We start from the raw sequence: 40810 nt of genomic DNA, 5'->3' as shown, positions 1-40810 counted from the left end.
AGGTTGGCGTGCCACAGGATCACTTCGTCAGCCTCTTGAGTCGCGCGATGTTCTTGTTGGCCCGCTTGACCCACCGCTGCCACTTCGCCTTGCGCTTACGGCTGGCCTCGAGCTTCCCCAGCCGCTCCTCACGCTTCGGGTCCACGAACACGCCCCACGGAAGGATCGAGTCGAAGCCGGCGGGGTCGGTGGCGACCGAAAGGTGGAGGTGGTGGTTGTGCGGGTTGGATCCCGAGTACGGACGCCAGCCTTCGTGCCTGCGGTCGAACGAGTAGATCCGTCCGCGCCAGATGACGTAGGCACCGGACCGGCAGGCGGGGTGTCCGCCAACCGCGATGAGTGACGCGAGGGCGTTCGCGAGGTCTTGGCAGTCGAGCCCGTTGGCTGGGTCGTGGGTGAAGTCGCGAGCCCGGACGATGCCCTGACCGCCGAAGACAACCCAGGGGTTGTGGTCGCTCGAGCGCGTCGCGTGGGCGGCGTCACCGATGGACCCGTCTGACGCCTTGTTGCGGCGTGGGGCGTGGGCGTTGACTTCGCCGAGCAGTGCGTCAAGTGAGCGGGCTACGCGCCACATAGGGACCTCCGGTGTTATACTCGCTGTTATGACGCAACTGCCCACAGACCCGTGCGCGGTCTATCGGTTCTACGACTCGAAGGGGGATCTGCTGTATGTCGGAATCACCGGCAATCTGCCGACCCGAACCAAGGCACACGAGGGCTCAAAGCCCTGGTGGAAGGAGATGAGCTCAATGACGGTCGCCCACTTCGAGACACGCGAGGAGGCGCGAGAGGCTGAGCAGGTCGCTATCGACTCGGAGCGCCCGCGCTACAACCAAGTGCGCTCAGTCGGGAAGACGCCCCTTCACTCATTCCGCGTCGACGACGAGCTTTGGGAGGCTGCGAAGAAGCGGGCCGAGGAACGCGGCGAGACGCTGACCGAAGCCCTGCGCAAGTTCCTGCGGCGGTACACACGATGACCCTGACCGACTTCCTGCACGCCCGGATCGATGACGACGAGGCGCGCGCGGAGTTCGTGCGTCGGCAGAACGAGGATCCGTGGCATCGTCCATTCGAGGTCTGGAAGTTGTCGTGGCACGACGAGTACAACCTGCTCTGCATCGAGCCCGAGCGGGCGCTGGCTGAGTGCGAGGCCAAGCGGCGGATCGTGGAGCGGTGCTCGGCGGTCGACTACGCCATGCCCTCAACCCACCTCGCGCACGGCATCTTGGGCGAACTCGCCCTGCCCTACGCCGACCACCCGGATTTTAAGGACGAGTGGCGGCCCTAGTCGTAACAGCCCGTCGGCCTTTTCGGTGGGCACGGGCACAGGCCGTCCCCGATTTCACTCAGGCAGCGCGAGAACACGTGCTCCTCGCAACCGCAGAAACGGCACGACGGTTGGCGGGACAGCGGCACATCCACGGGCGCCTCCGGGTGAAGCCGAGACCTGAATAGCCGTCAGATGAAGCGATGTGCCTCAGTCGCAGTTGTCGCATTCCCAGCCGTGGCGGGTGCGCTCGAGCGGGGTGTGGCAAGTCGGGCAGGTCGGTGCGGGCCTAGTCACGGCTTGACGGAACAGAACTCGGACGGCGCAGAAGGCACCGGGTTCTCCTCACGCGCACGATCGAGCTCAGCCTGCGCGGCATCAAGTCGCCGGCCCGCAGCGTCCCTCTCGTCGAGCGTCGCATAAAGGTGCTGCACATCATCAGGGGTCACAGTGTCGTTGAGGATCTTCCGAACCAACGCCTTGAACGCCCGCCCCTCACGGTTCAGAGCATCATCCCGGGCAGCGGTAGCGATGTCCTTCGCCTCCGACGCCACCCGCACAGCCTTCGACGACGACGACTGAGCCTGCGCGTAACGGTCAAAGCACTTCTGCACCGCCGTGTTCGCGGCATCCGTACGACGGTCCTGCTGCGCGTTCGTGATCGTGGCAGCAGCACCAATCCAGATCCCGACGACCGCGAGGATAGCGACCGCAGTCACCACGACAGGTGCCCACCGGTCGTACCACAGGCGGTACGTGTTGGCGAAGTCCCTCATGCCCATCTTCTCCTTGTGGCGCTCTTGGTAGCGGCCGACGAGAACACCCACAACGAATGCCGGGATGCCGGTAGTAAGCAACTGCTGCACTGGGATCAACTCAGACATCACCGACGTCCGATCATCTTGCCGACGTCCACACCGAGGACGAGGAGCGCGGCAGTGCCCAGAAAGATCGTGACCTTCTCGCCCGAGTAGTCAGCGTGCGTGGCGTCCCAGTAGAGGTTGAACGCCATCGCTATGACGAAAGCAGCCGCGAAGAGGAACGTGCCGGGTCGGGGGATCGGGGGCTGGCCTTCGGTCATGGGAAATATGCCCCTCTACGTAGTTCTCCCGATGCGTGGGATGGCTGGTGGGCAATAGGGTCATGCCACCTCGCGCACAAACTGGTGGCAGCCAGTCGCGCGGGGAAGGCCCTCGTCGGTGATGCGCTGACGGGGGCCGCTTCCTTGTTTCAGCGAAGATAGGTGGGATTACCGACGTCAATGTCGGTGGGACGGGTTACGGTTGATACACACAACAACCGGGGGAAACCGTGAAGACGCTCATCGCTGCCGTAGCGGCCGGCATCGCCACAACGGCTTGCGCTGTGACCGTGGCACCCACGCCCGCGCACGCGAACGAGCCGCCTCGCATCCTCGTTGTCGGAGACTCGGTGACACAGGGCAAGGACGGCGACTACTCGTGGCGCTACTTCGCCGCGCAACGTCTCGCCCAAGAGCGGTACAACGTGGACTTCGTCGGTCCTTATCGCGGAACCAAGCTGAACGTCGACGGACCCCGGAACTCGGATGGCACGTACGCCAACCCGAACTTCGACCAGGACCACGCCGCCCGCTGGGGCGTGACCATGTGGGAGGCGCTTCACCTTGACACCGAGGCGCCCACGATCGGCGAGCTGGTGGAGGCGCAGCAGCCCGACGTGATCGTGGAGACGCTGGGCATCAACGACTACTCGTACCGCTACGGCGATGCCGAATGGATGCGCCTCGTCGAGCACGTCAACGAGTTCGTCACCGCGGCGCGCGAGGCCAAGCCTGACGTTGACATCGTGCTCGGCACCCTGCCCCAACGGTGGGAGGGCGATCGTGTCGATTGGTACAACGCGGCATTGCCCGGACTGGCTGCCGAGTTGAGCACGACCGAGTCGCAGATCACGACGACCGAAGTTGCGGCGTGGACGCGAGGTGTCGACACCTACGACGCCGTCCACCCGACGCTCGCTGGCGAGCAGAAGTTGGCCGACGTGGTCGTGGATGCGCTGACACCGCTGCTCCCGCCGCCCGCGCCGGCCCCCGCGTCGCCCGTGACCCCCGAGGCGTCAGCGGTGCCGCCCGCCGTGACCCAGCCCGAGGTCGGGACGAACACTCCCGCCGGCAGGTTGGCCCGGCCCGCAAAGGTCCGCGCCGACCAGAGGGGCGTTCGCGTCGTGGTTCGGTGGCAGCGGGTTGAAGGTGCGGAGTCCTATCGGGTCAAGTGCGGCCCTCGGTCGGCTGTCACGAAGCGAGCGAAGGTGACCGTTCGCGGAACAGCCGCTCGCTGCAAGGTTCGCGCTATCGGCGACGGCGTGTCGCAGTGGAGCGCCGTGCGGGTAAAGCGGTAGGACGTCAGGCGCGGGTCCTCTGGTTCGTCAAGGCGACCAGCTTGTCTTCCGTTTCCCGCGGGTCCGAGTCGAGCGCCAGTGTCGCCATGTTCTCTTCGGCGTTGTAGTCGACGGCGTGGATGCGGAACACTCCGAGACCGTCATTGGCGCTGGCATTGAACGCGTCTGGGTACGCTTCAATGCCCTGGACCCGCACAAGCTCGCCGGCCTCGAGTTCCCACGGGTTCACCATTGCGCCCGTGATGACGTCGCGGATCGGGCGGGCGACCGACAGGGTGCCGGAGTTCTGCGGGACATTGTGGGCGGCGAGGAAGTTGTCGCCCGCGGCTTGCGCCTGAGCGAGCGTGCCGGCCTCGCTGCCGAGGTTGATCATCGTCTTTCGGATGAGGCTGTGCTTATCCAGAAGCGCGCAGGCGAGAGTGCGCTCGGTCGTGCGGGTGCGCCCCGCCTCATCGCGCCAGAGCACGATCACCTCGTTGTAGACGTTCTGCGTTGACAGCGGAAAGGAGCCGCCATCGTCGAGAGTCGCTTCGTACCTGACCTCCGCCGGCCACGGCTCCCACGCGAACCGATATCCAGCATCGCTGGCCGATGGCAGGGTGTACCAACGGTAAGCCGGGGCGAACCCCATCAAGTCCTCGAGGACTTGCGTGGCTGTCACGCCGTCGGGGTAGGCCATCTGTGTGATGGGGAACGTGCTGCCCTGGTTGACCGTCGCACCGGCGCCGTCGAACTCGGGAAGCAGTCGGCCCAACAGGTCCTCGACGATCTGATGCGGGTAGATAAATCCGGCGTATCCGGTGGTCACCTCGACGCCCGACTTGTTCAGACGCAACGCCTCCACCTGTGGGGGCGTCGTGTAAACCCAGGTTGTCGACCCGGTCACGGTCGCGGCGCCAGCGTTCCACCTGGTGCGGATGTCGGCGACGTTGCGCCCGTTCGCGAAGTTTGTGACGACCACGGCCGCACGGGTTCCACCGGCGACGTTGAACGCGTCGGGGGTGCCGACATCAGACCCGGCCCAGTTGCCGTCGGTGGAGTAGATCGCCTCCAGCACCCAGCCGGCAGCCGTGACACCCGCGCCCCAGTTGTAGGCGAGCCGGGCGACCTTCATGCCAGCATCCATGATCCGGCTGTAGCGGATCGAAACGGCACTATTGGTCGCGACGAGGGTTCCATCTTCCCATGCCGCGACGAGGCCTTGCAGTCCAGCCGTCACGCCTGGCGCAGCGGACGCCTGGAACGTGGCCCCCGCACCGGAGAGCTCGATCACGTGGAACACCCAGCCCTCAAGTGACGTGTCAACGTAGATCAAAGGGGTGGTGATGTCAGAGGCGTGCTGAGCGGGGCCGAAGGCGACGCAGTCCCAGCGCTGGCCGCTCGCATCTGCACTGCGGCCCGAGTCACTGAACCGGCCCTCGGCGATGGGCATCGCGTTGCGGCCATCAGAGACGACGACCTTCGCCAGCGGGTCGAGCCCATTGAGGTCGGTCAGTGAACGCGAGAGGGAGAAGGCGATCGAACGGACGCCGCCGATCGCTTCCTTGCGGAAAGACATCGACTGGATCTCGCGGGTGATGTCGACACCGCCCACGGTCACGGTCAGCGGCACAGCAAGACTCACGTCGTCACCGGCCTCACGTGCAGGTAGCTCGGCCAGTAGTAGAGCGTGAACGACGAGGTGTTGCCCTTCGTCATCGCGCCAGACTGCGAAACCGCCTGGAGGTAGTAGAAGCGGTTGGTCACGCCCGGCGAGACGGCAGGGAACGCGCCGGACACGGTGACCGCCGTAGGCCACAGGATCGGGTTCGCCGCAGTCGGGAGTGTGGCGCCGTCAAGCGACGTGACAGTGTTCCGGACGCCATCGATCAGGGTGTCGAGGGTGGTGCCAACCAAGTTCGTTTGGACCCACTGCAACTGCTGCTCGTCGGCGGGGACGAGGAACAGGCAGTCCCAGTCGAGTGTGCCCGCGCCCGACGTCCGCTCGGCTTGGAGCTGCTGCCCCTCGGGCACCGTGCCGGCGCCGTCGACGCCGTAACCCACCGACGTCCCCTGCCGGGTGCCGATATGAACGATCCCGACGTCGACCATCTGCCGGGCGGTGGTCTTCGGCACGACCGTCGAGACGCCGGTCTGCAACTTGATGTTGATGTCAGAGGTGCTGTCGCTTCGGCGGACCACGACGACCATCCGGTACATGCCGCGGATGGCGAGGCGCTGGGCAGAGGTGGTGAGCTCGTTGAACGCCTGCCACTCGACCCGCGCCACCATCGTCGCGTTCGTGGTGAACGACGTACGGACGTAGTTGTTGGTTCCGGTGCCCGACATGGTCGCATCGGGGCCACCGCCGGGGTTCGTGGTGTCCGTCCCGAGCACAACGTTCGTGCCCTCGAGCTGCTTGAACCACACCAGGTCCGACGGTGTCCCGCGGCTCCGAGACGCAAGGATCCCATGCCCTACGGTGCGGCTGGCATCATGCACGATTACCGGGGCGCGTACGTCGCCGATCACGCCCGTCACGTCGAAGTAGCAGCCGTTGGAGCCCGCGGCAGGATCGTTCGTAACCGTGTACGGACCCAGGGACTCCCGCAGACCCAGCGCGAACGGCTCGGCCACGAGTTCGAGGGTGATGTTGCGGGCGATCGGGGTCGTCCACAGCTCCTCGAGGTCCGCAGCATCCGAACGGAACAGGCGGAAGAACACCGGCTTGGTCATGCCCTCACGCTGATAGCGGAGGTAGTTCGTCGGCCGGTCGAGTTCGCGCCACAACTTCTGCATCTCCGTCGCCGCCGCGTCCTCAGTCGAGGCGTTCACCAACGTCAGCTCGACCTCGAGCGTCCGGTTCTCGTACGACGACGCCGACACCACGCCACCGTCACGCATCGAGTTCGACGACTCGCTGCGACGGAGGCGGGGCGGGGGAGCCGAGAAGTTCTGGCAGAACCACGCCGTGGCGTCATTGATGTCGAGGCGAACCGTCGGGGTGGCCGAGATGCTGTCGACGAACTGGATGAGCGCGGGCACTAGTTCCTACTTCCCTGTTCTCAGGTAGGCGCGCTGGCCGGGGTTTCCGCCCTCGATCACGAGGCGGATGTCCTTGAGCGCATCGGCCGTCGCTTTGCCGGTCTTCTTGGGCGCGTCCTTCATGTCGTCGCGCAACTTGCCGATCTCCGCTCGGACGTTGTCGATGTTCGGCCCAAGTTCGTTGGTTGCGACCGCACCGCCGAGCTGGGTGCCGAGGCTCGTGACCTCGCCGAACAGGTTGGCCGCGCTGGTTGCACCCGCCTGCCCCATGCCGGCGAGCTCGGTGATGAGCGCGCCGTTACCGGAGGCGAACAACTGCGACAGGAACGACGGCGACAGACCCCAGCCTTGGAGCGTCTTGAACGACGCCAGGAGGCTCGTCAGTTCAGCCTTCTTGGTCAGGAGACTGTCAATGAAGGTCGACCCCTCGGGGACGGTGAACAGGTCCCCAGTGAACGCGCTGCTGACCGACTCGGCCAGTGAGGCAAACGAATCACGAAGCGTCGACAGGTTGCCCTTGAGCTTGTCGAGCTGCTTGGTCAACTGCTCGCGGGTCTTCTGCCCGCCCTTCGCGAAGCCCTTGCCCAGCGCATCCATCGCGCCACGCCCGTACTCCTCCATGAGCGAGTCGCGTTCGGACCTGGACGGGAGCGCGCCGCGACCGCTGAAGCCCAGCTCGGGATTCATGCTCCCCTCTTTGGCCGCGTTGCGCTCCTTGTAGATGGTTGTCACCGTGATAGTGACAGCCTTGTTGGTATCGATCTTCTTGATGCCGTCCGCGACGTCGCGCGCCTTCTCGGCGGCATCGCCCATCGCTTCCGAGGCGTCCTTCGCCCAGCCGAAGCCGGGAACCTTGCCGAGGGCGCCGAGCATCTTGGCCCACATATCCAGAAGGAAAGCCACGCCCTGGACGATCAGCTTGAAGGCCGGCTGGAGAGCGTTGTTCCAGAGCCACGTGCCAGCCTTGCCAACGGCCTCAATCGCTATTTTGATGCCAGAGAACGCGACGCCGATGGCTGCACCAAGCGCCGAGCCGGCGGTCTTCACTGCCGAGAACGCCTTGTCGACCACGCTTCGGAAGGTGTCTGACTTCTTGTAGGCGAACACGAGCCCCGCGGCCAGCACGGTGAGCGCGGTGACCACGATGCCGATCGGGTTGGCGCGAAGAGCAGCGTTGAGGGACCACGTCGCACCGGTCGCGCCGGTCATCCCGGCCGCCATGACAGCGGACGAAGCGGCCGATGCGAGGGAGGCGACCTTGAATGCCACAATCCCGGCGACCACCGTCGCCAAGACGGGGCCGACGGTGCCGAAGTTCTTGACCAGGATGCGCACGGCCCCGGCGCCTTCGGTGAGTGCCGGAAGCAGCGCCGCGCCTAGCGTGACCTTGAGGTTGTCCCACTCTGCCCCAAGGCGCTGCTGCTGACCGGCGAGGGTGTCGGACTCCCGCGCGAAAGCGCCTTGAGCGTCCGCCGACTGCTGCGTGATGAGCGAGAGCCGCGCCTGGGCCTTGGCCTGCTCGAGGGCGGCCCCAGTGAGCTTGGTCTGCCCGTTTGCCGCCAACACTGCGTTGACGGCTGTCTCGTTGAGGCTGATGCCGTACCGCTCGATGGGATCCGACTCGCCGCGCATGGCTGCGTTGAGCGCGTCGACGGCTTCCTTCGTCGACCCGCCGAACTGGGCGGCAAGGTCTGCACCGACAACAAGGAGGTTCTTCGACTGCTCTGCGAAGTCCTCGAGCCCCTTGTTCTTGAGCATGGCGCCCGAGACGGTGATGAGCTCGTTGTAGGCAGCGGCGGACAGGCCGAGACCCTGCGCAGCCTTCTTGCTGTCCTCGAGCACAGAGTCGGCGTACTTGCCGAACACGGACTGGACGCCGCCGACGGCCTGCTCGGCCTGCGATGCCGCGGAGATGGAGTCCCCGAGGGTCTTCGCGACCAGAACTCCGAGCGCGGCGGCTCCAGCCATCGCGCCGGCCTTGAGTGCGTCGCCCCACTTGGAGCCAGCCTTCTTGCCGGAGGCGTCGATGTCGCCACTGATCTGCGAGTCGAGCTGCTTGCCGAACCCTCTCGCTGAGGGCATGAGTGAAACATAGGCGCTAGCGATCTCAGCCATGACGCCTCCTTGGGGTTGCTATGCCGGCGGTCTTTCGGGCTGGCCGAATCCCGTGCGGAGAAGTTCTTTCACTTGCTCGGGAGTACGGCCGGCGGCGTTGCCTCGGCGGTGCGTCTCCACCCCATCTGTCTTGAATGGCCGCGGGTATGGCTTCCATCCCTTGTACTTCGAGCCGCCCTGCACGTCGACCAGGTCTGTGAGGATCAAGGCCTCGCGGGACAGCGGATGCGACCAACCCTCGATCGCCGTGACGAGCTGCGACGAGGGGTCGGCGCGAATGATGCGGACGAGGTCGAGCGCTTCATCCCATCCCATCTCGGCGGGGACGGAATCGAGACTCATGTGGAAGCGGGTACGCCAGTCGTAGCGCAGTGCTGCGCGGTGCTCCTCGATCAGGTCGAGGAGCCCGAGGATTCCCCCAGGCTGACGCCGGACTGCCACTTCGCGGTGAGGTCTTCAAGGTCGGCAAAGTCCAGACTGTCGACCGCCGCCAGCATCTCGGCGTCGGACGTCTCCTCGAGGAGCGAGAAGATGAAGTCGACGGGATCTTCCTTGCGGTGACGGCGCAGAACTCCCGCCTTGATGCTCTTCATGTGCGGGAGGGTGATTTCGACGCCCGCAGGGGACGTCCAGTGGAACTTCTCGAATGCCATGACTTGCTCCTTGCGCGGAAGGTTGCGCGGGTGAATGAGAGCCCTGCCCGGCCACCCGCGCGGGGCCAGGCAGGGCGACTAGGGGGATACGGATCAGGTCTTGAGCCGGGTCGACCAGACCTTCGCGTTGCCGGTGATGCCGGAGTTGTATTCGGCCGAGATGGTCATCTCGTAGCCGATGGGCTCCTGGTTGGCGTACACGCGGTCACCCACCTCGAACACCACGCCGTCGGGGATGTAGACCCGCTCCAGCTCGGCACCGTCCACGACGTCGATCACCCACGAGTAGTGGGTTCGGGTCGCGGTGGTGTTGAGGGTGTAGGTGCCCTCCGTGGCGGTCTGGGTGACGGTCGCGCCGGCCCAGGACTCGACAACGGTCTTGTTGGTCTCGAGGGCCACGAACGAGAACGTCGCGGGGTCCTCGGACGGGGAACGGAGGATGCGGATCGTCGCACCGTTCTGCCACGCCTTGAGGGAGGTTGAGTCGCCCGACGCCGGGATGGCCGACGTCACACCGCCCTCGCCGATGTAGCCGAGGTCGACAAAGCCGACATTGAGCGCCGACGCCTGCGAGGTCGGGGCCGCGGTCGCCAGTGCGCCGCGATAGATCTGCCCCGTGACCGCAACGCCGACCTTGGTCTGGTCGTTCGCCATGTGGATCTCCTTGGTGGTGTGCGGTCAGACCGCTGTGAGGTGCCGGCGCGGGCGGCGATGGTGGGGTGTTACTTGTCGTCCTGCTTCGCGGGCGTCTTGGCGGTCGGGGCGGTCTCCCAGCCCTGCGACTCGTACATCTCGACAGCGGACTTCTCGACCTCGATGGTCTGGTCGCTGTCAGGGTGGGTCATCTTGTAAGCCACGACTTCTCCTAGGTGAGGACGGCGACGCGGTGGGTCGCCTCGATCAGGGACTGTCGGCGCGGCTGCCCAGACGGGTCCGCGACGTCTACAGGGCCGGACAAGTGCTGCACTCGCACACACCCGTTGGTGCCCGGCGCGTCGAACGCGAGAGCCAGCAGCAGCCGCGACAGGTCGGTGGCGTACTTCTCGCCCATTGGGGACATGTCGTGCCACACGTCGATGGACACGCGCGGGCTGTCCAGAAGGCCCGTCAAGCTGCCGCCGTCCTTGCGAACGACAACCAGGCGAGCAGGGCGAGGATTCGGGACGCGACGGTCAAACTTCACGTTCTGCGCGTAAGTCTCGGTCCGACCGACCAGGGCGCCGCGGAGGTAGACCAGCCACCACTCGTCGGCGTCGATCGGCATAGCGGCAACAGGCTGGAGCGTCATCAGGAACCTCCAGCGGAGTCGAGGGCGCGAGACAGCACGCCGTAGTTCGCTTCCATCAGGTGGCCCTTCCGGTCGCCCGAGACGACGCGGACCACAGCACGGTCGGTGGTGTCCTGCTCAATGTGCAGACCAGCCTCGTAGTCGCCCGTGTCGTCGTGCGGGTCGGCCTTCGCGGCAGCCAGCACACGTTGAGCGCGGGCGGTGAGCTCGGCACGGACGCCAGCAGACTTCAACAGGTCGGCCATGCCGGGGGAGTTCAACTTGAGCCGAGCGGCCATCAGCCGTCCACCCTCTGAACTTGGACGACGACGCCGGGAGCCCAACCGGTGAACGGGTTGACCCATTCCGCAGCCTCTCCGAGGACTTCGTACGTGCCTCCGCGGACCACAACGCGGTTCTGCGGGGTGATCTCGGTGCCCGTGGGCAGGTAGAGCGTGAAGCCGCTCGTGACGCTGTTACGGGCTTCCTGCGTCGGCTCGGCGGACGGACGGGGCTCGACTCCGCAGCCTTCGACCTCGAGCTCGGATGGCAGGACTTCCCACGATGCCGCGGGCTTGTTGGAGTAGGGATCTGTCTCCGTGCCGGCCGTGAGGATTGTGACCGTCTCGCCGTAGGTGAACATCAGGCCACCGTTGGGATGCGGTAACGCCGCAGGATGTCCTTCTCTGCGTCAAGCAAGGAGAGGGTGGCGGCTTGGCCGGTGGCGCTCGTCGAGTGCTGGACAGCGAATGGGCCAGCCTGGTCGCGCAACGCCGAGGCGGGGTTGCTGACCGAACGTTGCGCGACGGCGCGAATCACAGACAGGATCTCGGCGGGACAGTTCTCGTAGCCGTGCGTGAACTCGACGACCACAGGAGTGTTGCAGCTCCACGTGCCGGCGTGCGTGATGACGCCAGCGGTTGACCAGGTGTAGTGCGTGTCAACCTCGAGCGGGACTTCGTCGGCGCTTACGCCTTCGATGGAGGTCACGTAGAGGGACGGGAGGGCGAGGATCCGACCAGCGGGCATGACGGACGCGGTCGCCTCGACGGACGGCGCGATGTGCCACCCGCAGAAGGAGCGGACCAGCGCCTCGGCCTCGTCGATTCGGTCATCGACGGTGGCGGTCAGCCCGCCGGTCAGAAGGTCGGGCATCGGTCAGGACTTCTTGGCCGTGCGCTTGGTGGAAGACTTCTCGGACGAAACGGCCTTGTCCTCCACCTCGTCGGCCTCGACCTGCTTGGCGCGCGCCTTGGCACGCTCCGCGAAGGTGGAGCCCTGCTGGGTCACGGCCATAGCCGGGACGGGGCCAGTCTCTTCGGTGTTCTTCTCGCTCATGCGATTCCTCCTGGCTGAGTGGGGTGCGGGGCGGGATTGCCGCCCCGCACCCTCTCGGTTGCGGATCAGACCGCGGTGACGGTGCAGAACGCCTGCGGGTCCAGCACGCCGAACGCGGCGCGCATCTCGGCGAGGATCGCCAGCAGGTTGCGGGTGAAGAAGTCGCTGTGCTGGTCGGAGACCATCAGCGACACGCCCTCGCGCTCCCAGAGGACGGCCTGTGAGAAGTCGCCGACGAGGGCCGTGTTCGCGGCAAGCCCCTCGGTGACGACCACGCGGAGACCCCACAGGGTGTTGAGCTGGTCGATCGACGCGCGGGGGTCGCCGATCAGGTAGTTCCCCGCGGTGTCCTTGGCGGTGAGGAAGCCCGTGCTGTACCAGTCGGTCGGGTTGATGACCAGGGCGTTCGGGCGACGGCGACCGGTGACGCGAACGGCCGCAATGGCGTCCACGATGGCGTCGATGTCCGTGCCGGCCGAGCCGACGGTCTGGATGCCCGAGGTGGTCAGGATGCCGGTGAAGTTCTCCCCGGTGCCCGCGCCGGAGAGCATCTGGTCCTCCAGCTCCTCCTCGAGGCCGTAGCGCAGGAAGTTGTCGATCAGGGTCCGGACCTGCGAGGCGTCGGACGCCGCGCGCTTGGTGATCGGGATCCAGTGAGCGATCGTCTTGACCGTGGTCGACACGACCTCGAGACCCAGTGCCGACTCGGGCTTGTAGCCCTCGGCGGCGGTCGGGGTGTTGTAGGTGGCCGGGTTGGCGGCCGACGTCGCCTCGGGGACGGGGGCGGCGGCGTTGGTCTTGGACGTCACGCGGACGTACTCGACCGTGTCCGACTGGGTGCTGCCCTTGGTCACGAGGTCCCGCACTGAGAGCTCGCGCTGGCCGATCAGGTCGACCGTGCTCGGGTAGCGGTCGTTGGTGACGAACGCGCCGGCCGAGGTGGACGAGAGACCGGTGACGAGGGCCTTGGAGTCAGCCTGGAAGGGGCTGGACTGAACACCCTTGACGGCGTTGGGGATGACGCCGTTCTTCGAGTACCGCCCGATGAAGTCCTCGTAGGCCGGCGAGGCGGTGAACATCTCACCGAAGGTCTTGCCGTTGGGGTTCATCGGCATGCCGGTCTCGGTCAGCTCGACCTTCGCCGACTTAACCTCGTCGGCCTTGGGGGAAAGCGAGGAGAGGAACGACTTGGCGTCGGCGAGGTTGCCGGCCATCTCGGCCTCGGACTTGACCTGCTCCTTGAGGGAGCTGATCTCGGCCATGCGGTTCTTGATGTTGGACAGGTCTTCGGCGCTGGGCGTGGTGCCCGCGGCGTCGAGGTCGTCAGCGAACTTCTCGAGTCCCTTGACGGCTGCCTCGAGCTGGGTGCGTGCGTTGCTCATGGTGGCCCTTTCTGTGGGCAAGGCGAAGCGCCCGACGTGATGCCGGGTGCTTGGGTGGGTGCGCTCAGTCCTCGAGGGACAGGCGCGCGATGTCGGCCCGGATGCGGGCCATCTCGACCACGTTGCTTGCCGGAGACTTGCCGTCCTCGTCGGAGGGGGCCTCGGGGGCGGTGGTGGAAACGGTGGGCTCGGCGCACTTGGCGCAGAGCGGGGCGGCCTCGGTGCTGGCCTTCTCCTCGAACGACTTGGCCGACAAGACGACGGCGCCGCGGTTCGACGGGATGGCGACGAAGGCGCCGTTGAGGAGTTCGGCCTTGACGATGTGCGGAACGCCGTCCTTCTCCTCGCGCACGGCGCCCATGAAGGCGACCGAGGTGGTGCGGATGTGGCCCTCGCGGACCAGGGTGCGTACCTCTTGGGCGCGAGGGATCGAGGAGTAGGTGCCCTTCACGCGGAGCTTGTCTCCGTCGTAGAACGGGACACCACTGCCGACCGTGGTCGCGGTGGACATGCCGTGGTCGATGTCGAAGGTGATGTGGTCGGGCAGGGGCTCGAACACCTTGGCGTCGATGGCCTCGCCGTCCCGATCCAGGTCGGGCGTCGACAAGATGACGTCAAACTCGCCGTTCGGGTCGCCGTCGGCGTCCTCGACCGCCTTGACTTCGCCGAGGGCGAACATCTTGGTCTCGTTCATGGTGTTCTCCTCAGAAATCCACGGTCACGGTGCAGTTGCAGCCGGCGACCTCGTCTGCGTCGCCGCCCGAACCGGGCCAGTCCTGGCCGTTGCTGAACGTCTCGTCGATGCCGACCGTCTGGCCCGACATCGCGGCATGGCTGGGACGCGGCCGGGTTCCGGTGTTCCACGTCTTGGTAGGCGCACCGCCACGGTCATAGGCGACCTGCTTCGCGGCCTCAAGGAGAGCGAAGTTGCCGACGAGGGTGGTTACTCCGGTAGCGATTCCCGTGGCCCGCGAGTCGGCAGCCTTCGCGAAGACGGCGTGCTTGTCGTCCGCGTCGTCGAACTGTGCCGCCGTGGTGTCGTTGATGTTGCTGGCGAGGCGTGCGGCCACCGCCTTCAAGAAGGCGACGGTGCGCGCTACGTCGTAGTCGTCCGGGTCGTATCCGAGCTCCTGCATCGCGTTCTTGCCCACGACGGCGGACACCTTGAGTGCGGTCAAGTGCAAGTCGGCGGTCAGATCGGCGTCCCACTTGGACTTGTCAAAGCGACCAGCGCTGAGTACGGCCTCGCCCTGCTTGGCGAAGAATGCGGCGAGAACCGACTGGGCCTGCTGCTCATGGACGCTGAGGTCGGGAGCCTTGACGGTCGTCGCCCGACTCTGCTTGCGGCCCATAGAGCGCACGCGGTCCCTCAGCGTGGACACGGACCCACCATTGGTGAGTTCGTCCGCCAGAACCGCCTTCACGGCAGCCTGGTGGGGCGCATCAAGGCCGTCGGTGAGCGCTTCCGCGTCGACTTGGTCAAGACTGCGCTGCCAGGACAGGCGACCCATCACTGACCGAGCTGCCGAGATCGGGATGATGTCCGCGGATGGCTGGGCGTCGCCCTGTCGCTCCGTCGCCGCGGTCTGCGCGTCGATGGCGTCGAGCGGGAGGGTCGCGGTGTTGAGGAAGATGCGATCGGTGCCGGCGATGAAAGGCAGGTTCTCGATCTTGCGCTTCTCGGCGATGGTCATGTGGTCAGCCTTGGCGAGGGCTTCCTGGCGGGTCTCGAAGTCCCCGCGCAGCACCTCGTCCATCAGGAACTCGGCGTAGACGTCATCGCTGGGCCACTCGACCTGCTTGAGGTCGGTCTCGATGGCCGCCTCGAAACTGGGGAGGATGCCGCCCATCGTGTCGCGGTACATGGACCGCATCTGCTCGGTGATGTTCGAGAACGTCGCCCGGTCGAGGATGTGGACCACGGGGGGCGGAACGTCGTAAGCGGCGCACACTTCCTCGCGGTTGAGCTTCCGAGTCTCGATGTACTGCGCTTCCTCGGCGGTTAGGGTGAGGGTCTTCGGCTCCATGCCCTCTTCTAGGACAATGGTTGCTCCCGTGTTCTCCGCGCCGGCCGCGAGCGAGTCGTACTGCTTCTTGATCCGCTCGCCGGCCGCCTCGCTCAACGTCGAGGGGTGCACGAGAGCGGTTCCGGGCCTGGCGCCGCGCTGCCAGAACGACGAGGTCGCTACGCGGGCGCTCCACTCGTTCTCAAGCGTCGACCGCAGCGGCTCGAGCGGCGACATGCCCCGAAGGAGGCTGTCGGGGTGGAAGTGCTTGAAGATGACGAGGTCTTCGCGGGGAATGTCCGACATGCGGAGTTTCCCGTTGTCGAAGTTCCACTGCCCGTTCTCGTGCGTCAGCGAGTTCGGGTGCAGCGGGTACAGCCCCACGACCCGTCCGCCCTGTCGACGCTTGAACCAAGCCGTGTCGCCGTAGATGTCGCGCGTCGAAGAGGTCCACAACCACAGCTCGTAGCCAGACATGCCGGGGTTCGGCTGCCGAAGCAGCTTCGCCATGTCGTGGTCGTCACGCTTCTCACGGCCCTTCTCTGCCCGCTCATACACGGGCAGAGGAAGGCGCGCGGTGGCCCGCGCCAGCTTGTTCGTGACGACGTAGACCCAAAGCTGGCGCGAATAGATGCCGGCGTAGGCCGACGGCCAGCCGTGGGTCGACATCGGCGGCATGGACGGAAACCAGGACGAAGAAGTCAGGGAAACCGGGGTCTTGGTCACCAGGGAGCCGTTGCTCAGGAACATCTGACCTCCCCTCTCATGGGCGCTGCATGTATGCGACGTCGGAGAGGAGCACGATGATCTCGCCGTCGAGGGGAACGTTGGTCTTGTCTTCGTTGGCCCCGATGGCTTCCGCGTTGCGAAGGACCAGCGCCTTGTCGTCGTGCGAGTAGAGGAGTCCGGAGAAGGCCGCGCCATCCTTGGTGGTCACCAAGAACTGGTCGCGCAGGCGGGAGTTCAGCACGCGGCTACGGCTCACAGCGTCACCAGTCCTCGGGTCTCATAGACGGATTCCTTGGGTGCCTCTGGCATCCCGCTTGTGAGCAGCCACGTTGCCCCGGTAGCGGCCTGCAAGGGCGCCACATCCATAGGTGAGCGCTTGCGGTCCCACAACATCGCGCCGCCCTCCGTCAGTTTCGGGACGGCTGTGGCGGCGGCAAGGTCGAGGGACGGCCAGGGGTTGTGCGACAGGCCGCCGGTCCGGACGAGGTCGTAGAAGCGGCCGGTCGCGCCGGTCAGGTCCGATCCCCCGAGATCCACGACGGGGATTTCGCTGCCAAGCGACGCTTTCAGGTCCGACATGAGCGTCGAAACCGGGGCACCGCGAGTCTGGCCCGTGACGGCGTCCAGGATTCCGGCGCGTTCCCGAAGCCAACCCTCTACCCACTCAGAACCGGCGCGTTCAGCAACCAGCTCGACTTGTGGCGTGCCGTCCGCGAGGTGGCCGGCGAAGGCGACGTAGGTCTTGACCCGATCTTGGCTCATATCCACGCACGCGACGACGTTGCCGACGATCTGCGGAGGATCCGCGGGGTCGAAGCGACCCGCATCCCATGTACCAGGCGGGAACGGACCCTCGAGCGTTCCATCCGACCACTGGCACAGGCATTCGGTGCGGAACACCCACTCAGGGTCGGTGGCCTCGGCGCTGGCAAGGGTCCGCTCGGTAACGAAGCCGTGACCGAGGGCGGGGTTCGCCATCGCCCACGCCTCGCGGTCCTTCGTGTGGGCGCCAGGCTTGGCCGACCATTCGAAGATCCCGAGCGTGGAGTCGTCGGTGTCGTCCTCGAAGTCTTCGTCGTCGATCACGACAGGCGCTTCGCCGTCCGTGATTCCATCCGGGTCGCCGATCGCGGCGTGAGCTTTCTGCCGGAGGTAGCGAAGGACGAGGCTGGTCGCATCACCCGCGTTGGACAGCGCCCACACCTGAGCGTCCGGGCGAGCGATGGTCGTCTTGGTGATCGCACCCCAAGCATCGAACGACTGGTGCTCGCGGAGCTCATCGAGCAAGATCAGTTCGCCAGACAATCCTCGGCCGGCGCGCCGGTTCGCGGCCTTGACCTTGTACCGCTCGCCCGTCGAAAGCTCGACAGCCTTCTTGCCATTGACCTTGATAACGCGCTCCTTGAGCGCGTCGAGCTCGGGTGTCTCCTCGATGAGGTCGACGGCTTCCTGCCATATCTCTTCGGCGACATCGAGGTCTTGCGCGGTGCCGATAACCAGTTCGCGGCCCAGGACGTACATGAAGAACAGGCTGAGAATCACCGACAGCATCGACTTGCCCTGCTGCCTGGCAACCAGTACAACGATCGTCCGGAACCGGAAGCCGCCGTCGGGATGAAGCTCGAGGGCGTGGACCAGCAACCACTTCTGCCACGGGTAGAGCGTGACCTGGCAGACGTCCTCCGCGAACTCAATGGCCGCGAACCCGAGAGTTGTCTTGGGCGTCAGGTTGCGAAGCGGAGGGGTGAAGATACGTGGGGTTTCGGAGCCGACAACCGGCTTCCGCTTAACCGCCGTGGACCGAGCGGAGCTTGCCGAGCTTGCTGCCACCCGACTCACCGCCCTTGTCGATGTCGAGCGTCTTGCGACCAGCCGGCGTGAGGCCGAGCTGATCGCAATACTTGAGGTACGCCGAGATGGAGACGTTGTCGTTTGCCGGCACCGCGGGACGACCGCCGTCCTTCTGGTGCGACACGTCGTCGATTGCCCACGCGACGATCAGATCCCAGGCGTCGATCTTCCGAGCGAGCGCCCGCATCGCCTCAACCGCACCCTGGTCCGAGTCGACCAAGTGGGTAGCCGCCGCGATGGCAGCCTCGGTGGCCTTGACAAGGTCCGTCATGCCGCACCGCCTCTCGCGCGACCCCGGGTCGAAGCCTCGGGGGGAGATGAATCGCTACCGGGGGAATGGTCCGGGCGTGCTGGCCTCAGAGATTCCGGCACCCCCACCCCTCACCACTGACGCGAGGTGAGTCCAACGTTCGTCTGGCCCGCGTCGGCGCCTGCGGACTTGCCGCATTTGGCGTGCTCGGGCTGAAGGTTGGAGGGGTCCTCGCGGAGATGGGGGTGGTCTATCCAGGCTTTGATGTGACCGGCGATGAAGGCTTGCGGGTCATCGACGGGCAGCGTGTAGTCGATCTGCTGTCCACACCTGGCGCAGGGTTGTTTGCGTTGGGCCTTGAGGTTGTCTGCGTTAGCTCGCTCGCGCCTGGTCCGTCCGTTGCGCTGGCTCATGCCTCGGACAGTGCGTCGAGCAGGATGTCGAGGTCAGCGTGGCGCCGCTTGTATTCGTCGGACTGGAGGCCGACGTGGCCGCGCCTGCTGATCGCCTTGGCTGTGGCGTTCATGTTGTGCAGTGCGGTCAGTAGCTCGTCGCGCGTGACGGTCTCGACGGGGTCAACGGTCGTCGTCATCGCGGCCTCCGTCACGGAGTTGGGTTGTGCGCGGAGGAGGTGGGCGAGTATGAGCCACAGCATGGTTAGTGGCCGGAGCAGGAAGAGCAGCATGGTCCGAGGTCCATGTATCGGTTGCAGCGGCAGAAGACGAGCGAGTGTCCGCAGCCGGTGCATCCGTCGCTCAGCGTGCGGGCGTGTTCGGGGTTGTCCATGCGTTGGAGGTAGTCGGCGAGGCGGTCGTCGTCACTCATCGGCCGGCCATCGTGTCGGGGTGCGGCGGCCGTGCGACGTGGCTCGGCTTGGTGTGCGCGCAGAACTTGCAGCCCTCGCCGTGCCCCCGACCGACCACAACCACATGTGCCAGCCACTCGGGGTCGGGCTGGTGGCAGTGTTCGCAGATGAGAGCGAAGACGCTGGTGCCGGTCGGGCTGACGGACGCGTACTCGTGCTTGCAGGTCATCGGGCGCCCCTGGTGACAGCAACCCGTGCGTGCCATGCGCCCTGCACGTTCGCGCCACAATCACGGCAGCGGTACAGGACGTACGTCAGCAGCGTCGCCAACTTGGTGCCCGTACGCTCGAGGTTGTCACCCCAGCACGCGTGGCACGTGGGCCGGTCGTTCGCGGTGCCGACCATGCTGTGCGGGTGCGACGACGAGTAGTGACGCAGCCGGTCGTACAGCGCGGTCGAGGCATCGATGTCGCCCTCGTTGTAGAGCCGCAACTTCTTCTGCGCAGCCCTGTCGCCGGCACACGCAGCACGAGCGGTCACGACGTCGTACTTGTCGGTCTTCGTCTCGATGCCGAGGCGGTCGGTGAGGCTGGCGAGGGTGTTGGACTCGAACCCGAGCTTGCGGGCCTCGGTGAGCGTGTCGAACGGCTTGGAAGGTGCGGGACGGGGCATGCCGTACAGCAGCCAGTCGGACAGCAGCTTCCGCTCGTCGAAGCCCTTGATGTTGTGCCCGATGGTGATCTGCGCCTTGTTGTGGGCGTCCCACAACTTCCGCAGCATCCCCTCGTGGCCGCCTGCCTGCCATTCGGCAGCGAAGTGGACCTTGGGCTTTCCGTACCAACGCCAGGCGGCGCAGATGGTGCGGGGCCACTCGATGACGGAGTCGGCGGGGAGCCGGTAGCCGAGGGTGTGCTTCCAGGAGTTGAGGTCCCAGAAGTCGCCTTCGATGGTGAGTCCGCGGTGCTTGTGGATCGCGCGGCCGGGGACTCGTTCGATGTCGTAGATGAGAACGTTGTGGGCGTTCTGGAGCTTCGCCGGGGGAGCGGCGGCGAGGCGTTGCGCGAGTTCACTCATCGGCGCAGGTCCTCGGGCCAGCAGTAGCAGCGGCGGCGCCAGTGGTAGCGGAACTTCTCCAGCGGCAGCGGCTGGGCGACGTCGAGGAGCCCGTCGATGTGGGCCTGGACGTCGCGCCATTCCAGCTTGGGTGGGCCGATGCGTAGGTTCTCGACGGCTTCCCAGTCGGCAAGGTCTCCCTCGCCGTAGAGGGGGTAGCAGGCGTTCGCGGGTCCGCGGCGGGTCCGAACGGTGTCGGGTGCTGGGGATGTGGCGATCTTGTGGGCGATCTTTGACACGGAGGGACCTCCGGGGACGCGCCTTGCGGCGGGGTGTGACCGAGACTGGGTGGTGCTGAACATCAACCGACCCCGAAGCGACGCCGATCAAACGGCAGACGGTGGCAGCACCGACTCGGTATCCGGGCGACGGTTGATGTGGTTCGGAGGGCTCAGTTCTCGCCGAGCCCGATGTTCGCGGGGATGTCACGCTTATGTCGCCCGCAAAGCTCGCAGGACGCGCCCTCACACCAGTTGCCGCAGCAACGAGGCGGAAGTGTCCAACCCTCAAGCGGGGGGCCGTTCTCGCCAACCATGCTCATTCGCCGTCCTCGGTGTCTTCCCGAGAGCGGATCTCGAACCACGCGTCGATAGCGACACGGGCGCACTGGTCGAGCATGTCGTCGGCCCGCAGGTTCAGCAGCGCGCGGGCGTCTTCGTCATCGTCGTAGTCGTCGCTGTCGAGGTTGGCGATGACCATGCCGTCTGGAGAGATCTGGACCGTGGCTTGCATCTAGACCTCCCGGTGGAAGTGCGTACCCGACTCGTCTGGACGTGGTGGCTATTCGGCCGTGGCCGTGACGCGGGGGCGTCGTGAGCGAGGTGTCGTCCCAGGGCGGGGTCTGCACATGCAAGAAGCCCCAGACCGCGTTGGCAGTCTCGGGGCTTCTTGATCGGGAGACACTCCTCCCGTCAACACAGGAGCCTAGCACACCTCGCGCTCATACGCCTAGTCTGTTCGCAAGTCAACTCTGGTGTTTTGCTCCAATCGGGTGTATCAGGCCCGTCCTACTTCCTCGACACAGGGAATCTGGCCGCAGTCGGGTCCGTCGCACCAACAGGTTCCGGGGCTGGTCCGCAACGCATCGTCGAGGTAGGACAGCGCGAGCCTGACGCCTTCGGCCTTGCCGGTGATGCGTTCGGTCTGGTGCTTCATGTCGAGCAGCGTGTTGTTCGCGCGCGCCAGTCGGTCGCGGAGATCGCGAAGCGCGTCGTTCCTCCCGGGGTCACTCATGATGCTTCCTCTTCGGTCGTTTCTTCGTCTTCGGCGTTTTCGAGGCGGATCCAGTCGGCCAGCAACCCGATCTCCTCCGGAAGCCAGAGGCTGCGGCACTCGACACAGTGCGCCATCTGGTCGGCGAGCTTGATCCGCAGCGACCGGCGGACCTCGCAGACAGGGCACGTGTTGTCTGGTCGCCACGCCGGGGAGTCCCAGCCACTGGTGATCCGGGCCTGCGACCACCACCGCTTCACGGCGCGTTCGATGTCGGCCTTGGTGGCGGCGTCCTGGCTGGCGTGGAGGGCGTGGACGCGTCGGATGCAGGCTTTGGTGTCGCTGGGGTCGTCCTCACCGAGGCGGCGGACCCACCGTGCGGCTTCGTCGTCGATGAACATGAGGGTGTCGATGGATTCGATGGACGCCGCTGGTCGACTGCTGTAGCCGGCGCCGCCTGATACGTCGCCTTTGGTGGTGGCGTTGGCTTCGTCGAGTTGGTCGATGAGCGGCGGAACCATCGTGAGGTGGGTGAAGATCGCGAGCTGTTGTCCGTTGCGGTAGGAGTAGGGCTCCCGGTGGGTGTGGTGTTCCACGAGTTGTTCGATGTGGTCGTGAATGTCGAGATGCGAGGGGCTGGTGGTCATGGCTGCTCCTTGGCAGAGGGGCGGTCGGGGGTCGCGGCGTAGTAGTTGGCGAGGGCCTTGCGCATGACGTCGACCGCTTGGGGCGTCCAAGGCGTGCGCTCAATCAGCGAGTGCCAGATCCAGTTCGTGTCGACGCGCGGAGCCCAGGGCGTCGGGCGGCGGCAGTAGTTGCCTTGGTGTCCGTAGAGCGGCGCGCCGCATCGCTCACAGGGTGGTCGCGGCGAGTGGGCAGGCCGCCACTCCTCGGGCTTGCAGTCCTGCGGGTTGTCCGTGTCGCAGGGGCAAAACGCCTTGGCGGGTCCGACGTAGGTGGCGCGCATCTCGTTGGGCGCATCGCGGGCGCCCGGGTCGCCGATCCACAACAGGTTGCTCATGCGCTCATCTCCGGTTGGTTGGCTTCGAATGCGGTGGCGTACAGGGCGGTTTTGCTGTCGACGATGAACTTTGCGTGGGCTTCGGCTTGCGCTTCGGTGGGATGCTCCCTGTAGGCGGGTTTCCCGTTGCTGGGCCATGTCGAGTACCAGGTCATGCCAGCTCCCTTCCGTAGTGGCGCGAGACCGAGGCGAGGCGGGCGTAGAACCCCTGCATCTGCAGGTTGGCTACTCCCTTGGGTCCATGACGGTTCTTGTCGACCAGCACTTCGATCTCGGGTATCTCGTCGTCCGGCTGGTGCAGGAGGATCACCTGGTCGGCGTCGGCCTCGATGGATCCCGACTCCCTGAGGTCGGTCATCCGAGGCTTGCCGTCCTGATGCTTGGTTCCCTCTCGGTTCACCTGCGCCATCGCGACAACGCACGCACCCGTCTCGCGGGCGAGTAGCTTCAGATCTCGACTGATCTGCCCGACCTGTTCCGCACGGTTCGACGACTTGCGATCGTCCGCCGGCCGCACGAGCTGGAGGTAGTCGACGACGATCAACGCGAGGTCGTCGCGGGTGCGCTGAACATCGCGGGCCTTCTTCCGGATGTGCGTGACGGTCTGCCCGGCCGTGTCGTCGATGTGGATGGGCAGCGCGTCGAGAGCGGCGTGACGTTCGGCGATCTTCTGCCACGTCCGCTCGTCGGTCGTGCCGTCCTGAAGGCTCGAGAGGTTGGCGTCGGCGAAGGCCGCGAGAAGCCTTTGCCCGACCTCGTCCTCGGGCATCTCGAGCGACGCCAGGAGGACCGCGTGCTCGTGGTGGTGCGCGAAGTGCAGCGCAAGGTTGGTGCCCATGACCGACTTGCCGACGCCTGGGCGGGCGCCGACCACGACGAGACGACCCGGGCCGAGACCGCCGATAAGCCGGTCGACATCCGGCCACCCGGATCCGAGGAGTGCCGTGCGCCCGTTCTGCGCGGTGTCTATGACGCTCGGCAGGATGTCGGCGATGGTGCGGGCCTTGGAGGTTGAGCGTCCCCGGGTCGCGTCGTCGACGGCTTGGCGAGCCATCTCGCGCTGCTCGTCGATGTCGCCGACCTCGTTCGCGATTTCCGACAGTGCTACCGAAGCCTCCATGAGTCGTCGTCGACCCGATGCGGCGGCAACCTGCTCGGCATAGAAGGGCGCCCGGGCAACAACGGGAACGAGTTGCGTCATCTCGAACAGGCGCACCGGGTTGAAGCTGGGCGGCGGGTTGGTCAAGGCCAGCCGGACGCTCACGGCATCGGGCTGAGCTCCGGTCGCATGTACTCGTCGAATCGCGGCCCAGATGTCGCCGTTGATGCGCTGGTAGAAGTCGGACGACTCTAGGTCGATGTCGTCGATGTCGGGGAATCCAGACATGCACGCGCCGAGCAGTGAGACCTCTGCGTCGTTCGCGGTGGGCATTTCGTCGTTCATGCTCGCCCCCGCTTCTGGCGCCGCTCGTACTCCCATTGGGCGTACTCGTCAGGAGAGAGGCCATCGGGCGGGCGCTCGAGGTCGTGGACGTTCGGGAGGTTCCTCGGCTTGGTGGAGCGGGGGTCCGGCCGGGCATTGAGGAGCCACTGCGAGAAGGCGGCATTCCAGCTCACTTGGCGGCGGTCGTTGGCTTCGGCGTGGAGTCGGAACTTTGTGGCCTCGCGCTCGACATCGATGGCGTCGTGGCGCTTTTCCCAGTGCTGCTCGGTCGGCTGCCAATCCGAAGGTAGTGGTGTGGCCGGTCGCTTGCGACTGGCGGCCTTCTTCTTCGTGGAAGTGACGCCGGGCGCCGCGTCACTTCCACTCACCTTCAACTCACCATCAACATCACCATCAGCGTCGAGCGCTCGCGGTGTGCTCGCGGGTTGCTCGTCGAGCGCACTAGGAGCACTCGCCTTGCGGGGCTTCTTCTGGGTGGGCTTGTACGCCGAGTGCTCGTCGTGTTCGCACCACTCGCAGATGCTCAACCACCGCATGTCGATGTGCTGGTGCTCAGCGAGCTTGATGACCTTCAAGTATCCCTCATGCCGCTCAACCTGGCCGGTGAGGACCATCTCGTCGACCAGTGCAGGAACAGTGCAAGGGTCCATCGGGAGGAGGCGGATCTTGAGCTGGACGGCGTTGTCTTCGACATGCCCGTTGTCGCAGGCGAGGTTCCACATGCCGATGAAGAGCAGGCGGGCGAGAGGGGAGAGCTGGACGAACTTGTCGTCGGTCCACGTCTCCGGCTTGATGCCGCGAATCTTGGCCACTACGCGGCCTCGTCCCAGCGGACGGCCCAGATGTGTTCCCGGGGGCACACGTAGTAGGCAGTGACGATTCCGGCCGGATCGCCGTTGACCGTTCGGGGGGTTGGCGTATTGGTGGCCGGCAGGCTGCACTTGGGGCAGAACGATGGTCGGGGTGGCGCGCTGTCGGTGCGCGCGTGCACAATGTCCATGAGTCGGTCGGTGTCTTTCTGGTCGGCGAGGCCCGGTGCGGAGCTGCAACTCCCGCCGGGCCGACTGTTTGTCGGTGTCTTGTGATCCATTGAACAGGCACTCGCCGACAGCGGGAAGGGTGCTTCCACAGGGATGACCAGTGGGCCTTGACGTGTCGGCATCGGATCAGAACGGAGGCTCGTCGTTCCGCGCCGGCACGCTGCCCCACGGGTCGTTGACCGGGGGCGCGGATCGGATTGCGGAACGCTCACCCCGCGGCGCTCTGACCTTCTTCGCGACGGTCGGGAACTTGAGCTCGAGCGATGTCCGCTTCTCGCCGTTGCTGGCCTCGTACTCGCGCTGGAAGATGCGGCCGGTGACGAGCACCTGGTCGCCCTTCCGGAACGCCTCCGCCGCAGCCTCGCCCTCGGCCTCCCAGAGCGAGACGCCGATGAAGATCTGCTCGGTGGTCTGCCACTGCTCGTTGGCGTCCTTCTTGCTGTCGGAAGCGGCGACTCGCATGGAGCAGACAGCCTTGCCGCCCGTCGTGAAGCGGAGCTCGGGGTCGGCGACGAGTCGGCCGTCGATGGTGATCGAGGGGAGCATTACTGGTTCTCCTTGTGGTTGGTCTTGCGGTGTTCGTGGGCTGCCTTGTCGGCAGTGGGTCGTCTGGTGCTGTAGAACTCCCAGCGGCAGGGCTCGCAGGACGCGAGCCATCCATTGCCGGATGGGTTGATCACGCGGCTGAGTTGCGGTGGTTGATGTCGCAGGCGTCGACGGACGCGTAGAAGCAGGGCTGCCACACGCTGATGCCGCCCTTGGGGGTCCAGTGGCCGCCCGTTAGTGCGACCTCGTCTGCGCCCCACGTCTTCGGCTTCCGTTTCTTGACGCCGTCGGGGTTGACCCAGGCGTGGAGGGCGGACCGGCTGATTCCGTGGCGGCCGTCGACGACGGAGTAGGGGTCGCCGGTGGTGAGGTAGTCGTGGATGGCGGCGTCTTTGGTGTGGTCGGTGTGGCGCTCGCTCATGCGACACCGCCCTCGTCCAGAAAGCGGCTCACGTCCGAGCGACGGGGTGCCTCGTCGCCGTATGAGTCCCAGCCCTCGCGGTAGTTCCGCGCGAACAGCTCTAAGCGTGGCGCGGGCGACACCGTCTCGACGATGTCGAAGAACTCGTCGGGCTTCTGTGAGTGGCGAAGGCGAGGCCACTCGTACCACGACGACATCGCCTTCGTGTCGGGCACCATCGGCTTGCCGCGAGTGGCGAAGATGCAGTGCTCGGTGTTCGTTCGGAGGTAGTAGCCCATCCCGGGACCGGGCTTGCACCACGTCAGGACCGACATCGGCGTGAAGCCCCATGCGCGGACCACCTTGTAGGCGTCCTCCATGAGCCGGTTGACGCCCCACAGCCACAGGTGCGCGTCGACGTCGGCCCAGTCGCTCACCGGAAGGTCGCAGATGTCCTCGATGGGCATCGTGTTGTAGTGGCGCTCCGGCTTGCCTCGGTGGTACGTGCTGCGCTGGTGCATCGACGGCCACGGAGGGTCGGCGACGATAGTTTTGTAGCCGCTCATGCGACACCGCCGATCACCATGTCGAGCAGGTCAGGGGCAAGCCGACGCAAACACGCCTCAGCCGCCTCGTACTGCTCGCGGGTCGGGGTTGGTCGGGCCTCGATGAGGTCGCGGAGCTCGTCATTCATCATGCGGATTCCTTGAGATCGGTCGGGTCGTTGATGGACAGCCAGAGAGCGCCGGGCTGTCCAGGGATCGGCGGGTGAACGGTCACGCCGGAATGGGCGACGAATTTCCACGAGTCGTCAGGCAGCACGCCCTCGAGGACCAGCGCGTCGAGGCAGAACGAGAGGGTCGGCTGTGCGCCATCACCGTCGCGTCGGTGCCGGTTGGGAACACGCCAATGCAATATGACGACGGCCTGTTCGAGGGGCTGGACCTTCGCTGCCCGGATGGCCCACCGGGTTGCTTCCATCGACTGGCGACGGATCTTCGCTTCCTTGTGGTGGTGAAGGCGACGAACCTGGTTTTTGGTGAGCGGCGGCAGCTCGAAGGGGAGCGGGATGGAGGTCACAGGAGGACCCCCTGAGCGAGCGCAGCTGCAACCGCGCCAGATCCGGCGAACAGGTCGTCGACGGTGTCGACCTCCGGGTCGTAACTCAGGGCGTCCAACACCCATCGCGTCCACTCGGCAGGCTTCTTGCCCGCGAAGCCGTCGTTTCGCTTCGGGGCAATAAGCACGTCGGGAGTGACGCCGACGCCACCTCGGGCGGTCCATCGGCCATCGGGAATCCGCACGACTACGGCTTCCCATTTGTTGTGCAGCCGCCCCGAGGAGGGCATGGCGTTGGGCTTCACCCAGACCATGACGCGAGCAGACGGAGGGAGCGGCCGGTATGCGTCGATCCCGGACGGCGGGCAGGCGATTGCGTAACCGTCGTAACCACCCTCTAGCTCTTCGAGCAGCTGGCGGTGGCGGGCGGGTTCATCCCATTCGGCCGCATTGGGGTGGTTGTCGGCTGCGTGGGCGTGCGGACCTAGGGTGTGTGCCTTGTCGCCGTACCAGCGGGCTGCGCGGCCGAGGTAGGGCGGGTCTGCGATCGCGAGCTTCATCGCGCACCTCCGAGCAGCCTTGCCCAGCGTGCGGCTTGGTCGGCTTCACGGGATCGCTGGAGGCCGGCGAGGACTTCGGGTGTCGTCGGCGTACTCATGCTCGCCTCCATCCGGCTGCGACCCCGAGGATCAGCCCCACGATGCATGCGGCGCCGATGAGCACCGGGCCGGTCACGCGCTGGCCTGAAGGTAGTGGTGCGCGCAGAGGAGCACGTTGTCGCCGACCTTGATGTCGGCGGGCTTGTTGCACGACAGGTGGTGGCAGGGGGTGGTCATGCGGGAACCTCCGCGTCTGGTCGGGTCTTGAGCACGGCGATCGCAGCGACCGCTTCGGCCTCGGTGATCTCGGTGCGTGAGGTGTGGTCGGTGCCGTTGATGTGGTTGACCCCGGCGAGTTGGTCGGCCTCGGCGATGCCCTTCTGCCCGAAGAGGGCGAAGAGCTGGCCGCGCGTCTTGGCGGTCATCGGCTTCTCGGCGGTCGCCCTGCGGCGTTCGCGCTTCTGCTCGAGCTGCGTCGACGCGAGCTCGCCGTCGTCGTCGCCGTCGGTCACGAGCCCGGTCATCACGCCGAACAGGTAGCGGCGCATGTAGGTGATCGCGGACCCGATCTGCTGCGGGGTGCCACCGGAGATCGGCAGGGCGCCTTCGCGCTCGTTGCCGGACTCGTGCGACAGGATGCCGACGACCTCGTAGCGTCCGCCCTCGACGTGGCGGGAGGAGCCGGCGAAGGCGAGGCCGTGCTTGCTGAGGATCGGGGCTGCCGCCTCGGTGACATCAGCGAGGTCGGCGTAGGAGTAGGAGTACTGGCCGACGTTGGCGCGCTTCGTCTTGGCGACGGTGGGCATCTCGGCTTGGAAAGCGGACAACGCCGCCTGGAGGTTCGGGTGCTTCTCGGGGTCTGTCATCAGAGCCTCGTGCATTCTGGGTGGTAGTAGTCGCGTCGTGTGGACGGACGGATGGGTGTGTGGGCGATGCACATTTGCCCGACGTAGATGCCGTGGGGGCAGGCGTGGCAGTCGCGGACGGCGGCGGATCGTTCGACGGTGACGTCGGCGTCGCGGAGGTCCGCGACGGGTGCCGGATCCTGGCCTCGGGTGTCTTGTTCGCCGCAGCGGCAGGTTGTTGTGGGCCGGCCGGGGGGTTCGCCCTGGATGGCGCGGACCCTCGCGATGGCGGTGGCGAGTGCGGCGTTGAGGTCGATGGTCAGGTCGCTCATGCCGCCACCGCCGCGCACTCCGAACAAGCCTCTTCCCACGTGCAGGCGTCGCAGAACGGGAGCGAGTGGGGGCACTCGGTCGGGTATTCGTCGAGGCTGGTTCGGCAGTGGGGGTGCGAGCAGCGGCGGATCATGCGCTCGCTCCGGGGGAAAAGACACAGGACACGACGAACCCATTGAGATCCAGGTCGGCCCACTCGTGGTCGTGCATGTGTCTGCCGCACGCCTCGCAACGGATGCCATTCGCGTCGAGGCCCCGGAGGTCACGGCGGTAGATACGATCTACGTCATTCTCGGCGGATCGCTCACTCACGTCGCCCACCTCCCGACGGTCTCGGCCAACTTGGCGTCGTCGTCGAGCTCGCGGCGGGCAAACTCGAGGCACAGGGCGTCATGGAGCGGCTGCAACGAGGTCAGCCGGCGCGTTGGTCGGTCGTCGGCGCTCACCGGTTCTGGCTCCGTCCCAGTCGGTCCATCGCGGCGATCCCTGCCTCGATGTCCGGTCGCGGCACAGGGACACGCGGGCCGATCGCAGCCGTCACATGCGAGGCGACGTTGCGGCGGGCGTAGGCGTTGAACAGGGCACACGCGACGATGACCAGGGCCGCGACGGTCAGGACGGCAGCAGCGGCGATCACAGCGCGCCCCCCATCCGGTAGAACGTCACGAACCCACGACGGCGGCTAAACAGGGACGCGGGCATCACGCCACCACCCACGCCGGAACCAGCTCGACACGCACAGGCGCACCCCAACGGAGGTCGGTGCGGTCACGGCCTGGTCGGAACGCAACCTCCTGCGCGCCGTCAGCCCACGTCGTGACAAGGACATCAAGGTCGGCGAGGGGGTCGTGGCCGTGGTGGATGGTGTAACCGGAGTGACGAATCATGGGATACTTCTTTCTGTTCGGGGGGCCAGCACGCCGGGTCGAAGTGGCGCTGGCTCCCTGTTCTCGGATGGTGTGCCGATCGGTGCGCTGGAGGGGCCGGCGCACCGACCGGCGTCAGTGGGTGCGGTCGCTGTCGGTCAGCTCCGCGAAACGGCAAACCGTGCGGTCCACCGGAACCCAGATCGCCCAGGTGACGACCCGGCCGATGGTGTTGTAGACGCGGTTCACGACGCCTCCGCCTTCGGTGCGGTCGCCGGCAGGTTGGCCGCGTACTCACGCAGCGAGGCGACGACCACGAGGCGCTTACGCCCGTCGTAGCGAGACTCGATGACCTGCTGGTCGAGCTTCTGGTAGATCGCCCAAGGCGAGAGCCCGAGCATCCGGGCCGCTTCCTTGACGCTGACGAAGATCGGGTCGATGTCGGTCATGCGGCACTCGCCTTCATGTTCTGTCCGCTACCTGCGGATGGTCGGGGGTCGAAAATGACCTCGAGGGGTACGTCCAGTCGCTTCGCGATCGCTTCGGCGACCTGGGGCCGGCATGAGGTCCGGCGTTCGTTGACGAGGGCTGAGATGAAGGTGCGCCCCACGCCGGCCGCTAGGCCCACCTCTGCGTTGGAGACGTTCTTCGTGTTCATCAGCTCTCGCAGGAGCTTGCCGTTCTTGAGTCGCATCCATGTGCCCTTCGGCCAGCGCTTCCTTGTAGCCCTCATCCTCTGCTCCCTGAGTTCGTGGTGTCAAGTACCTGCGGATGATTCTGCATCAGGTGGTGGACACCTGTCAACTAACTACCGCCGTGTATTTATGCAGGTAGCGGCTTTGGTGGCATTGTGTGCGGCATGATCTGGTGGACACCAATATTCACTTCAGGGCCGATCCCCGGTGGACAGCACAAATCCGGGGTTGTTGCGCGGCCCGACGGCCTGGCTGGAGAGTGAAGCCATGAGCGAACTGGTCCGGATCATCGACGACTACCGTGACACCCACGGTCGTCCGTCCGATGCCTCGATTGCGCGTGCCATCGGCATCGCACCTCAGACGCTCAGCTCGTGGCGCAAGCGGGGGATTCGGGAGCTTCCCGATGCCGACACCCTGCGCGCCCTGGCTGCCTTCGTGGGTCTTCCCTATGACGACTACGTGCTTGAGGTCGCCCTGTATGACGCCGGATGGCGTGACGACTTGCCGGAGCTTCCGGCCGAGAAGCGGGAGAGGGGGGCCGGCTGATGACGGACGCTGTGCCCCCTCCATGCGCCGCCGCTCGACAGGTGGCCTAGAGAACCCAGAGTCGAGCGGCGGCAGAGACAAAGATACGCCCGGATCCGCACCGCGGGTCCGGGCGTCCTTTACCCGCTCGGGTGGATTCCGTGCATTTGGCAACAAGAAGGCGGTCTAGACCGTCACACTGGGCAAGCTGGCTCGTTGAACCCTTCTAAGGGTGTCGGTGCCGCGTGTCAGCATCAGCACCTTCTCGGTAGAGACCTCCTGCCGGGGACACCTAGGGGGCATCGGAATGCACGACAGAACCATCAGCATCACTTGTTTGGCGGCGTACGGCCTGTGGGCCTTGGCGTTCCTGCTGATCTTCGCCGGCACGGCCGCAGCGGTGGTGGGCGGCCCGACGGACTACCTGGCAATCGCTCTCGGCTTGATGGCGCACGGCTTGGCTATCTCGGCGGCGGCAGCGACCGTGAGCATCCGCTACATGTTCAAGAAGCAGGCCCGGTTCATGCGGTCTGCGTTCGAGCTGGGCCGGGACGCGTCGCCTGGCCCTCATTCGGTGCGTCAGATGCGCTAGTCGAGCTCGAGGAGGCGGCCGGCGGACTCCAGGGCGGTGCGCATCCGTTCGACGTCGGCGCGCTGGTAGCGGTGGGTGGTGCTGACCTGCGACTGGCCGAGGATCTGCATGACGAGCCGGTCGGGGATGCCGGCGGCTTCCATGACGGATGCGGCGGAGTTGCGGGCGGCGTGGAGTGCGATGACGGGCACGGGATGATCTTCATCATTGGCCCGCATGATGAGGTCGCGCCACGCCTGCCAGTCGCGTTTGGGCTGGAGTGGCTTGCCGCCACGGTGGAATACGAGCCCTGCGGTCGGCTCGCCTTCGGATTCCCAGAGCAGCCGAAGCCGGTTCGCGATCTGGGGGAGCATGGGCACGATGCGTTGGGAGGCGTCGGTCTTCGGGGCGCCGAGGAACAGTCGCCCGTCCTCGCCGGTCTGTAGCGTTTCGGCGACGTACAGCACGCCTGTGTCGAGGTCGACGCGCGCCCAGTCGAGGCCGAGGACTTCCCCTTGCCTCACGCCGTAGAACAGTGCGAGCCACCAGCGGGCGTCGTCACCGGCAGCACGGAGCACGCGCCGGGCTTGGTCGACGGTGAACTGTTCGCGGACGGCCTTGTCGGTGCCGGGCGGGTTGGTCTTGTCGATCGGGTTGTAGGACAGCTTGTCGACCCGCACAGCGTCCTTGAGGGCGCGGGCGAGGATGGCGTGGGTTTGCCGGATGGTTGCTTCGGCTAGTCCGTCGTCGCGCATCTGGTCGTACATGGCTTCGATGTGTTCGGCGCGGAGGTCGGTGAGCTTCCGGCGGCCGATCATGGGCACGATGTAGCGGGCGGTCTTGGAGCGGTAGGAGCGCATGGTTTGCGGCTTGAGTGGCTTCGGTGGCCTGCTCTTCCGCTCGAGCCAGGCTGTCGTCCACGCTTCGACGGTGATGGTTTGCATGACGAGCGCGCCGGAGTCTCGTTCCCTCAGTGCTTTGGCGAGTTTGACGCGTGCCTCAGCCTTAGTGGGGGCGTAGATCGTCTTCCGTTTCCGGCGGCCGTCGATGATGACGTCGAGGGTTGCTTGCCACCGTCCGCGGCATCGGTGTTCTGGTCGGGTGCCGTTGGTGCGTGGGGGGCAGGATGGGTGGTCGTGGCGTTGGGTGATGCCGCCCTCGCCCTTGCTGCGTCGCTGGGTCACGCCCGAGCCTTCTTGCGAGCGGCGGACTCCTGGTTGCGGCGTCGGCGACAAGCGCGGCAGTAGCGGCCCTTATCGGTCCGGTAGGTGTTCTCGGGCGTGAACTCGTGGCCGTGGATGCAGTGTGTGGCTTCGCGGAAAGCGTTGCTGGGGACACCCTCTCCACGACGGAGGTTCTCGGCCTGTGTAACCGGCTCGAGGTGGTCAGGGTTGCAGCAGGAACGGACGCGGCATAGGTGGTCGATGACCATGCCGGCGGGGATCGGGCCAACGAAAGTCTCGTAGGACATGCGGTGGGTCATCACCCGCTCGCCACCGAAGCGGCCGTTGTTGATTGCCATGCGGCCGTAGCCGGTAGCCGTGGCGATGGCACCCTGCCACAACCAGCAACCAGTCTCGGGATCGATCGTCACGCGCCGCTTGATGCGATCGGCGACAGGCTCGGCGGGCTTCCTTGGCATGACGACTGGCTCCCTCTGGCTGGGGTGACACACTGGACTACATACTATTCCACCGCATTGCACTGTATTGCTGGTGCTAGCAGAACGGCCCCTGACCTGCGGTTTCTTGCCGATCCACGCTCGCAATTCTACACCAGAATGGGACTCATAATCCTTGGGTCGTGGGTTCGAGCCCCACCCGCCCTACGCGATCTACCTGCGAATATCGGCCAAGATCGATGTGCCTAATCCGACGATGACACACCGAACTACACACAATGGGGCGTACACTGGTTGGCAACACACCTTCCGATAGGGGCAACCATGAGCCTCCCGCACGAAGAGGCGCGCTCGCTAGATGACGCGCTCCAGTTCCTTCTCGACGTGTGCTCGGGTCGAGAGAAGCGCATCCCGACCGTCACGCGCGAGCGAGCCCGCCGCATCGTTCGCCACTATCCCCTGGCTCCGGGATGCCGTTGGCTTGACGACGAGGAGGCGGGGCGATGAGCGAACCCAGTTCCAGTTGTAAGTCACACGCAAGAAGGATGGAAGTCGGCGGGCAAGTAAGCAACGACCCGACCTACGAACAGATCATGCAGGCGATCGGTGAGCGCATCTGGGACGAAGCTCCCCACTTGCGCGAGGGCCACCACCGCGACCTTGTGTTCTCGACGACGTGGCAGGACGTCATGTGGTCGGTGCAGCAGGGAGTGCATGACGCTTACGGGTTGCGTGGCATCTCGGAGTGCGATGAGTGCTACCGACTCCAGGGCGTCTGCCCTGCCCACGAAGATTCTCCACTTCTTTTGGAGAACGTGGAACGGAACCGGGGTCGGTCTGTCGTGTAGTAGGTATGACGACTTGCATCTGCGACACCGCCGACTACGCGCCCGCCCACACCATCCCCGTCGAGAACCCTGACGGGACGCACGCAGGACACCTGTGCCTCTACTGCGAGACGCTGTGGTACGCCTAGCCACCGACAACGCACGGAAGCCCCCGACCGCCCTCGGGTGAGGACGACCGGGGGCCGTGGAATGGAGCAGGTCAGGGCAGGTTGAGCGCCGTAGCGATCGCAGCGTGCCCGGTGGTGTTCGGGTGGACGCCGTCGGAGGTGTAGCCCGGCTTCCAATGGTCGGGGTTCGTCCCAGCTACCACCGCGGCCGCGTCGAGGATCCCAGCCAGCGGGTGGGTGCGTCCGTCGCCGGTTTCCCCGATCCGCAGGGTGTCGGCCGAGGCGTCGCCAGTCGGTCGGCCCTGCCAGCGGCTGAACATCGCCTGATAGTAGGCGGGGGCTCCGTCGCGCAGCCACGCGTTCCATGCCTGCCGTTCGGTGGCTCCTGCTGCGATGGTGGTGCCGTCGGTTCCGGTGCGGGGCAGACAGGTGACGGCGTAAACGTTGGGGACGGTCGCGGTGAGGGTGCCCCAGTATTCGGCGTGGGTGTCGGCGAGCTCGGTGGCGGTGTAGACCTGGATGTCGTTGACGATGTAGGCGATGAGGGCGTGGGAGCAGTGTTCGGCGAGGGTGTCGCCCACTCGTGCAGCCCATGCGGCGGGGAGTTGCCCGAGTCGTTCACCGGAGGCGGCGGCGTTGAGGTAGGCGACGTCGGCTTTGGTGGCGAGCCGTTCGGGGTAGCCGCCGGTTCCGTCTTGGCCTGAGCGTCCGTGGAGGGTGTCGCCGACGCCTTCGCTGACGGAGTTGCCGAGGAACAGCCACCGGTCGGTGGTGTCGGGGGTGGGGGTGCCTCCGGTGATGGCGAGCGGCCCGACGAGGTAGGCGCCTGTGCCGTCGCTGTAGCCCTCCATTGTGGGGACGTTGCCGCTGCTGGTGACGGTGGCTGTGACGGAGACGGTGCCGCCCGCGACAACCCAGCCGATGGGGTCGGAGGTGGCGAGGGATCCGCCTGCGATGGTGACGTTCGGCTGCCCGGCCCAGGTGACGTTGTGGCTGCCGGAGCTGGTGGTGATTGAGGCGGTGACGGTGATGGGTGAACTGTTCGCGGCGTAGGGGGGTGTGTGGTCGCCGGCGACGTTGCCCCAGTGGAGGACGATCCCGTCTGCTTCGACGGGCGCGATGTGGCTGGTGGTGGATGTGACGGGTCCGGTGCTTTTGTGGTGCGACACGCGACCCCACGCGACGAGCCGCTGGGTGAGCGGCCCGTCGAGGGTGTCGGGTCGGGTCGGGAGGGGTTGTGCGCCCGTGGTTGCTAGTAGCGCGAGAAGGCTCACGCGACACCGGCCACTTCGGCGATGGCGAGCATGTCGGCGTCGGTGAGGACGACGTCCTTCCATGCGGCCATGTGTGCGACGGCTCCGGTGAAGGTGGAGGATCCGGCGCGGCCGGCGATGGTGAACTTGTCGCCGGCTGACACGTCGGGCCAGGGGGTTGCCTTGGCTCGGGTGGCGTCGAGGACGCCGTCGCGGTAGAGGCGCATGTTGGTGCCGTCCCACGTCCAGCCGATGATGTGCTCCCCGGCGGTCCAGATGGCGCCGCCGTTGACGACGCCGATGTTCTCGAACGCCCAGTGGTAGGTGTCGTAGATGCCCATCGAGGTCGAGTAGGGGTTGGAGAACACGCCGTAGTTCGCTGAGGCGGCGAGGTCGGAGGTGAGTCTGATCTTGGCGACGAACGACAGGGCGGTGGCTCCGTTGTGGGGGAGGGGTGCGGCTGCCTCGAGCCGTTGGGTGGATCCGTTGAACTCGGCCATCTCGTCGGTGAACGTGACGGAGCCGATGTTGGTCAGCGCTACGCCCCCGGTGGCGGGGGTCAGGTCGGCTTCGAGGGGCCAGTAGTGGCCGGGCTCGAGGGCGGTGATGACGCTGGTGAGGGTGTCGGCGGGGGGCTCGGGGTCGTCGCCGATCTCGGTTCCTGCGGCGACGGTTCGGTACGTCCACCCGGCACCGACGGTAGAGTCGCGCTCGAAGATGTAGGAGCCGGCGGGGAACGACACACCTTCGATGGTGGTGGTGGCGGTCACCTTGTAGCCGATGAGGAACCCGTCAGCTTCGGTTTCGTCGAGGTCGACGGTGCCGCCGTTGACGACGGTCAGCGACGAGTTGCCGCCCTCTCCCGGCGGCCCCTGGGGTCCGGCGGGTCCGGTGGGTCCGGGCGAGCCTCCGGGCAGCGTGAACGTCACCCGCTGCTTCCGGTCGCCGGCTTCCCAGTCGGTGCGCCAGTCGACCTTGCCCGCGTTGAGGACCTTCCCGTCGCTGTCGTCGGGGAGGGTGATGCGTGCGGAGGTTTCGGGGCGTCCGTAGGGGCCGGGGGAGTCTGCGGCGATGGTGTCGACGTCGGTGTCGGTGAGCGCCCATGTGGCGGTGGATCCGTCGACGGTGGCAGCAAACGACTGCACGTCGGCGTCTCGGTCGCGGGTGGACTGGAACTCGAGGGTGGGGGTGTCGGGCCAGTCGATTTCGGTGCCGGTCGTGTCGGTGAGGGTCGCGACGAGGTCTGCGCCGTCGTTGAGGGTGAGGCGGACGGTGAGCTTGTCGGCGTGCTCGCCGAGGATGACGTGGGCCACGAAGACTCCTAGTGTTGCGCGTGTCGGGATTCGCTACAGAACCGTGGCGATTACTGATACAGTCAGACTATGCAGGTGACACAAAGGGGACGGCTGTCCCATGAAGATCAGGTGCGCTTGTGTGAAGCACAAGACGAGGCCAGTGAGGCTGCCATGTGGTTGCGGGTCATTGCTGTGGAGATGATCGGCAAGTCCTCGTATCGCGAGGTCGCGCGGCTGACCGGCCTCAGCACCAACACGTTGCAGCGGTGGAAGCGGGAGGCGGGGAAGTGATGGCAACCATCGCGGCTGACAACATGGGACCGTTCGACCTAGGCAACTACGTGCCTCCGATTTGTTCCTGCGGCCGGTACGCAGAATGCTGCCGCCACGAGCGGGAGGCGGGACAATGAGCGACATCGCCGACTTCCTGCTCGCCCGGATCGCCGACGACGAGAAGGTGGCTGAGGCTGCTATTGGGACCGGGTACGACCTTGGGTATCGCCTTGCCGTGGATGAGGTCGAAGGGCACCGCTCTGGCGTGCACATTGACCCCGACCGCGTGCTGGCTGAGTGTGAGGCCAAGCGGCGGATCGTGGAGGAGTGGGGGCGAGTTGAGCGCCTCGGGACCAACGGGTTCGGTCCGGGCGTCCTGCGTCACCTCGCCAGCGTCTATGCCGACCACCCCGACTACCGCGAGGAATGGCGGCCCTAAGAGACGCGGATGGACGCGAACGCTTGGACGACAACAACCTCAGGACTACTCGTGACCCGCGCCCAATACGCGTAATCACCCGCCGCCGGAGTGGTCAGCAACAGACCAGGCTTGCCGTCAAGGACGAGCGGGGTCTGCCAGTCCTCTTCCTTCGGCCTGCGCGTCGTCGGGAGGATGGCGAGCTCGAGCGTTTCGTCGGCAGGCGTGACGTCCACCGGGCCGATCCACTCGGTCGTTTCGCGGGGGATCTGCCAGTCGGTCACTTGCCCTCCAGGGTTGCGGTTGTGCGGCGTGGTCCGAGGGTGGCCGTGGTGGCACGGTCGGCGAGGTGTGCGGTGGTGGAGCGTGGGGCGAGGCTGATGACGACGTCGGTGTCGTGTAGGTCGCTTCCGGTGCCTCCGGTGACGGTGGGGGCGAGGGCGGTCGCGGTCGCTGTGGCGCGGACTGCGGTGACATTGGCGGCGACAGTGGATCCGCCGGAGACCGTGGGGGGTAGGGCCAGGGTGCTTGCGGTGGCCGGGACGGTAGCCACGGAGGATCCGACCGACACCGTGGGAGCGGGGGCCACGGTGGTCGCTGCTGCGACGACAGCAGCCACGGTGGCACCGCTACTGACGACGGGCGGCAACGCGGCGGCAGAGCACGTGGCAGGGACAGCAGTAACCGAACCCGAACCAGAGCCACCGCCCGTGACAACCGGCGCGTGAGCCTGCATGGTCGCCGCCGCCGGCCCGCCGCCCGTGACAGTGGTCGCACCCGAAACCACCGGAGCCGCAGCCGAGCTGGACGTAGTGGGGGCGACCGCGTCGACGTTGCTGCCCGCGGACACGGTCGGAGCGAGAGCCGCCGCCGTGACGAGCACCGCGACTGCTGCGATCGTGGCGCCGGCCGACACGGCAGGCAGGGGAGCGTCCGCGGTGGCTGTTGCGGGAACGGCGGTGACGTCCGCGCCAGATCCTCCGCCGATCTCCCGCAGACGCAGGATGTCGACAGGGCCGCACTGGAGCGTGGCCGTGGTCATCGTGAAGCCGGCACAGGTGCCGTCGCCCGTGACCTCGACGTCGAACCACTCGAGGTTGCCGTCGAGGCCCGTGGTCGCGCCCGCGCCGGACGTGCGGCGGTTGACGGTCCCGAAGGTCGCGGTGCCAGTGAACGTCGGCGCGGTGATCGTCAGCGCGACATCGGTGTCGACCGGCACCAGGGCGACCAACCAGTCACCAACCTCGACCGTGTGCGCCGACGACAGGGTGACGGAACGGTCCGCAGCGTGGGAGGTATCCCCGGCGACCTCGAACGCCACATCCCAAGTCGCGCCAGCGCTCTTGGTGTAGCGGGCCATGACACCGACGACACCACTGATGGTGCCGGACTGGTCGAAGGTGACGGTGCCGGTCTCGCCGCCCGCAGCGACCAAGTAGTCGGCCTTGACAAGGCTGCTGTGGTCGTCGGCCGCGTTGGGTGCGTCCCCAGCCCGCAGCGACCCCGCCGCAGTCCAGCCCGCCTCGTCGACACCCACGATGCTCGAGGCGTGGTAGACGTCACGGCCCGCGATGAGCAGGTCACCAGCACCCACCGAAGCGGGATAAGCGATCGCACACGTAGTGGTGCCCGCGATGGTCTTGGCGCCGATGGCCCCGAACGCAATCGCCATCAGGTCACAGCCTCTCCCATGCGGTCGAAGTTGCCGCTGATCTCGCTCATGCTCGCCCGCACACCGTCCGTGATGCCGCCACCCTCGCCACGGTTGCCGCCGCGATAGAACAAGTTGCCGCGCAAGACCCGCGTCTCGCCCGGCTGCCGGATGGAGAACGGACGGTCCATCGCGTGGAGCACTTCAACACCGTCGTCGGAGGCTTGCAGCCGAAAACAGTTCTCCTCGATGAGGACGCCCGTGAAGGTGCTGTGTTCGGGGTAGCAGCTCGTGGCCGAGGAGTTGCCGTCGGTGAGGAGGTTGCGGCGAACGGTGGTGTTCCCGCCGCGGATCGACGCGGGCGTGTTGTGGCTGCGGTCGCCGCTCACGGGGTCGATGGTGAAGTTCAGGTCGTGGACCCAGTTGTATTCGACGGTCGTGCCGGCGAAGCAGTAGAGCCCGGCACGGTAGCCGTAGATGTCGCAGTTGCGGATCGTGATCTGGTTGGGCTCGCTCGCAATGTTGAAGTTGATGGCAGCGGACGCGAAGTCGTCGTCGTAGTTGCCGTTGAGGGTGCAATGCTCGACGACGATCCCGGTCGGGTTGCCATCAAGGCTGCGACCCTGCAAGCCGTACTCGGCGCCGCCAGCGTTGATGAGCTGGCTGTTCCGCAAAGTGATGTTGTTGGTCTGGAAGCGAACCTGGCCGGGGAAGATGTACCGCTCCACCAGCCACCGACCATCGGCGAACGACACACGACCGTTCCCGAGGCGGGCGTTGAGCCACGACGTGCTGAGCCCCGTCGACCCGTTCGTTGCCGTGGTCGCCTCGTAGGTCAGCGAGGCGTCGTGGCCGGTGTTCGCCTCGTACCACGCCCGGATGGCGCCGACGGGTTCGGCAGTGTCGCGGTCGGGTTGGGTGCCCCGCATGTCCCGAGAGTCGAAGGCGGTCTGCCAGTCGGCCGGGTCGGGGATCCCCGGCCCACGTCGGCGAGTGCCCTGGATCTCGATGGGGCTCATCGGACGATCAGGCGACCGTTGCGGTGAAGACTCCAGCGGCGTCCCACGTCAACGCGAACGGCCCGGCTGTTGAGGACACGTCGGCCTCGAAGTCGATGTAGGCGATCAGCGGGTCCGTGGTGCTCGCGCCGGCCGTGTCGACGTACACGATCGCGTACCGGGCGGTGATGGTGCTGGTCGCCCACGTCACGTCAGCCGCGTCGAACGCGGTCGTGTTGGTGCCTGCGGTGTAGTTGACCGTCTTGCCCGTGAGGGTCGCACCACCAGCGGTGTAGCCGGTGCCGGTGACCTCGTTCGTGATGTCGTTGAAGTAGTCGTGGGTGTCCTGCGACGGGGTGTACGACGAGGTGCAGAGAGCGACCTTGATCGTGTCGGTGTCCCAGTCAATTTCCTTGTTCGCCAGCTTGGCGGGAACGGAGCCGTAGAGGCGTGCGACGACCATGTCACAACCCCTTCGGCTGGTTGGGGATGACGTAGACGGCGCCAGCGGTGACGACGGCCGACAGGATGGCGGTGACCCACTGGAGCACCGACAGGTCGGAGAACTCGGTCTTGTCCTGCACCTGTGCGAGCAGGGCGGCGACGAAGGTGAAGACGAAGGCGAGGACGGCCTTGTTGGCGTACATGTGTTTCTCCTAGCGGTAGCGGCGGCGGTGGGTAAGTGCGAAGGCGAGGCAGCGGATGGCGAACCAGGCGACGTTGAGGCTGTGGTTCATGCCGGTGGCGGGCAGGCGGATCACGGGCGGACCCATCTGATGCGCGCTCCGTGCGCGTCGTGTCCATCGATCGACAGTCGGATCGTCCGCCGGTCGGTGACCACGACCTTGCGACCAGCGGGAGCCCACGCCTTCGCCTTGTCGATGCCCGCGTCGGTGACGACCTGCTCATCGGGTGCGATGCGCGGCCAACCGCGATGAGTGTTCGTGTCCGCGACCCAGATCCCGCCGTGCTCAAGGTTCGCCTTGGCGCGTTGGCGCAGGGTGCGGC

At 66.3% G+C, this 40810-nt stretch carries 65 protein-coding genes; 9 read left to right on the top strand and 56 right to left on the bottom strand.

Annotated features, from left to right (window positions below; genetic code table 11):
- Positions 1 to 19 precede the first annotated feature (19 nt).
- On the bottom strand, positions 20 to 574 hold the full coding sequence (locus tag G6R19_RS20135) for a hypothetical protein (protein ID WP_163168118.1): 555 nt from the start codon (positions 572 to 574) through the stop codon (positions 20 to 22).
- Between the two features lie 28 nt (positions 575 to 602).
- Between G6R19_RS20135 and G6R19_RS20130 the strand changes: the two genes are divergently transcribed.
- Positions 603 to 977, top strand: a complete 375-nt coding sequence (locus G6R19_RS20130; protein ID WP_163168117.1) for a GIY-YIG nuclease family protein — start codon at positions 603 to 605, stop codon at positions 975 to 977.
- Positions 974 to 1288, top strand: a complete 315-nt coding sequence (locus G6R19_RS20125; protein ID WP_163168116.1) for a DUF6221 family protein — start codon at positions 974 to 976, stop codon at positions 1286 to 1288. The genes G6R19_RS20130 and G6R19_RS20125 overlap by 4 nt, the downstream gene beginning before the upstream one ends.
- Positions 1289 to 1560: 272 nt before the next feature.
- On the opposite strand, the gene G6R19_RS20120 is transcribed toward G6R19_RS20125, so the two are convergent.
- Both G6R19_RS20120 and G6R19_RS20115 read right to left on the bottom strand, forming a co-directional pair.
- Positions 1561 to 2151: a hypothetical protein gene (locus G6R19_RS20120; protein WP_163168115.1), complete on the bottom strand. Its 591-nt coding sequence runs from the start codon at positions 2149 to 2151 to the stop codon at positions 1561 to 1563.
- Positions 2151 to 2348: a hypothetical protein gene (locus G6R19_RS20115; RefSeq protein ID WP_163168114.1), complete on the bottom strand. Its 198-nt coding sequence runs from the start codon at positions 2346 to 2348 to the stop codon at positions 2151 to 2153. Before G6R19_RS20115 ends, G6R19_RS20120 begins: the two co-directional genes overlap by 1 nt.
- A gap of 230 nt (positions 2349 to 2578) precedes the next feature.
- On the opposite strand from G6R19_RS20115, the gene G6R19_RS20110 reads away from it, so the two are divergent.
- Positions 2579 to 3646, top strand: a complete 1068-nt coding sequence (locus G6R19_RS20110) for a GDSL-type esterase/lipase family protein (RefSeq protein ID WP_163168113.1) — start codon at positions 2579 to 2581, stop codon at positions 3644 to 3646.
- A gap of 4 nt (positions 3647 to 3650) precedes the next feature.
- Here the strand turns inward: G6R19_RS20110 and G6R19_RS20105 are convergent, their stop codons facing one another.
- From G6R19_RS20105 to G6R19_RS19910, 43 genes are all read right to left on the bottom strand, one after another.
- A complete protein-coding gene (locus tag G6R19_RS20105) occupies positions 3651 to 5270 on the bottom strand; it encodes a hypothetical protein (RefSeq protein ID WP_163168112.1) in 1620 nt (539 codons plus the stop codon).
- Positions 5267 to 6670, bottom strand: a complete 1404-nt coding sequence (locus G6R19_RS20100) for a hypothetical protein (RefSeq protein WP_163168111.1) — start codon at positions 6668 to 6670, stop codon at positions 5267 to 5269. Before G6R19_RS20100 ends, G6R19_RS20105 begins: the two co-directional genes overlap by 4 nt.
- 6 nt (positions 6671 to 6676) lie before the next feature.
- Positions 6677 to 8752, bottom strand: a complete 2076-nt coding sequence (locus tag G6R19_RS20095) for a hypothetical protein (RefSeq protein WP_163168110.1) — start codon at positions 8750 to 8752, stop codon at positions 6677 to 6679.
- Between the two features lie 51 nt (positions 8753 to 8803).
- Positions 8804 to 9226 carry a hypothetical protein gene (locus G6R19_RS20090; RefSeq protein ID WP_205484691.1) on the bottom strand — a complete coding sequence of 141 codons (423 nt, stop codon included), beginning with the start codon at positions 9224 to 9226 and terminating at the stop codon, positions 8804 to 8806.
- Positions 9178 to 9438: a hypothetical protein gene (locus G6R19_RS20085; RefSeq protein ID WP_163168108.1), complete on the bottom strand. Its 261-nt coding sequence runs from the start codon at positions 9436 to 9438 to the stop codon at positions 9178 to 9180. The genes G6R19_RS20090 and G6R19_RS20085 overlap by 49 nt, the downstream gene beginning before the upstream one ends.
- Before the next feature lie 93 nt (positions 9439 to 9531).
- Positions 9532 to 10092 carry a hypothetical protein gene (locus G6R19_RS20080; protein WP_163168107.1) on the bottom strand — a complete coding sequence of 187 codons (561 nt, stop codon included), beginning with the start codon at positions 10090 to 10092 and terminating at the stop codon, positions 9532 to 9534.
- A 68-nt stretch (positions 10093 to 10160) separates the two neighbouring features.
- A complete protein-coding gene (locus G6R19_RS20575; protein ID WP_275898085.1) occupies positions 10161 to 10295 on the bottom strand; it encodes a hypothetical protein in 135 nt (44 codons plus the stop codon).
- Positions 10296 to 10303: 8 nt separating this feature from the next.
- The gene (locus G6R19_RS20075; protein ID WP_163168106.1) at positions 10304 to 10726 is read right to left on the bottom strand and encodes a hypothetical protein; all 423 of its coding nucleotides are present in this window, start codon (positions 10724 to 10726) and stop codon (positions 10304 to 10306) included.
- Positions 10726 to 11004, bottom strand: coding sequence for an HK97 gp10 family phage protein (locus G6R19_RS20070; RefSeq protein ID WP_163168105.1), 279 nt, complete (start codon positions 11002 to 11004; stop codon positions 10726 to 10728). The genes G6R19_RS20075 and G6R19_RS20070 overlap by 1 nt, the downstream gene beginning before the upstream one ends.
- Positions 11004 to 11348, bottom strand: coding sequence for a hypothetical protein (locus tag G6R19_RS20065; RefSeq protein ID WP_163168104.1), 345 nt, complete (start codon positions 11346 to 11348; stop codon positions 11004 to 11006). Before G6R19_RS20065 ends, G6R19_RS20070 begins: the two co-directional genes overlap by 1 nt.
- Positions 11348 to 11860 (bottom strand): hypothetical protein, encoded by a 513-nt coding sequence (locus G6R19_RS20060; protein WP_163168103.1) that lies wholly within the window; start codon positions 11858 to 11860, stop codon positions 11348 to 11350. The genes G6R19_RS20065 and G6R19_RS20060 overlap by 1 nt, the downstream gene beginning before the upstream one ends.
- A gap of 3 nt (positions 11861 to 11863) precedes the next feature.
- Positions 11864 to 12043: a hypothetical protein gene (locus G6R19_RS20055; protein WP_163168102.1), complete on the bottom strand. Its 180-nt coding sequence runs from the start codon at positions 12041 to 12043 to the stop codon at positions 11864 to 11866.
- Between the two features lie 65 nt (positions 12044 to 12108).
- The gene (locus G6R19_RS20050; protein ID WP_163168101.1) at positions 12109 to 13446 is read right to left on the bottom strand and encodes a phage major capsid protein; all 1338 of its coding nucleotides are present in this window, start codon (positions 13444 to 13446) and stop codon (positions 12109 to 12111) included.
- A 43-nt stretch (positions 13447 to 13489) separates the two neighbouring features.
- Positions 13490 to 14119 carry a hypothetical protein gene (locus tag G6R19_RS20045; protein ID WP_163168100.1) on the bottom strand — a complete coding sequence of 210 codons (630 nt, stop codon included), beginning with the start codon at positions 14117 to 14119 and terminating at the stop codon, positions 13490 to 13492.
- Positions 14120 to 14129: 10 nt separating this feature from the next.
- Positions 14130 to 16181, bottom strand: coding sequence for a phage portal protein (locus G6R19_RS20040; RefSeq protein WP_163168099.1), 2052 nt, complete (start codon positions 16179 to 16181; stop codon positions 14130 to 14132).
- Between the two features lie 13 nt (positions 16182 to 16194).
- Positions 16195 to 16416, bottom strand: a complete 222-nt coding sequence (locus tag G6R19_RS20035; protein ID WP_163168098.1) for a hypothetical protein — start codon at positions 16414 to 16416, stop codon at positions 16195 to 16197.
- The gene (locus tag G6R19_RS20030; RefSeq protein ID WP_163168097.1) at positions 16413 to 17990 is read right to left on the bottom strand and encodes a terminase large subunit; all 1578 of its coding nucleotides are present in this window, start codon (positions 17988 to 17990) and stop codon (positions 16413 to 16415) included. The genes G6R19_RS20035 and G6R19_RS20030 overlap by 4 nt, the downstream gene beginning before the upstream one ends.
- Complete coding sequence (locus G6R19_RS20025; RefSeq protein ID WP_163168096.1) at positions 17947 to 18282, bottom strand: hypothetical protein; 336 nt, start codon at positions 18280 to 18282, stop codon at positions 17947 to 17949. The genes G6R19_RS20030 and G6R19_RS20025 overlap by 44 nt, the downstream gene beginning before the upstream one ends.
- Positions 18283 to 18392: 110 nt before the next feature.
- Positions 18393 to 18674 carry an HNH endonuclease gene (locus G6R19_RS20020; RefSeq protein WP_163168095.1) on the bottom strand — a complete coding sequence of 94 codons (282 nt, stop codon included), beginning with the start codon at positions 18672 to 18674 and terminating at the stop codon, positions 18393 to 18395.
- Entirely contained in the window at positions 18671 to 18946 is a 276-nt protein-coding gene (locus G6R19_RS20015; RefSeq protein ID WP_163168094.1) for a hypothetical protein, read from the bottom strand. The genes G6R19_RS20020 and G6R19_RS20015 overlap by 4 nt, the downstream gene beginning before the upstream one ends.
- A 345-nt stretch (positions 18947 to 19291) precedes the next feature.
- The gene (locus tag G6R19_RS20010; RefSeq protein WP_163168093.1) at positions 19292 to 20140 is read right to left on the bottom strand and encodes a ribonuclease H-like domain-containing protein; all 849 of its coding nucleotides are present in this window, start codon (positions 20138 to 20140) and stop codon (positions 19292 to 19294) included.
- Positions 20137 to 20418, bottom strand: coding sequence for a hypothetical protein (locus G6R19_RS20005; protein WP_163168092.1), 282 nt, complete (start codon positions 20416 to 20418; stop codon positions 20137 to 20139). Before G6R19_RS20005 ends, G6R19_RS20010 begins: the two co-directional genes overlap by 4 nt.
- Before the next feature lie 298 nt (positions 20419 to 20716).
- Complete coding sequence (locus tag G6R19_RS20000; RefSeq protein WP_163168091.1) at positions 20717 to 20911, bottom strand: hypothetical protein; 195 nt, start codon at positions 20909 to 20911, stop codon at positions 20717 to 20719.
- A 264-nt stretch (positions 20912 to 21175) separates the two neighbouring features.
- The gene (locus G6R19_RS19995; RefSeq protein ID WP_163168090.1) at positions 21176 to 21412 is read right to left on the bottom strand and encodes a hypothetical protein; all 237 of its coding nucleotides are present in this window, start codon (positions 21410 to 21412) and stop codon (positions 21176 to 21178) included.
- Positions 21409 to 22038, bottom strand: coding sequence for a hypothetical protein (locus tag G6R19_RS19990; RefSeq protein ID WP_163168089.1), 630 nt, complete (start codon positions 22036 to 22038; stop codon positions 21409 to 21411). The genes G6R19_RS19995 and G6R19_RS19990 overlap by 4 nt, the downstream gene beginning before the upstream one ends.
- Positions 22035 to 22412 carry a hypothetical protein gene (locus tag G6R19_RS19985; RefSeq protein WP_163168088.1) on the bottom strand — a complete coding sequence of 126 codons (378 nt, stop codon included), beginning with the start codon at positions 22410 to 22412 and terminating at the stop codon, positions 22035 to 22037. Before G6R19_RS19985 ends, G6R19_RS19990 begins: the two co-directional genes overlap by 4 nt.
- On the bottom strand, positions 22409 to 22567 hold the full coding sequence (locus tag G6R19_RS19980; RefSeq protein ID WP_163168087.1) for a hypothetical protein: 159 nt from the start codon (positions 22565 to 22567) through the stop codon (positions 22409 to 22411). The genes G6R19_RS19985 and G6R19_RS19980 overlap by 4 nt, the downstream gene beginning before the upstream one ends.
- Positions 22564 to 23856 (bottom strand): DnaB-like helicase C-terminal domain-containing protein, encoded by a 1293-nt coding sequence (locus tag G6R19_RS19975; RefSeq protein WP_163168086.1) that lies wholly within the window; start codon positions 23854 to 23856, stop codon positions 22564 to 22566. The genes G6R19_RS19980 and G6R19_RS19975 overlap by 4 nt, the downstream gene beginning before the upstream one ends.
- Positions 23853 to 24668: a hypothetical protein gene (locus G6R19_RS19970; RefSeq protein WP_163168085.1), complete on the bottom strand. Its 816-nt coding sequence runs from the start codon at positions 24666 to 24668 to the stop codon at positions 23853 to 23855. The genes G6R19_RS19975 and G6R19_RS19970 overlap by 4 nt, the downstream gene beginning before the upstream one ends.
- The gene (locus tag G6R19_RS19965) at positions 24668 to 24856 is read right to left on the bottom strand and encodes a hypothetical protein (RefSeq protein ID WP_163168084.1); all 189 of its coding nucleotides are present in this window, start codon (positions 24854 to 24856) and stop codon (positions 24668 to 24670) included. The genes G6R19_RS19970 and G6R19_RS19965 overlap by 1 nt, the downstream gene beginning before the upstream one ends.
- A 166-nt stretch (positions 24857 to 25022) precedes the next feature.
- Positions 25023 to 25442, bottom strand: a complete 420-nt coding sequence (ssb, locus tag G6R19_RS19960; RefSeq protein WP_163168083.1) for a single-stranded DNA-binding protein — start codon at positions 25440 to 25442, stop codon at positions 25023 to 25025.
- The gene (locus tag G6R19_RS20570; RefSeq protein WP_275898084.1) at positions 25442 to 25576 is read right to left on the bottom strand and encodes a hypothetical protein; all 135 of its coding nucleotides are present in this window, start codon (positions 25574 to 25576) and stop codon (positions 25442 to 25444) included. Before G6R19_RS20570 ends, ssb begins: the two co-directional genes overlap by 1 nt.
- Positions 25573 to 25863, bottom strand: a complete 291-nt coding sequence (locus G6R19_RS19955) for a hypothetical protein (RefSeq protein ID WP_163168082.1) — start codon at positions 25861 to 25863, stop codon at positions 25573 to 25575. Before G6R19_RS19955 ends, G6R19_RS20570 begins: the two co-directional genes overlap by 4 nt.
- A complete protein-coding gene (locus G6R19_RS19950; protein WP_163168081.1) occupies positions 25860 to 26408 on the bottom strand; it encodes an MT-A70 family methyltransferase in 549 nt (182 codons plus the stop codon). The genes G6R19_RS19955 and G6R19_RS19950 overlap by 4 nt, the downstream gene beginning before the upstream one ends.
- Entirely contained in the window at positions 26405 to 26539 is a 135-nt protein-coding gene (locus tag G6R19_RS20565; RefSeq protein ID WP_275898083.1) for a hypothetical protein, read from the bottom strand. Before G6R19_RS20565 ends, G6R19_RS19950 begins: the two co-directional genes overlap by 4 nt.
- Positions 26536 to 26922: a hypothetical protein gene (locus tag G6R19_RS19945; RefSeq protein WP_163168080.1), complete on the bottom strand. Its 387-nt coding sequence runs from the start codon at positions 26920 to 26922 to the stop codon at positions 26536 to 26538. Before G6R19_RS19945 ends, G6R19_RS20565 begins: the two co-directional genes overlap by 4 nt.
- Positions 26919 to 27461: a hypothetical protein gene (locus G6R19_RS19940; RefSeq protein WP_163168079.1), complete on the bottom strand. Its 543-nt coding sequence runs from the start codon at positions 27459 to 27461 to the stop codon at positions 26919 to 26921. Before G6R19_RS19940 ends, G6R19_RS19945 begins: the two co-directional genes overlap by 4 nt.
- A gap of 272 nt (positions 27462 to 27733) precedes the next feature.
- A complete protein-coding gene (locus G6R19_RS19935) occupies positions 27734 to 28366 on the bottom strand; it encodes an ERF family protein (protein ID WP_163168078.1) in 633 nt (210 codons plus the stop codon).
- Positions 28366 to 28677: a hypothetical protein gene (locus tag G6R19_RS19930; protein ID WP_163168077.1), complete on the bottom strand. Its 312-nt coding sequence runs from the start codon at positions 28675 to 28677 to the stop codon at positions 28366 to 28368. The genes G6R19_RS19935 and G6R19_RS19930 overlap by 1 nt, the downstream gene beginning before the upstream one ends.
- A gap of 443 nt (positions 28678 to 29120) precedes the next feature.
- On the bottom strand, positions 29121 to 29315 hold the full coding sequence (locus G6R19_RS19925; RefSeq protein WP_163168076.1) for a hypothetical protein: 195 nt from the start codon (positions 29313 to 29315) through the stop codon (positions 29121 to 29123).
- A gap of 64 nt (positions 29316 to 29379) precedes the next feature.
- Positions 29380 to 29565 (bottom strand): hypothetical protein, encoded by a 186-nt coding sequence (locus G6R19_RS19920; RefSeq protein WP_163168075.1) that lies wholly within the window; start codon positions 29563 to 29565, stop codon positions 29380 to 29382.
- A 224-nt stretch (positions 29566 to 29789) separates the two neighbouring features.
- Positions 29790 to 29993 (bottom strand): helix-turn-helix domain-containing protein, encoded by a 204-nt coding sequence (locus G6R19_RS19915; protein WP_163168074.1) that lies wholly within the window; start codon positions 29991 to 29993, stop codon positions 29790 to 29792.
- On the bottom strand, positions 29990 to 30238 hold the full coding sequence (locus G6R19_RS19910; RefSeq protein WP_163168073.1) for a helix-turn-helix transcriptional regulator: 249 nt from the start codon (positions 30236 to 30238) through the stop codon (positions 29990 to 29992). The genes G6R19_RS19915 and G6R19_RS19910 overlap by 4 nt, the downstream gene beginning before the upstream one ends.
- Positions 30239 to 30506: 268 nt before the next feature.
- Between G6R19_RS19910 and G6R19_RS19905 the strand changes: the two genes are divergently transcribed.
- Both G6R19_RS19905 and G6R19_RS19900 read left to right on the top strand, forming a co-directional pair.
- A complete protein-coding gene (locus tag G6R19_RS19905) occupies positions 30507 to 30788 on the top strand; it encodes a helix-turn-helix transcriptional regulator (protein ID WP_163168072.1) in 282 nt (93 codons plus the stop codon).
- A gap of 286 nt (positions 30789 to 31074) precedes the next feature.
- Entirely contained in the window at positions 31075 to 31359 is a 285-nt protein-coding gene (locus G6R19_RS19900; RefSeq protein ID WP_163168071.1) for a hypothetical protein, read from the top strand.
- Here the strand turns inward: G6R19_RS19900 and G6R19_RS19895 are convergent.
- Both G6R19_RS19895 and G6R19_RS19890 read right to left on the bottom strand, forming a co-directional pair.
- Positions 31356 to 32522, bottom strand: coding sequence for a site-specific integrase (locus tag G6R19_RS19895; RefSeq protein ID WP_163168070.1), 1167 nt, complete (start codon positions 32520 to 32522; stop codon positions 31356 to 31358). The two genes, G6R19_RS19900 and G6R19_RS19895, sit on opposite strands and share 4 nt — an antisense overlap.
- Positions 32519 to 32980, bottom strand: coding sequence for an HNH endonuclease signature motif containing protein (locus tag G6R19_RS19890; protein WP_205484689.1), 462 nt, complete (start codon positions 32978 to 32980; stop codon positions 32519 to 32521). The genes G6R19_RS19895 and G6R19_RS19890 overlap by 4 nt, the downstream gene beginning before the upstream one ends.
- A 482-nt stretch (positions 32981 to 33462) precedes the next feature.
- Here G6R19_RS19890 and G6R19_RS19885 point away from each other — a divergent pair, with 482 nt between their 5' ends.
- Together G6R19_RS19885 and G6R19_RS20560 are read left to right on the top strand one after the other, a co-directional pair.
- The gene (locus G6R19_RS19885) at positions 33463 to 33807 is read left to right on the top strand and encodes a hypothetical protein (protein WP_163168069.1); all 345 of its coding nucleotides are present in this window, start codon (positions 33463 to 33465) and stop codon (positions 33805 to 33807) included.
- 5 nt (positions 33808 to 33812) lie between these two features.
- Positions 33813 to 33935: a hypothetical protein gene (locus G6R19_RS20560; RefSeq protein ID WP_275898082.1), complete on the top strand. Its 123-nt coding sequence runs from the start codon at positions 33813 to 33815 to the stop codon at positions 33933 to 33935.
- 71 nt (positions 33936 to 34006) lie between these two features.
- Here G6R19_RS20560 and G6R19_RS19880 read toward each other — a convergent pair whose 3' ends face one another.
- Positions 34007 to 35083, bottom strand: a complete 1077-nt coding sequence (locus G6R19_RS19880) for an SGNH/GDSL hydrolase family protein (protein ID WP_163168068.1) — start codon at positions 35081 to 35083, stop codon at positions 34007 to 34009.
- A 101-nt stretch (positions 35084 to 35184) separates the two neighbouring features.
- Positions 35185 to 36480, bottom strand: a complete 1296-nt coding sequence (locus G6R19_RS19875) for a LamG domain-containing protein (protein WP_163168067.1) — start codon at positions 36478 to 36480, stop codon at positions 35185 to 35187.
- 69 nt (positions 36481 to 36549) lie between these two features.
- Here G6R19_RS19875 and G6R19_RS19870 point away from each other — a divergent pair, with 69 nt between their 5' ends.
- Positions 36550 to 36753 (top strand): hypothetical protein, encoded by a 204-nt coding sequence (locus tag G6R19_RS19870; protein ID WP_163168066.1) that lies wholly within the window; start codon positions 36550 to 36552, stop codon positions 36751 to 36753.
- Between the two features lie 85 nt (positions 36754 to 36838).
- Positions 36839 to 37174, top strand: a complete 336-nt coding sequence (locus G6R19_RS19865) for a DUF6221 family protein (protein ID WP_163168065.1) — start codon at positions 36839 to 36841, stop codon at positions 37172 to 37174.
- Here G6R19_RS19865 and G6R19_RS19860 read toward each other — a convergent pair.
- From G6R19_RS19860 to G6R19_RS19835, 6 genes are all read right to left on the bottom strand, one after another.
- Complete coding sequence (locus G6R19_RS19860; RefSeq protein WP_163168064.1) at positions 37171 to 37437, bottom strand: hypothetical protein; 267 nt, start codon at positions 37435 to 37437, stop codon at positions 37171 to 37173. The two genes, G6R19_RS19865 and G6R19_RS19860, sit on opposite strands and share 4 nt — an antisense overlap.
- Positions 37434 to 38825: a hypothetical protein gene (locus G6R19_RS19855; protein ID WP_163168063.1), complete on the bottom strand. Its 1392-nt coding sequence runs from the start codon at positions 38823 to 38825 to the stop codon at positions 37434 to 37436. The genes G6R19_RS19860 and G6R19_RS19855 overlap by 4 nt, the downstream gene beginning before the upstream one ends.
- The gene (locus tag G6R19_RS19850) at positions 38825 to 39823 is read right to left on the bottom strand and encodes a hypothetical protein (RefSeq protein WP_163168062.1); all 999 of its coding nucleotides are present in this window, start codon (positions 39821 to 39823) and stop codon (positions 38825 to 38827) included. Before G6R19_RS19850 ends, G6R19_RS19855 begins: the two co-directional genes overlap by 1 nt.
- Before the next feature lie 7 nt (positions 39824 to 39830).
- Positions 39831 to 40265, bottom strand: a complete 435-nt coding sequence (locus tag G6R19_RS19845; RefSeq protein WP_163168061.1) for a hypothetical protein — start codon at positions 40263 to 40265, stop codon at positions 39831 to 39833.
- Between the two features lies 1 nt (position 40266).
- Positions 40267 to 40449 carry a hypothetical protein gene (locus G6R19_RS19840; protein ID WP_163168060.1) on the bottom strand — a complete coding sequence of 61 codons (183 nt, stop codon included), beginning with the start codon at positions 40447 to 40449 and terminating at the stop codon, positions 40267 to 40269.
- Positions 40450 to 40559: 110 nt separating this feature from the next.
- The coding region (locus G6R19_RS19835) for a hypothetical protein (RefSeq protein ID WP_205484687.1) at positions 40560 to 40810 on the bottom strand (251 nt) is incomplete at its 5' end.

This window comes from Arthrobacter sp. Alg241-R88 (assembly GCF_900537115.1).
In the GTDB taxonomy this organism is placed as follows: Bacteria; Actinomycetota; Actinomycetes; order Actinomycetales; family Micrococcaceae; genus Arthrobacter.
This window is presented reverse-complemented; position numbering and strand designations above follow the sequence as displayed.

Coding starts and splice junctions, on each gene's coding strand:
- G6R19_RS20135 (WP_163168118.1), bottom strand. CDS start 574: ATGTGGCGCGTAGCCCGCTCACTTGACGCACTGCTCGGCGAAGTCAAC.
- G6R19_RS20130 (WP_163168117.1), top strand. CDS start 603: ATGACGCAACTGCCCACAGACCCGTGCGCGGTCTATCGGTTCTACGAC.
- G6R19_RS20125 (WP_163168116.1), top strand. CDS start 974: ATGACCCTGACCGACTTCCTGCACGCCCGGATCGATGACGACGAGGCG.
- G6R19_RS20120 (WP_163168115.1), bottom strand. CDS start 2,151: ATGTCTGAGTTGATCCCAGTGCAGCAGTTGCTTACTACCGGCATCCCG.
- G6R19_RS20115 (WP_163168114.1), bottom strand. CDS start 2,348: ATGACCGAAGGCCAGCCCCCGATCCCCCGACCCGGCACGTTCCTCTTC.
- G6R19_RS20095 (WP_163168110.1), bottom strand. CDS start 8,752: ATGCCCTCAGCGAGAGGGTTCGGCAAGCAGCTCGACTCGCAGATCAGT.
- G6R19_RS20085 (WP_163168108.1), bottom strand. CDS start 9,438: ATGGCATTCGAGAAGTTCCACTGGACGTCCCCTGCGGGCGTCGAAATC.
- G6R19_RS20080 (WP_163168107.1), bottom strand. CDS start 10,092: ATGGCGAACGACCAGACCAAGGTCGGCGTTGCGGTCACGGGGCAGATC.
- G6R19_RS20075 (WP_163168106.1), bottom strand. CDS start 10,726: ATGACGCTCCAGCCTGTTGCCGCTATGCCGATCGACGCCGACGAGTGG.
- G6R19_RS20070 (WP_163168105.1), bottom strand. CDS start 11,004: ATGGCCGCTCGGCTCAAGTTGAACTCCCCCGGCATGGCCGACCTGTTG.
- G6R19_RS20065 (WP_163168104.1), bottom strand. CDS start 11,348: ATGTTCACCTACGGCGAGACGGTCACAATCCTCACGGCCGGCACGGAG.
- G6R19_RS20060 (WP_163168103.1), bottom strand. CDS start 11,860: ATGCCCGACCTTCTGACCGGCGGGCTGACCGCCACCGTCGATGACCGA.
- G6R19_RS20055 (WP_163168102.1), bottom strand. CDS start 12,043: ATGAGCGAGAAGAACACCGAAGAGACTGGCCCCGTCCCGGCTATGGCC.
- G6R19_RS20045 (WP_163168100.1), bottom strand. CDS start 14,119: ATGAACGAGACCAAGATGTTCGCCCTCGGCGAAGTCAAGGCGGTCGAG.
- G6R19_RS20040 (WP_163168099.1), bottom strand. CDS start 16,181: ATGTTCCTGAGCAACGGCTCCCTGGTGACCAAGACCCCGGTTTCCCTG.
- G6R19_RS20025 (WP_163168096.1), bottom strand. CDS start 18,282: ATGACGGACCTTGTCAAGGCCACCGAGGCTGCCATCGCGGCGGCTACC.
- G6R19_RS20020 (WP_163168095.1), bottom strand. CDS start 18,674: ATGAGCCAGCGCAACGGACGGACCAGGCGCGAGCGAGCTAACGCAGAC.
- G6R19_RS20015 (WP_163168094.1), bottom strand. CDS start 18,946: ATGCTGCTCTTCCTGCTCCGGCCACTAACCATGCTGTGGCTCATACTC.
- G6R19_RS20010 (WP_163168093.1), bottom strand. CDS start 20,140: ATGAGTGAACTCGCGCAACGCCTCGCCGCCGCTCCCCCGGCGAAGCTC.
- G6R19_RS20000 (WP_163168091.1), bottom strand. CDS start 20,911: ATGCAAGCCACGGTCCAGATCTCTCCAGACGGCATGGTCATCGCCAAC.
- G6R19_RS19995 (WP_163168090.1), bottom strand. CDS start 21,412: ATGAGTGACCCCGGGAGGAACGACGCGCTTCGCGATCTCCGCGACCGA.
- G6R19_RS19990 (WP_163168089.1), bottom strand. CDS start 22,038: ATGACCACCAGCCCCTCGCATCTCGACATTCACGACCACATCGAACAA.
- G6R19_RS19985 (WP_163168088.1), bottom strand. CDS start 22,412: ATGAGCAACCTGTTGTGGATCGGCGACCCGGGCGCCCGCGATGCGCCC.
- G6R19_RS19980 (WP_163168087.1), bottom strand. CDS start 22,567: ATGACCTGGTACTCGACATGGCCCAGCAACGGGAAACCCGCCTACAGG.
- G6R19_RS19975 (WP_163168086.1), bottom strand. CDS start 23,856: ATGAACGACGAAATGCCCACCGCGAACGACGCAGAGGTCTCACTGCTC.
- G6R19_RS19965 (WP_163168084.1), bottom strand. CDS start 24,856: ATGGACATTGTGCACGCGCGCACCGACAGCGCGCCACCCCGACCATCG.
- ssb (WP_163168083.1), bottom strand. CDS start 25,442: ATGCTCCCCTCGATCACCATCGACGGCCGACTCGTCGCCGACCCCGAG.
- G6R19_RS19955 (WP_163168082.1), bottom strand. CDS start 25,863: ATGAGCGAGCGCCACACCGACCACACCAAAGACGCCGCCATCCACGAC.
- G6R19_RS19950 (WP_163168081.1), bottom strand. CDS start 26,408: ATGAGCGGCTACAAAACTATCGTCGCCGACCCTCCGTGGCCGTCGATG.
- G6R19_RS20565 (WP_275898083.1), bottom strand. CDS start 26,539: ATGATGAATGACGAGCTCCGCGACCTCATCGAGGCCCGACCAACCCCG.
- G6R19_RS19940 (WP_163168079.1), bottom strand. CDS start 27,461: ATGAAGCTCGCGATCGCAGACCCGCCCTACCTCGGCCGCGCAGCCCGC.
- G6R19_RS19935 (WP_163168078.1), bottom strand. CDS start 28,366: ATGACAGACCCCGAGAAGCACCCGAACCTCCAGGCGGCGTTGTCCGCT.
- G6R19_RS19930 (WP_163168077.1), bottom strand. CDS start 28,677: ATGAGCGACCTGACCATCGACCTCAACGCCGCACTCGCCACCGCCATC.
- G6R19_RS19920 (WP_163168075.1), bottom strand. CDS start 29,565: ATGATTCGTCACTCCGGTTACACCATCCACCACGGCCACGACCCCCTC.
- G6R19_RS19915 (WP_163168074.1), bottom strand. CDS start 29,993: ATGACCGACATCGACCCGATCTTCGTCAGCGTCAAGGAAGCGGCCCGG.
- G6R19_RS19910 (WP_163168073.1), bottom strand. CDS start 30,238: ATGCGACTCAAGAACGGCAAGCTCCTGCGAGAGCTGATGAACACGAAG.
- G6R19_RS19905 (WP_163168072.1), top strand. CDS start 30,507: ATGAGCGAACTGGTCCGGATCATCGACGACTACCGTGACACCCACGGT.
- G6R19_RS19900 (WP_163168071.1), top strand. CDS start 31,075: ATGCACGACAGAACCATCAGCATCACTTGTTTGGCGGCGTACGGCCTG.
- G6R19_RS19890 (WP_205484689.1), bottom strand. CDS start 32,980: ATGCCAAGGAAGCCCGCCGAGCCTGTCGCCGATCGCATCAAGCGGCGC.
- G6R19_RS19885 (WP_163168069.1), top strand. CDS start 33,463: ATGAGCGAACCCAGTTCCAGTTGTAAGTCACACGCAAGAAGGATGGAA.
- G6R19_RS20560 (WP_275898082.1), top strand. CDS start 33,813: ATGACGACTTGCATCTGCGACACCGCCGACTACGCGCCCGCCCACACC.
- G6R19_RS19870 (WP_163168066.1), top strand. CDS start 36,550: ATGCAGGTGACACAAAGGGGACGGCTGTCCCATGAAGATCAGGTGCGC.
- G6R19_RS19865 (WP_163168065.1), top strand. CDS start 36,839: ATGCTGCCGCCACGAGCGGGAGGCGGGACAATGAGCGACATCGCCGAC.
- G6R19_RS19855 (WP_163168063.1), bottom strand. CDS start 38,825: ATGGCGATTGCGTTCGGGGCCATCGGCGCCAAGACCATCGCGGGCACC.
- G6R19_RS19850 (WP_163168062.1), bottom strand. CDS start 39,823: ATGAGCCCCATCGAGATCCAGGGCACTCGCCGACGTGGGCCGGGGATC.
- G6R19_RS19845 (WP_163168061.1), bottom strand. CDS start 40,265: ATGGTCGTCGCACGCCTCTACGGCTCCGTTCCCGCCAAGCTGGCGAAC.
- G6R19_RS19840 (WP_163168060.1), bottom strand. CDS start 40,449: ATGTACGCCAACAAGGCCGTCCTCGCCTTCGTCTTCACCTTCGTCGCC.